The sequence below is a fragment of the Kitasatospora sp. NPDC034035 genome (assembly GCF_055575755.1).
This window is the reverse complement of sequence record NZ_JBVISA010000047.1, coordinates 1-49,153: the sequence shown is the minus strand read 5'-3', so window position 1 is coordinate 49,153 and position 49,153 is coordinate 1. Positions and strand designations below refer to the sequence as shown.

At 68.3% G+C, this 49,153-nt stretch carries 51 protein-coding genes and 2 pseudogenes; 14 read left to right on the top strand and 39 right to left on the bottom strand.

What is annotated here, in order from left to right:
• Positions 1–99 precede the first annotated feature (99 nt).
• From ACZ52J_RS39135 to ACZ52J_RS39105, 7 genes are all read left to right on the top strand, one after another.
• On the top strand, positions 100–249 hold the full coding sequence (locus ACZ52J_RS39135; RefSeq protein WP_465625757.1) for a hypothetical protein: 150 nt from the start codon (positions 100–102) through the stop codon (positions 247–249).
• A 7-nt stretch (positions 250–256) separates the two neighbouring features.
• Positions 257–796 carry a hypothetical protein gene (locus ACZ52J_RS39130; protein ID WP_465625756.1) on the top strand — a complete coding sequence of 180 codons (540 nt, stop codon included), beginning with the start codon at positions 257–259 and terminating at the stop codon, positions 794–796.
• Positions 797–1,110: 314 nt separating this feature from the next.
• Entirely contained in the window at positions 1,111–3,867 is a 2,757-nt protein-coding gene (locus ACZ52J_RS39125) for a hypothetical protein (RefSeq protein WP_465625754.1), read from the top strand.
• A 56-nt stretch (positions 3,868–3,923) separates the two neighbouring features.
• Positions 3,924–4,955, top strand: a complete 1,032-nt coding sequence (locus ACZ52J_RS39120; protein WP_465625752.1) for a hypothetical protein — start codon at positions 3,924–3,926, stop codon at positions 4,953–4,955.
• The gene (locus ACZ52J_RS39115) at positions 4,952–10,516 is read left to right on the top strand and encodes a DEAD/DEAH box helicase (RefSeq protein WP_465625750.1); all 5,565 of its coding nucleotides are present in this window, start codon (positions 4,952–4,954) and stop codon (positions 10,514–10,516) included. Before ACZ52J_RS39120 ends, ACZ52J_RS39115 begins: the two co-directional genes overlap by 4 nt.
• A gap of 131 nt (positions 10,517–10,647) precedes the next feature.
• On the top strand, positions 10,648–11,214 hold the full coding sequence (locus tag ACZ52J_RS39110; RefSeq protein WP_465625748.1) for a DUF4365 domain-containing protein: 567 nt from the start codon (positions 10,648–10,650) through the stop codon (positions 11,212–11,214).
• Positions 11,211–12,383: a hypothetical protein gene (locus ACZ52J_RS39105; RefSeq protein WP_465625746.1), complete on the top strand. Its 1,173-nt coding sequence runs from the start codon at positions 11,211–11,213 to the stop codon at positions 12,381–12,383. Before ACZ52J_RS39110 ends, ACZ52J_RS39105 begins: the two co-directional genes overlap by 4 nt.
• Before the next feature lie 144 nt (positions 12,384–12,527).
• Here ACZ52J_RS39105 and ACZ52J_RS39100 read toward each other — a convergent pair whose 3' ends face one another.
• The 9 genes from ACZ52J_RS39100 to ACZ52J_RS39060 all read right to left on the bottom strand — a co-directional run bounded on the left by ACZ52J_RS39100 (position 12,528) and on the right by ACZ52J_RS39060 (position 19,170).
• Complete coding sequence (locus ACZ52J_RS39100) at positions 12,528–14,501, bottom strand: Druantia anti-phage system protein DruA (protein ID WP_465625745.1); 1,974 nt, start codon at positions 14,499–14,501, stop codon at positions 12,528–12,530.
• A complete protein-coding gene (locus ACZ52J_RS39095; RefSeq protein WP_465625743.1) occupies positions 14,498–16,048 on the bottom strand; it encodes an ATP-binding protein in 1,551 nt (516 codons plus the stop codon). Before ACZ52J_RS39095 ends, ACZ52J_RS39100 begins: the two co-directional genes overlap by 4 nt.
• Positions 16,045–16,428 (bottom strand): hypothetical protein, encoded by a 384-nt coding sequence (locus ACZ52J_RS39090; protein WP_465625741.1) that lies wholly within the window; start codon positions 16,426–16,428, stop codon positions 16,045–16,047. Before ACZ52J_RS39090 ends, ACZ52J_RS39095 begins: the two co-directional genes overlap by 4 nt.
• A gap of 526 nt (positions 16,429–16,954) precedes the next feature.
• Positions 16,955–17,224, bottom strand: a complete 270-nt coding sequence (locus tag ACZ52J_RS39085) for a MarR family transcriptional regulator (RefSeq protein WP_465625739.1) — start codon at positions 17,222–17,224, stop codon at positions 16,955–16,957.
• A gap of 80 nt (positions 17,225–17,304) precedes the next feature.
• Positions 17,305–17,634 carry an esterase gene (locus tag ACZ52J_RS39080; protein ID WP_465625737.1) on the bottom strand — a complete coding sequence of 110 codons (330 nt, stop codon included), beginning with the start codon at positions 17,632–17,634 and terminating at the stop codon, positions 17,305–17,307.
• A 99-nt stretch (positions 17,635–17,733) separates the two neighbouring features.
• Positions 17,734–17,946 (bottom strand): hypothetical protein, encoded by a 213-nt coding sequence (locus ACZ52J_RS39075; protein ID WP_465625735.1) that lies wholly within the window; start codon positions 17,944–17,946, stop codon positions 17,734–17,736.
• A 34-nt stretch (positions 17,947–17,980) separates the two neighbouring features.
• Positions 17,981–18,253 (bottom strand): hypothetical protein, encoded by a 273-nt coding sequence (locus ACZ52J_RS39070; RefSeq protein ID WP_465625733.1) that lies wholly within the window; start codon positions 18,251–18,253, stop codon positions 17,981–17,983.
• A 61-nt stretch (positions 18,254–18,314) separates the two neighbouring features.
• Positions 18,315–18,791: a hypothetical protein gene (locus ACZ52J_RS39065; protein ID WP_465625731.1), complete on the bottom strand. Its 477-nt coding sequence runs from the start codon at positions 18,789–18,791 to the stop codon at positions 18,315–18,317.
• A gap of 55 nt (positions 18,792–18,846) precedes the next feature.
• A complete protein-coding gene (locus ACZ52J_RS39060) occupies positions 18,847–19,170 on the bottom strand; it encodes an SPDY domain-containing protein (RefSeq protein ID WP_465625729.1) in 324 nt (107 codons plus the stop codon).
• A 219-nt stretch (positions 19,171–19,389) separates the two neighbouring features.
• On the opposite strand from ACZ52J_RS39060, the gene ACZ52J_RS39055 reads away from it, so the two are divergent.
• Positions 19,390–19,656: a hypothetical protein gene (locus tag ACZ52J_RS39055; protein WP_465625727.1), complete on the top strand. Its 267-nt coding sequence runs from the start codon at positions 19,390–19,392 to the stop codon at positions 19,654–19,656.
• A gap of 4 nt (positions 19,657–19,660) precedes the next feature.
• On the opposite strand, the gene ACZ52J_RS39050 is transcribed toward ACZ52J_RS39055, so the two are convergent.
• The 12 genes from ACZ52J_RS39050 to ACZ52J_RS38995 all read right to left on the bottom strand — a co-directional run bounded on the left by ACZ52J_RS39050 (position 19,661) and on the right by ACZ52J_RS38995 (position 27,965).
• Entirely contained in the window at positions 19,661–20,155 is a 495-nt protein-coding gene (locus ACZ52J_RS39050; protein WP_465625725.1) for a hypothetical protein, read from the bottom strand.
• Between the two features lie 24 nt (positions 20,156–20,179).
• Positions 20,180–20,707 (bottom strand): hypothetical protein, encoded by a 528-nt coding sequence (locus ACZ52J_RS39045; protein ID WP_465625723.1) that lies wholly within the window; start codon positions 20,705–20,707, stop codon positions 20,180–20,182.
• Between the two features lie 24 nt (positions 20,708–20,731).
• Positions 20,732–21,592: an SPDY domain-containing protein gene (locus tag ACZ52J_RS39040; RefSeq protein ID WP_465625721.1), complete on the bottom strand. Its 861-nt coding sequence runs from the start codon at positions 21,590–21,592 to the stop codon at positions 20,732–20,734.
• A 23-nt stretch (positions 21,593–21,615) separates the two neighbouring features.
• Positions 21,616–22,449 carry an SPDY domain-containing protein gene (locus ACZ52J_RS39035; RefSeq protein ID WP_465625719.1) on the bottom strand — a complete coding sequence of 278 codons (834 nt, stop codon included), beginning with the start codon at positions 22,447–22,449 and terminating at the stop codon, positions 21,616–21,618.
• A 298-nt stretch (positions 22,450–22,747) separates the two neighbouring features.
• On the bottom strand, positions 22,748–23,371 hold the full coding sequence (locus tag ACZ52J_RS39030; RefSeq protein WP_465625717.1) for a winged helix-turn-helix transcriptional regulator: 624 nt from the start codon (positions 23,369–23,371) through the stop codon (positions 22,748–22,750).
• Positions 23,372–23,408: 37 nt separating this feature from the next.
• Entirely contained in the window at positions 23,409–23,966 is a 558-nt protein-coding gene (locus ACZ52J_RS39025; RefSeq protein WP_465625715.1) for a hypothetical protein, read from the bottom strand.
• Positions 23,967–23,987: 21 nt separating this feature from the next.
• The gene (locus ACZ52J_RS39020; RefSeq protein WP_465625713.1) at positions 23,988–24,809 is read right to left on the bottom strand and encodes a hypothetical protein; all 822 of its coding nucleotides are present in this window, start codon (positions 24,807–24,809) and stop codon (positions 23,988–23,990) included.
• Positions 24,806–25,456, bottom strand: a complete 651-nt coding sequence (locus tag ACZ52J_RS39015) for a hypothetical protein (protein ID WP_465625711.1) — start codon at positions 25,454–25,456, stop codon at positions 24,806–24,808. Before ACZ52J_RS39015 ends, ACZ52J_RS39020 begins: the two co-directional genes overlap by 4 nt.
• Positions 25,453–25,917, bottom strand: coding sequence for a hypothetical protein (locus ACZ52J_RS39010; RefSeq protein ID WP_465625709.1), 465 nt, complete (start codon positions 25,915–25,917; stop codon positions 25,453–25,455). The genes ACZ52J_RS39015 and ACZ52J_RS39010 overlap by 4 nt, the downstream gene beginning before the upstream one ends.
• Complete coding sequence (locus ACZ52J_RS39005) at positions 25,914–26,666, bottom strand: glycosyl hydrolase (protein ID WP_465625707.1); 753 nt, start codon at positions 26,664–26,666, stop codon at positions 25,914–25,916. Before ACZ52J_RS39005 ends, ACZ52J_RS39010 begins: the two co-directional genes overlap by 4 nt.
• Positions 26,663–27,250, bottom strand: a complete 588-nt coding sequence (locus ACZ52J_RS39000) for a DUF4913 domain-containing protein (RefSeq protein WP_465625705.1) — start codon at positions 27,248–27,250, stop codon at positions 26,663–26,665. Before ACZ52J_RS39000 ends, ACZ52J_RS39005 begins: the two co-directional genes overlap by 4 nt.
• Before the next feature lie 133 nt (positions 27,251–27,383).
• Positions 27,384–27,965, bottom strand: a complete 582-nt coding sequence (locus ACZ52J_RS38995) for an HAD family hydrolase (RefSeq protein WP_465625703.1) — start codon at positions 27,963–27,965, stop codon at positions 27,384–27,386.
• A 36-nt stretch (positions 27,966–28,001) separates the two neighbouring features.
• Here ACZ52J_RS38995 and ACZ52J_RS38990 point away from each other — a divergent pair.
• Positions 28,002–28,181: pseudogene (locus ACZ52J_RS38990) on the top strand (DNA cytosine methyltransferase); the annotation flags it as partial.
• Positions 28,182–28,296: 115 nt separating this feature from the next.
• A pseudogene (locus ACZ52J_RS38985) lies at positions 28,297–28,566 on the top strand (DNA cytosine methyltransferase); the annotation flags it as partial.
• A 26-nt stretch (positions 28,567–28,592) separates the two neighbouring features.
• On the opposite strand, the gene ACZ52J_RS38980 reads toward ACZ52J_RS38985, so the two are convergent.
• From ACZ52J_RS38980 to ACZ52J_RS38965, 4 genes are all read right to left on the bottom strand, one after another.
• Positions 28,593–28,940, bottom strand: a complete 348-nt coding sequence (locus tag ACZ52J_RS38980; protein ID WP_465625701.1) for a hypothetical protein — start codon at positions 28,938–28,940, stop codon at positions 28,593–28,595.
• Between the two features lie 95 nt (positions 28,941–29,035).
• The gene (locus tag ACZ52J_RS38975; RefSeq protein ID WP_465625699.1) at positions 29,036–30,202 is read right to left on the bottom strand and encodes a DnaB-like helicase N-terminal domain-containing protein; all 1,167 of its coding nucleotides are present in this window, start codon (positions 30,200–30,202) and stop codon (positions 29,036–29,038) included.
• A complete protein-coding gene (locus ACZ52J_RS38970; RefSeq protein WP_465625697.1) occupies positions 30,199–30,417 on the bottom strand; it encodes a hypothetical protein in 219 nt (72 codons plus the stop codon). The genes ACZ52J_RS38975 and ACZ52J_RS38970 overlap by 4 nt, the downstream gene beginning before the upstream one ends.
• A 55-nt stretch (positions 30,418–30,472) precedes the next feature.
• Positions 30,473–30,700, bottom strand: a complete 228-nt coding sequence (locus ACZ52J_RS38965) for a hypothetical protein (RefSeq protein WP_465625695.1) — start codon at positions 30,698–30,700, stop codon at positions 30,473–30,475.
• A 26-nt stretch (positions 30,701–30,726) separates the two neighbouring features.
• Between ACZ52J_RS38965 and ACZ52J_RS38960 the strand changes: the two genes are divergently transcribed.
• The gene (locus tag ACZ52J_RS38960; RefSeq protein ID WP_465625693.1) at positions 30,727–31,065 is read left to right on the top strand and encodes a DUF5713 family protein; all 339 of its coding nucleotides are present in this window, start codon (positions 30,727–30,729) and stop codon (positions 31,063–31,065) included.
• A gap of 212 nt (positions 31,066–31,277) precedes the next feature.
• On the opposite strand, the gene ACZ52J_RS38955 is transcribed toward ACZ52J_RS38960, so the two are convergent.
• The gene (locus ACZ52J_RS38955) at positions 31,278–33,065 is read right to left on the bottom strand and encodes a type IV secretory system conjugative DNA transfer family protein (protein ID WP_465625691.1); all 1,788 of its coding nucleotides are present in this window, start codon (positions 33,063–33,065) and stop codon (positions 31,278–31,280) included.
• 1,194 nt (positions 33,066–34,259) lie between these two features.
• On the opposite strand from ACZ52J_RS38955, the gene ACZ52J_RS38950 reads away from it, so the two are divergent.
• Positions 34,260–35,081 carry a hypothetical protein gene (locus tag ACZ52J_RS38950; RefSeq protein WP_465625689.1) on the top strand — a complete coding sequence of 274 codons (822 nt, stop codon included), beginning with the start codon at positions 34,260–34,262 and terminating at the stop codon, positions 35,079–35,081.
• Positions 35,082–35,245: 164 nt separating this feature from the next.
• Here ACZ52J_RS38950 and ACZ52J_RS38945 read toward each other — a convergent pair whose 3' ends face one another.
• From ACZ52J_RS38945 to ACZ52J_RS38905, 9 genes are all read right to left on the bottom strand, one after another.
• Positions 35,246–35,737: a hypothetical protein gene (locus ACZ52J_RS38945; protein WP_465625687.1), complete on the bottom strand. Its 492-nt coding sequence runs from the start codon at positions 35,735–35,737 to the stop codon at positions 35,246–35,248.
• 37 nt (positions 35,738–35,774) lie between these two features.
• Complete coding sequence (locus tag ACZ52J_RS38940; RefSeq protein WP_465625685.1) at positions 35,775–36,551, bottom strand: hypothetical protein; 777 nt, start codon at positions 36,549–36,551, stop codon at positions 35,775–35,777.
• A gap of 174 nt (positions 36,552–36,725) precedes the next feature.
• A complete protein-coding gene (locus ACZ52J_RS38935) occupies positions 36,726–38,225 on the bottom strand; it encodes an ATP-binding protein (protein WP_465625683.1) in 1,500 nt (499 codons plus the stop codon).
• Between the two features lie 33 nt (positions 38,226–38,258).
• On the bottom strand, positions 38,259–38,711 hold the full coding sequence (locus ACZ52J_RS38930; protein ID WP_465625681.1) for a DUF6238 family protein: 453 nt from the start codon (positions 38,709–38,711) through the stop codon (positions 38,259–38,261).
• 35 nt (positions 38,712–38,746) lie between these two features.
• On the bottom strand, positions 38,747–40,204 hold the full coding sequence (locus tag ACZ52J_RS38925; RefSeq protein WP_465625679.1) for an SCO6880 family protein: 1,458 nt from the start codon (positions 40,202–40,204) through the stop codon (positions 38,747–38,749).
• A 149-nt stretch (positions 40,205–40,353) separates the two neighbouring features.
• A complete protein-coding gene (locus ACZ52J_RS38920; RefSeq protein ID WP_465625677.1) occupies positions 40,354–41,787 on the bottom strand; it encodes an SCO6881 family protein in 1,434 nt (477 codons plus the stop codon).
• A 27-nt stretch (positions 41,788–41,814) separates the two neighbouring features.
• Complete coding sequence (locus ACZ52J_RS38915; RefSeq protein WP_465625675.1) at positions 41,815–42,522, bottom strand: hypothetical protein; 708 nt, start codon at positions 42,520–42,522, stop codon at positions 41,815–41,817.
• On the bottom strand, positions 42,522–42,830 hold the full coding sequence (locus tag ACZ52J_RS38910; protein WP_153463742.1) for a DUF6112 family protein: 309 nt from the start codon (positions 42,828–42,830) through the stop codon (positions 42,522–42,524). Before ACZ52J_RS38910 ends, ACZ52J_RS38915 begins: the two co-directional genes overlap by 1 nt.
• Positions 42,831–42,937: 107 nt before the next feature.
• On the bottom strand, positions 42,938–44,080 hold the full coding sequence (locus ACZ52J_RS38905; RefSeq protein ID WP_465625673.1) for a C40 family peptidase: 1,143 nt from the start codon (positions 44,078–44,080) through the stop codon (positions 42,938–42,940).
• 585 nt (positions 44,081–44,665) lie between these two features.
• On the opposite strand from ACZ52J_RS38905, the gene ACZ52J_RS38900 reads away from it, so the two are divergent.
• Positions 44,666–45,412, top strand: coding sequence for a DNA-methyltransferase (locus tag ACZ52J_RS38900; RefSeq protein ID WP_465625671.1), 747 nt, complete (start codon positions 44,666–44,668; stop codon positions 45,410–45,412).
• Positions 45,413–45,503: 91 nt separating this feature from the next.
• Here the strand turns inward: ACZ52J_RS38900 and ACZ52J_RS38895 are convergent, their stop codons facing one another.
• Positions 45,504–46,427 carry a DUF5655 domain-containing protein gene (locus ACZ52J_RS38895; RefSeq protein WP_465625669.1) on the bottom strand — a complete coding sequence of 308 codons (924 nt, stop codon included), beginning with the start codon at positions 46,425–46,427 and terminating at the stop codon, positions 45,504–45,506.
• 142 nt (positions 46,428–46,569) lie between these two features.
• Here ACZ52J_RS38895 and ACZ52J_RS38890 point away from each other — a divergent pair, with 142 nt between their 5' ends.
• Entirely contained in the window at positions 46,570–47,274 is a 705-nt protein-coding gene (locus ACZ52J_RS38890) for a hypothetical protein (RefSeq protein ID WP_465625667.1), read from the top strand.
• A 30-nt stretch (positions 47,275–47,304) separates the two neighbouring features.
• Here ACZ52J_RS38890 and ACZ52J_RS38885 read toward each other — a convergent pair whose 3' ends face one another.
• The 3 genes from ACZ52J_RS38885 to ACZ52J_RS38875 all read right to left on the bottom strand — a co-directional run.
• A complete protein-coding gene (locus ACZ52J_RS38885; protein WP_465625665.1) occupies positions 47,305–47,553 on the bottom strand; it encodes an integrase core domain-containing protein in 249 nt (82 codons plus the stop codon).
• A 52-nt stretch (positions 47,554–47,605) separates the two neighbouring features.
• Entirely contained in the window at positions 47,606–48,961 is a 1,356-nt protein-coding gene (locus tag ACZ52J_RS38880) for an IS30 family transposase (protein WP_465625663.1), read from the bottom strand.
• Positions 48,924–49,153 (bottom strand): hypothetical protein (locus ACZ52J_RS38875; RefSeq protein WP_465625661.1); only part of this gene is annotated, 230 nt, incomplete at its 5' end. The genes ACZ52J_RS38880 and ACZ52J_RS38875, both read right to left, overlap by 38 nt.

Here is a 49,153-nt window from a genome sequence, read left to right as displayed (position 1 = left end):
GGAGTTCGAACGGATCATCACCGAAGCACGAGCCAGCCACCATCAGGAGGACCTGGCCGCATAAGGAAAGCCTCTACGAAACCAGGGGATTGACAGTGGGTGGTGGAGCAGACGAACGAGATCTTGACCTTCTACCGGCGCCTGGTTCGCGACTACGAGCACCGGCTTGCCAGCTCCCGCTTCCAGGTGTTCTGGGCGATGACCTCCGTCATGGTCCGCCGACTCACCGGTGCAGCATGCCCCGCCTGAGTGCATCGTGAGTGACAACCCGCAGATCAAAGCCGTCCTGAAGTACGTCGAGGCGCGCGAGCGCGAACTCGGTGAGCCGGCCGGACAACTCCGCTCTCGCATCGAGGAACTCACCACGGTTGTGGGCGAACTCGACGCGGAGAGCGGAACCTGCGCATCACCCGCAAGACCCTCCTCGACATCCCCGCACCAGCGCCCGCAGGGGAGGGCGTCCCGCCGCGACGCGCCGGACCACCCGGTCTACCAGCAGATCCTCACCATCCTCGCCGACGCCGCTCGGCCGATGCGGGCCCGCGACGTGTGCCAGGCTCTCGACCTGCCGGTCCTTCCGAAGAACACCGAAGGCATCCGCGCCAAGCTGAAACGTCTGGTCACCCGGGCATCCTCACCAAGTCCGAATCTGGCCTGTTCGCTCAGCCTCGCGCTGGAGCACAGACCCACCCCGGCAACCAGGATCCTCGCCCAACTCCAAGCCCGAAACGGGCATTACCCTCGCGTACCGCACTCTCAGTTTGAAGCGGGCCCCAGGGCTCCTGTATCACCTTAGGTGACACGACGCAGCACATGGTGATGTCCCGTCAGGCGAGCGGGGCGGCATCATGCCAGTTCCGCTAGTTGTGCTCATGGACTACAGCGGTGCGGTCTACGCTAAGTGGCGATCTATCCCCCGAGCGTCACTGCCCCTTGCCTGACGACGCCTCACTAAACTTGACAGGAGAGGAGGTGGTGCCGAGCGTGGAGGGGATAGCGTGTGGCGGGTCAGTGGAGGTGCTCAAACACCTACACCTGCAACTCGATCACCACTTTCGGACACTTCACGAGCGTCGCCAGGCACTGCAGCCGCCGGCTCCCGTATTCGCGTTGGAGCACGACCTCGCCGATGAGGAACTCGAACTGCTCGTGGCCGCAGTGCGTGGGGCTGTCGCTGATGGACTCGACGCGCGGTATCGCGCCTGGTGGTTGCCCTTCGTCGTGTTCGCTGCTGAGATCGGCTACGACTACGACGGGGGCGAGTTCTGGCCCCTTTGGGGGCAGAAGGCGCCGGGTTGGGAGGGCGGACCCCACTGGAACGTTCCGCACAACCGGAAACGCATCAGGCAGTGGTTCAGGCGATTTGCGGACGACTACGGGGGAGCGGAGCCGAGAGGCGGCTTCGCTTCGAACTTCACCATCATTGCGTGGCCGATCACACATGCTGTGATGCCGGCAGACCTCCAGCGGCAGATGGCCCAGCTTCTGTTCGAGTCGCGCGGAGTGCTGAACGCGGAGCTGTTGGCTGACCCTGACGCGCTCGGTGGATGTCTGGCCACGCGCACGGTGGGATACAGCGAGCGCTTCCGCATCTTCTGCGCCAACCAGAGCCTCCTCGGCCAGGTCGCCGTTGCGCTGCTCTCCGGCGACGAGGAGGAGTCCCCGTACCTGGTGCGGTCGACGCTCACTCGTCTGGTCGCTGACTTGAGCAATGAACAGGCCTCCCGCAGCTGGCTCTTGCGCGCCAGACACTCCGCTAACCAGATCCGCTCGAGAGGTTTCCTTCCGACGGGTACGGGCGCCACGCATGTACAGCGCAGGAGTCTCATCCCAGGTGTGGTCCGCCCCAGGCTGCTTCTGCGCAGCCAACATGGTGGCTGGCAGCCGTATGTGGAACTGCCTGATCTCACGCCACTGCAGGCAATCAATGCAGACGTTGAACACGAGCTCCGGAGCCTGCGCGCAAGGGTCGAGGGTCACCCTCGGCCGCTGGCCCGAGGTCGACTGCTGTGGCCCGACAAGGTGCTGCTGTCCGCATGGCCTCGACCCGGCGCCCGAGTCATCGAACTGGAGCGCGGGTCCGAGGCCGTCAACCAACTGATCGCCGAGCACTGCTCCCTCAACACCGGGCCGTGGTGGCTATTCAGGAAGCGGTCTGTCGGGGAAGCCATAGAGGTTAAGGGCAAGTTTGTCCGACCCGGAAGCGAGTACTGCCTGGTTGGACGGGCGGGCAACAGACCGCCGTCGTTGCCCTGGATCGTGCCGACCATGATCCCGGTAGAAGGCGTGCACGCCTTCGAGTTCACGGTGCCAGAGATCATTGGTGCGGCGGACGTCGAGCAACTTGGACCTCTCGGGCTGGCAGTGGCGTCCGACGTCTCGATTCGACCGGTTGGACTGGTGCCAGGATCCTGGGATGGGGACGGCGCCATCGAGTGGCTCGCCGGGGAGCCGGCCATGTTGGCCGTCCAGTCTGCGTACGCCGCGGACAAGTGCGCCGTGACCGTGGACCGAGGCCTTCCCTTCGTGCTGGAGTTCCCAGCGGGCCAACCCGAGCTGTTCTTTGCTCTGGAGAACCTCGCAGTGGGTGAGCACGATGTAAACGTTGCCCTGCTCACTCCAGAGACGGATCGTCCCCTCTTTAGTGGCTCCCTGACGATCACGATCCGTGACCTGCACACCAGCCGCGAAACGGCGACGGAAGGTACTGCGATCCGGCTTTTCACCACACCAGCGCGCCCAAAGATGACTGAACTGTGGGATGGCAGGGCTAGTCTCTCGATTGACGGTCCACTGGAGACAAGGGCCGAACTGTCGATCACTCTTCGTGACGGTGACGGTAGGGATCTAGAACGGCAGCTTTGCGGAATCTCTGTGCCCTTTAGCGATGAAGCGTGGGAGAGGCTGACGGAACAGGTCTTGCGCAGGAGGAAGATGCTCAGCGCGTTCGAAGAGGCCGAGTCATGTGAGGTGTCGGTATCTCGTAACGGAGTTGGGTTCGCCTCCCTGGTTTGCGAACGTGGCTTCGACCCGCTCCGCTGGGTACTCGTCAAGCGCCACAGCGGACGACACGATGCGCGGCTGATAGACCGAACAGGTAGCGACGACACTCAGGTGCACATGTTCGCGGTGGAGGACCCGCTGGTCGCCCAGGAGCAGGATCCTCGTGTGCCCATCCCTGTGCCGGCTACAGGCGGACTCCTCCAAGCGATCTCCGGCAAACTGGAAGCAGCGGTCATCCTGCCGCCCGAGCCGAACCGGCTGCGCCACACCCACCCAGCCGTGCGACCTTCGGGTGACGCACTCCATGAGGTCCAGCGGCTCATCGAAGGCCACCGTCTGTGGTTCGACGCCTATCTCCCAGCTGACCTGTTCGCTCATCACCAACAGGAGCAAGTCCTCGAGGCGATCACCACGGCGCTTGTGTCTCTCGTTGCCGGGCATCGGTGGGCGAATCTTGAGCGCAAGCGCAAGACAGCAGGTGCGCACCGGCAGATCGAGTTGCTCGATGAAATGGAGAAGCTCGTAGGTGAGGGCTTCAAGCAACGCAGCGCAGCCAAGCAGATCGCTCGTCATCTTTGGCAGTGGACGGATTCACCAGTTGCGCTGAGTGATGGATTTGCTGACGCCATTGAGGTCATGGTGACGTCCAGCGGCATGGGTGATCCGCGTGCCGCAGCTGACTTCGTTCTGGCGCTCGCTAGCGAGCCGGGGCTGGTTGCGGGCTGGGCAGAGACCGAAAGGAATCGACTCCTGAAGTGCGTGCTGATTTCCCCCGCGCTCATCCGGGCGGGAAGGTTTGCGGTCTTGGGGACTGAAGCCCTCCGGGGAGCATCGGACCAGTCGGCTTCCGGGGGGCGCCGATGAGTGTTACTGCGCTCAGTCGCAATGAGGTCGCGAGGCGTGCCGTCCACACGCTTGGCTTGGACGAGACGGTGATCGATCTGAGCGCACCCGAGGCAATCTGCTCGTCACTTCGCCGAGCGGCTTCGTTCCTGTGTCCGGCGACACCGCGTGAACTCGCCGACGCTGTGATGGAGGTTCTGGGTCCGCTCGATGTCTCGTTCTCGGCCACTCGTGGACAGCTAGCCACCCAGCTGGATCTGCTGGTGGCAATCGGCGACCTGGTCGAACTCCCGAACCGAATGGATCTTGGGCGCAGGAAGCTCTATCTTGCTCCGCCCTCGTATGTGACGCAGGCACCCGGGCGCTACCTCCTGCTAGGTGTGCGGCCCGAGGGCCTCCCGCTCCTGGACGAGTCCGTCGGCGGGGACGTGCGCCACGAGGGCCATGTCCGGTCCATCGAACTGGATGCCACAACGGGTCCGGATCGGTTGCGTGCCGCCGGACTCCATGAGATCACCATGCACGACTGGCGCAGGCAGCCGAGCATGGCTAGTGCCACCAGCTTCGTCGGCGGGATGCGTCAACGCCTGGACAGGGCAGCACAGTCAGGTCTCGTGAGCGATCTGAAGCTCCTCGATCCTGAGTCGTCGATCCTTCACTATCGGGCCCGGTGGCGGTTTCCCGCCGACGGTGACTGCGGAGACTACGTCGCTCGTCGACCGCAGGCATATGGCGCTGACTTGTGGTCTTTCGTTCGCGTGGAGAGCGGTCGGCCCGTAGCCCTGATCGACCTGCCGACTGACGATCCTGCTGGCCCAGCGTGTGACGAGGCGTGGCGGCTGCAGGCAGCGATCGACGCCGCACGGGGCGTGCCGCAGGTTCTGCGCATTCGGCCTGCCGCCGGAGCACCGGGGAGTTGCACCCTCGATCTCTTCGGCCCCGTGCCTGGGTGGGCGCAGCGTGGCCTGGAACTCGTGGCCGTTCCTGTCCCACGGTCCAGGGACGCGCTGCTCACTTATCGCCTGCCGCTCTGGGCGATCGGTGAACTAACGGAGTTGTTCACTGACATGCTGTGGATGCACGTCAACGATGAGGGAGGAGTGGCGTGACCACGGAAGCGCCCACGATCGCAGAGACGGTCGCCAGCATTCAGGCGGCTCTTCGGGACTACATCGAAGCCACGTACCACGTGGGACATCCCACTGTGATCGAGCAGCGTCGCGAACTGCTGAAGCGGGAAGGCGTGCTCTTCCGCGCGCCGTTCATCGAGAGCACCCCCCGCTACCAGACGGGCCGAGGCTTTGGCGATCTCGAACTCGATGCGGCGGCCAAGACGCTCCTTGGTGCCCTGAGTGCACGCGTCGGTCCTCACCAGCCACTCCTCTACGACCCGCCATACACCCATCAGGCGGAAGCCCTGGAGTGGACGGCTCGTGACGGTCTGAGTCTTGCGGTCACGACTGGCACGGGCTCAGGAAAGACGGAGACCTTCCTCGAGCCGATGCTGGCGAAGCTCGCGACGGAGGCTGCACACAAGCCTGAGTCGTTCGCCGAGCCCTCGGTGAGAGTTCTGATTCTGTACCCGATGAACGCGCTGGTGAATGACCAACTGGGGCGCCTTCGCTTGCTGCTCGGCGATCCGCGGGTTACGACGCAGTTCACGGCATGGGCTGGACGGCCGGCACGCTTCGCCCGCTACACCAGTCGCACGCTATATCCCGGTGTGCGACAGGTCGAGAAGGACCAGACGCGGCTTCGCTCGATTGAGGATTTCTACATCGACCTGATCGACCGGGCGTGCGACCCGTCGGCCCAGGGACATAGCCAGGCGTCAGCCCTCATCGAGAAGCTGCAGTCGCGTGGCAAGTGGCCGGCCAAACCGGACCTGAAAGCCTGGTATGGAGAACACGGATCCCGCTGGAAGAACAGAGACGGTGAGTTCATTCGCGCGGTCAGACGGCCCGAGGACCCTGAGCTTCTCACGCGCCATGAAGTGCTGGACACGCCGCCAGACGTGCTCATCACGAACTACTCGATGCTTGAGTACATGCTCATGCGTCCGCTCGAGCGGCCAGTCTTCGATGCAACCCGAGCTTGGTTGGAGAACAACCCGGATGAGAGGTTCCTCCTCGTCGTAGACGAGGCCCACCTTTACCGCGGGGCGGGCGGCGCAGAGGTGGCGCTCCTTCTGCGTCGTCTCCGCGCAAGGCTTGGGATCACGCCCGATCGGCTGCAGGTGATCTGCACGAGTGCGAGCTTTGCCAGCGCGCAGTACGCGCGCCAATTTGCCGCGCAGTTGAGTGGCAAGTCTCCAGACGACTTCAAGACGGTGGAAGGGCGGCTCGACCTGCGAGAACCCGCCACCCTCGGGAACGTCCAGGACGCAGAGGTCCTCGCTGCTGTACCAATGCATGCGTTCTACGAGGCGGAGTCAGATGCCGGCCGCATTGGCGCGGTCCGCGGGTTGCTGGACTACCGGGGGGTCACCGAGGAGGGGCCCGGAGCCAGTGTGGGTCGACTGCTCCACGAGGCGCTTTCCGACTTCGCCCCGATGAATCTGCTCGTCAACAAGACGATGCAAAGGGCCCATCCGGTCGATGAGCTGGGTACCAGCATCTTTCCCGCTGCGGAGAAGGAGCTTGCCGACAGAGCGGCATCAACGCTGGTAGCGCTCGGAAGTGCCGCCCGCCGGTCAACGGATGACGCCGGGCTGCTGCCATGCCGGGTGCACGCGTTCTTCCGAGGGCTGGCAGGGCTCTGGGCATGTCTTGACCCCGGTTGTTCAGATGTTGATCGGGAGGTTTACCCGGAACCTGGGCCGGTGGGCAAGCTCTACGCTCAGCCGCAGGCCACCTGCGGATGCGGCGCCCGTGTCTTCGAGTTGTACACGTGTCGGCACTGTGGCTCTGCTTATGCGCGAGCCTACACGGACGATGTACTTGACCCGTCCTACCTCTGGCATGAGCCGGGTGGGGCATTCCATTCTGCGACTGGCTCCATCCCCGAGCTCCAAGCACTCGATCTGCTGTTGGAAGCTCCGTCGGGTGACGGGGCCAACGTGGAGCCCGCGGACCTCGACCTCATCACAGGGCGCCTCAACCCGCCAGGGAAGCTCGGTGATCGCACGCGTAGCGTCTTTATTCCTCGGCTCCGCGGGGGAGAGTCCATCGGCAGTGATGACGATGGGGAAGAGGCCGAGGCGAATGGCGAGTTCAAGCCCTGCGGCGTCTGCGGGCGGCTCGCTGGTTTTGGCCGATCATCGGTACAGGATCACCAGACGAAGGGCGACCAGCCCTTTCAGGCATTGGTGACCCGTCAGGTTGAGGTTCAGCCCCCTGGTGCGCAGCCGTACAGCGACTTCGCCCCGCTGCGTGGTCGCAAGGTGCTCGCCTTCTCTGATTCTCGGCAAGTAGCTGCGCGACTTGCGCCTAACCTGCAGACCTATTCCCTGCGTGACGTCATGCGGCCCGTCGTCCTGCGCGGCTGGCGAGAGCTTGCTGCCCACGAGTTTCTGGGGCGGACTCTCAGCCTGGACAGACTTTACGTGGCCGTCATGGTCGGAGCCCATGTGCTGTCAGTGCGACTGCGGCCCGAACTGCGACCGACGGAGTCATTCCATGTGATGAGCACGGTCGCGAGGGCCATCGACAAGGGTGTACTGACAGGCAACCACAATGAGATGGGTGCGCTCACCACTACCGCGCCGCCGCCGCAGTCGCTGCTGCGCGCAATGTACGCAACACTCACGGACAAGTACTGGGGGCTGTCATCGCTCGGATTGGCCTCAATCCGTGAGCAGGCGAGCCTCACGGAAGAGTTGCTCGCGACGCTGCCGGACATCGGTGGTGTTGCGGAGGGTGGCGAGGCCAAACTGGCCCTGGTTCGTTTGTGGCTGACGGCATGGAATACGCCTGGCATCTGGTTCCCGTCGATGACCGAGGGGGACTGGTGGAAGCAGAAGGGTGGTGTCCAACCCCACGCGGGACGGTTCCAGTCCATCGACCGATTGCTCGGATCAAAGGCCGCAAGACAGCGCTTCAAGGATGAGTGGCTGAAGACGCTACTCAGAATCTTCTGTGAGTCGCGTGGTAGCGGCGTGTATCGGATGTCTGCCTCGAATCTGGCCTTGGAACTGGGTGGGCAGTGGGGGTACTGCGAGCGCTGCCGTTTCACGCAGCGTCCCCTTCCCGGCAGCTGCAAATGCAGCAGTTGTGGAGCCGACCGAGTCCGCACCCTCGACCCTGATACCGATCCGGTCTTCCAGGCCCGGAAGGGCTACTACCGTGCCAGCGCGGTCCGGGCTCTCAGCAATCCACCTGAGCTGCCTGTAAGCATCATCGCTGCCGAGCACACGGCGCAGCTCAACGCCGCACAGTCGGACGCCGTATTTTCCAAGGCCGAGGAGCACGAGTTGCTCTTCCAAGACGTTGATCTCGGCCTATCCCAGGCGGGAGGACAGCCGCGTGCAGCTATTGACGTACTGTCCTGCACGACCACCATGGAAGTCGGCATCGACATCGGCAACCTGTCCGGGGTGGCCCTTCGCAACATGCCACCCTCTCGTGCCAACTACCAGCAGCGAGCAGGCCGGGCCGGCCGACGGGGCAACGCGGTTGCCACTGTGCTCGCCTTCGGTAGCGCTGACACACACGACGACCACTACTTCCGTCAGCCAGATCTGATGATCCGTGGTGAGGTCGATGATCCGGTGCTCACGATGGACAACGAAGAAATCGTGCGCCGGCATGTCATCGCTTACCTGCTGCAGCGCTACCACCAGGACCGGCTCCCGGCAATCCAGCCCGAGGACCAGGTCCAGTTGTTCGAAGTCCTGGGCAGGGTCACTGACTTCACGGGGACAACTTCCCCGCTCAACCGTACAGACCTTGAAGACTGGCTGACGGGCATGGAGGATGCGCTGCGTGACGAGGTCGCAGCATGGCTTCCCGAGGAGCTGAACCCGGATGCCCGCAGGGCAGTCCTTCATGGCATCGTGACGAGGACGCTTTTCGAGATCGACAAGGCTCTTGAGCTTGACCGTGACGGAGGGCCCAGAGAGGCGAATGCCGGCGAACCTTCACTGGTGACCGCTGAAGTGGAGGCTTACCCTCCGGCCGAAGATGGCGCAGAGGAACTGAGCGCCCGACGAAGCCAGAAGAACCTCCTCGACCGCCTGCTGTACAAGGGTGTCCTGCCGCGCTATGCGTTCCCGACGGATGTGGTCGCGTTCCACGTCTTCGATGTGAACCGGTCTACGCGGTTCAACACGGAGTTCCAATATGCGCCCAGCCAGGGGCTCACGGTGGCGCTCAGCCAGTACGCGCCAGGCAAAGTGGTGTGGATCGATAACAAGGAATGGACCTCCGGAGCCATCTACTCGCCGGTCCGGAAGGATCTTCGTCAAGCATGGCAGGAACGGCTGCTCTACTTCGAGTGCCAGGTCTGCCACTACGCCAAGCACTTCCCCCTCGACCAGGTAGAGCGCGGAAAGGAGCAAGACTGTCCGGCCTGCGGTGCCGAGGGCGAGTTCGGCAAGGCCAAGACCTGGATGCGACCGCCCGGGTTCGCACATCCAGCCGACCAGGATCCCGGAACCAGTCCCGACGACGCCCCTGCGCGCAGCTATGCGACGCGCGCCAAGCTCATGGCGTCGGGGCCGACGGAGGAGGCCGCTTGGAAGCGCGTCACCGACCGCCTGGCACAGACGTACCGCAGAGAGACTCTGCTTGTCACCAACACTGGACCCCGTAACAAGGGATACACGTACTGCACCTTGTGTGGGCTCATCGAACCAACCGCTATGGCCACGGGAAGGCTGCTCGCTACCCATAGGAAGCCTTTCCCCGATGAGAAGGCGCCGGAATGTCCCGGCACGCGCTCGTCCCGGGGCATGGTTCTGGGCACCGACTTCGTCTCGGATGTGCTCCTGGTGCGCTTGAGGGTGGACTCGCCGATCACGCTGGGACCAGCGAATCTTTCGACGCATATCGCGTTGCGTTCGGTCGCCGAGGCGCTCACGATCACGGCAACCCGGGCGCTCGGCATCGAAGCTACGGAACTCCAGGCGGAGTACCGGCCGGCGCTGACTGCCCTAGGCAAGGAAGGCCGGGAGGCCGAGATCTACGTCTATGACACGCTTGCTGGCGGAGCTGGCTTCACACGAAGGGTCAACGACTGCGGTGTGGAGATCCTCGAGCAGACTCTGAGGCTCCTCGAGGACTGTCCAGAGAACTGCGACGAGTCCTGCTACAGGTGCCTGCGTAGTTTCCGTAATCGCTTCGAGCACAGCCTCCTTGACCGTCACGTCGGCGCCAGTCTGTTGAGGTACCTGATCCATGGAACGGAACCGACGCTGAGCGAGGAGCGGCTGGAGCGTTCGGCCAACGCCCTGCACGGAGACCTTGACAGTCGAGGTATTGACGTGCGCTTCGAGCGCGATGGCAAGGTCGATGTCCCTGGCGTCGGAACGGTTACCGCGCCGATTCTGGCGCAGCGTGGTGACCAGCGTTGGATCTTCGCTGTGCATGACCCTCTGAGTCCTGACGTCGCACCCACTGACGAACTGCGTCGCGCGAAGGAGTCGGGAGAGTCGGTGCATCTGATCGACGACATGGTGATCTCACGAAACCTCCCATTCGCCAGTGGCCAGGTGCTTCAGGCGCTGACCTGAGCAAAGTAGAGATCGGCCCGCCGCGCGGCTCAATCCGGCGGCGGGCCGCCTGCGGCTGAGCAATGTCAGCACGGAAATGGTCATCAGGGTGACGGTCATAGACCGCCGTCGGGAGAAGCCAGGAGGGGGATATGTCAGTAGGTGGCAGTGAAGATGCCATGGGTGAAGATGACCTTGCGGAAGGTCAAGTTCCCATCACTGCGCTGCAGGAACACTTCAGCGTTTCGTTCACGCGGATGATCGCCTATGCAGCCGGATGCTCCATCAAGCCTCACGAGACTGACTACGAGGGCGTCGACATCACTATCGTCTCGTCGCAAGAGTACCGTGGTTTCTATGGCCCTCAATTCGAGCTTCAGCTGAAGTGCACCTACCAAGAAAGTCTACTTAAAGACGACAGTATGACTTGGCGGATGAAGGCAAAGCCATTCCGCAAGCTGACCCGAGGTAAGCGATACATTCCGGCGTACCTCGGCGTCCTCCTGATACCGCGTGATCCCGAGCCGTGGCTTAGCGTAGAGGAATGGGGGCTGTTCACGCGCAGCCGAATGTTCTGGGAGTCGGCTGAAAACCTCAGACACGACGGCCCAATCAAGGACTACCACACGGTTCATCTGCCCCGTCGGAATCTGTTCACGGGTGAGCAGCTTCGGGGCATCATGAAGTCCATCGGCGATGCAGAGGAGGGGCAGAGGTGAGTCGGGCGACATTTGACACGTACCGGGAGGTGGCCTCCGCGCTTACTCCGGCAGCAGTATCCCAGTTTCTCGCTTCGCAGGACTGGGAACTGGAGCAGCGTCAGACGAAAGTCCGTGAAGTCTGGCGTTACCGATCAGCTGGTCCACTTCTGATGGCGCCGCGTGTCATGATCCCCTTGGCCACAGACTTTGCCGACTTCACGCCACGCTTCATTGATGCGCTGGAATCGCTGGGTCACATCCATGATTGGGATGCCGGACAACTTCTTGAGCATGTCCTAGCCACGCGTGCAGATCTTTTCTTTGTTCGCCTTGACCAGCGCATGACCGATGGCACGATCCCCTTCAAGCAGGCCGAAAGGACACTTCGGGGGATTCACAAGATGATGAAGGCTTCGGCCACGTCAGCCGCAGACCCGAATCACCCGCACAAAGGGCGCCGACCGCCGGCGGTGGGGGAGTTTCTAGATCGGGCTGTTCGGCTCGGTCACACCAAGCAGGGCAGTTTTGTGTTTACGGTTGTGGCGCGTCTGGGGGACGCCGAGGAATCGACGATCACGTTCCCACGTCGAGTTATGGAGACCCTGGCGAGAGGTCTAGAAGCCACGAGACTATTGGCACAAACTGGGAGGCATCACTCCCTTGCCGCTGCAAGCGAATCGGGCCTTAGTGTGGACTTGGTCGAGTCGCTCGAAGACTTGTCGGCGCCGCAATATCTCAATTCGCTGGACTTGTCATTTGAGTGGGCGGCTGCGGAACGAAAGCCGGATGTCGGACTGGCGACAATTGTGTTCGGTCGGGACCTTATTGGCGAGTTTCCGCATATCCGAGAGAGGCTTATTCAGAGGGATGACCCTGCCCGGCGAGAAACGCTCGTCGGACTTGTTAAGTCACTGGCGCGGGACGACTCCATGCCTAGCGGTGACGAGGCGGCGATCGTCACTGTTGAGGCGGAGGTGGACGGGAAGTCCCTGCGTGTTCAGGTTCCTCTAAGGGGAGAAGATCACGGCTGGGCCATCATGTCGTACGAGCGCAAAATCCCGTTTACAGTGACGGGGGACTTGATTTACGAGCGCCGTGCGTGGCGCCTGATAGGAAATATCGTGGTCGACTCGAGTTTCCTGCGTCACATTTCAGGATCTTCGGCTCCGGATCTCGGAGAAGCCTAGGAACTCGCGTGTGCCTTGTCCCAACTGTTCCCGATAGACGCACCGACCGCGCCGGCGCTCCTTGCCGCTGGCTGCCACACCCTTGAATCTCCGGGGGTGGCAGCCAGCGACGTGGGCTATCTGCGTTGGCCGCCTGGGCCCGTGCTAGGCGAGCGGGAGCATCCCCTCGCCGACGGGCAGTTCCACCTCTCTGCGAGGCAGCGGCACGCGGGCACCGTGCTCAACTGGGCGGACCAGCCGGTGAGCACGCATGGACTCCAGGACTTCGTTGCGCCTTGCCCGCGGCCGGCACCAGCGCTCGAGCCACCAGTCGGCGACCTTGGCATCAGCCTCGGGCAGTTCTGGATCCAGCAGGTACTGCGGTTCTCCGTCGACACCTAGTGAGTAGTCACGGAGGTTCTTGACCAGTGGAACACCGTAGAGGATGCGCTCCCGGCCGTGCCGGAGGAGTTCGTTGGCGGGCCATCCGAGTGCCGCGAGCCCCAGCCGGACCTTGCGCAGTCGAGGGCTGACTCCTTCGCCGAAGAGGCTGTTCACGCGGACGAGCGAGCCACGCAGCGCCGGCAGCCGGGTGAGGGCGTCGACGGTCTCCTCGGAGAAGTGGGACGTTCCGAACGAGCGTGAACGGCCAAGTTCGTAGAAGCCCATCCGGGTAGCGCTGTCGCCCCCCATAACCTCGGCCGGCCAGAACAGCCGGTTGTACTGGCTTGACCCAGTGCCGTAGAGAGAGGTGGTTCCGACGAAGGAAAGACGCGCCTCGCGCATGATGGGACGGCCGGCCATCGCGGATGCGATCTCACTCGGACGCGTGTACTTCTCGCGGTAGGCCGCGAGCACAGGCGGGGAGACGGCCAACGCCCCTACGAGCTTGCCAGCGGCGAGGGCACTGTACGGCGCTACGGCACCACAGACCGTGAGATCGGCGATCACAGTGCCGACACGCTCTCCTCGTGCGCGGCGGACGACACGACGCATCTGTGTGCGGGCCTTGGGATCCGAGAAGGCCTTGGTGAGCCCTTCGGCGGTTGGCGGAGACAGATACGCTCCGAGGAGCGTGCTGATTTCGAGCGCATCAGCGAGGGCTGCCGAGCGCTTGCTTCGAAACAGGTCAGACTTGGCCCTCTCTACCCAGGCATCGCGTCCGATGTTGCGGACCTCACGGATCGTGCTGGTCTGGTGATGCCTCTGGCGATGTCGCTCAGCGTCATCCCGCAGTCGTGCAATGGACTCGGGCGCGGAAGATACCAGGTCAGTCGGTTGGAGGACGCCGTCACACAGGAGGTCGTCGAGGTAGATCTCAGTGCGCTGGGCCTCGATCCTTTGCGCTAGCCATTCAGCACCATCGTCGGTGGGCTTAAGACGCAGGTGCTCAAGGAACTGATCGGTTTCCCAGCCCATCCAGCGGTCGCGCTCGGCAATCTGGACAATCGGGCTGGAGATCGCTGCCAGACCGATCACGGTATGAAACTCGGTGGCGGCGTCCCTGATCAAGATTGGCATCGAGCGGCCAGGGACGGTGGCGTAGGCGTTGGACCACGTGTGCCGGAAGTAGCGCCAGATGTCATGGAGCTTGAATCCGGTCCGTTCGCACGTCGAGGAATCCACGATCTGGACGTAGGGCTTGATGGCGTCGGCGGCAGCGGTTGCGTCCTGAAGGGCGTCCGCCAATTCACGGCCATCTCGCATGAGGTTGAAAACGGAGATCAGTCGGCCGCCGTGCTCGTGGGCGCGCTCCATACCCTCGACGAATCGTCGAACGCTACTCCTCGAGAGTTGCTCGTCTCGACGGAGGAGCTCCTGGCGCCGGATCCGAGCCTTCTCCGCCCCGCGGTCGCCGTGCGCCGACGGGGGAGCAAAGACGGCATTGGACCTGTCCGCTTTGACGGTCCAGCCCTGGTCGACGAGGTCGATGACGCAGTGAGCGGCAGCGGCGAGCATGGGCTGCTCGTAGAGCTTGGTGATCTTGGCGGCGCGGAGCCACCGCTCGTGATCACCCAGGTCCTTGCCGTCGGCCGCGGCGGTCTCCAGCAGGGCGCAGAGGCGGGCGAACCCTTGGCGTTCCTGGCGAGAGGCGTCCGTCGGCAGACCCAGGGGGAGGAGCGCGGCCTTCTCTTTCATGACTTCTGGAGCATCCGTCCGTAGGTCCTGCTCCAAAGTTGCAGGAGAGTGTCGCAGTTCTGTCCATCGCGGCCCAGCAGCGTGGTGGTGCGAGCCAGGGACAAGAGGAAGAGCTCGAGGGCGACGCGCAGTTCCCCCGCCGCCTCTTCGCTCAGTGTCTGCAGCGGGTGGTACAGCGCCGCAAAGGCCGGGTGATCAACGTTCAGTGTAACGTCGAGCGTGCGCCGCTTCAGGGCCGAGGTGAACATGGTCCCGACCGGAAGCTGCTGTGATCCGATCCTGTAGGTCAGAGCGCCCGTACCCTTCCCCGTCCTTCGGATCACGGGCAGGTCGAGATCGGCGGCCTCGGCAATCCGGCACGACGTCTCCGTGGCCGCTCGAAACTTGACCTCCTCGAAGGCCTGACGTGCGCGAGAGTTCAAGAGCCGGGCGATCGACTCGAGCTCCGGCCCGAGTGCCTCCTCGAGCCTTGGGGAGGGCCGCACGCCCTGCTTGTTGATGGTGATGCCGAAGTGTTCATCGAGCTCAGGGTCGAACTCGATCTCGCAGCGCCACCAGTCGTCATAGTTCTCCTTCCGCTTCCCACCCATGAGAAGCCAGCCGCTTGCGATCTCGCGGCCGGCACGGAGAATCGAGACACCAGCGCCGCCTACGATGCCGACACGTCGCTTGGTCATGTTGTCGAGGTGGTGCCAGTGATCAACGGGGAGCATGGCGAAGCGAACGGTGACGAAGGCCGTCTCGCCTGAAGATGAGGCGAGTTCGTAGCGGAGCGGCTCGAAGGCCAGGCGTGCGCTGTGACCCTCGATAGTGGTTGCGAGGAGCATGGGGTCGACCGGCTCGACTTGCTTCCCGTTGATACTCAGGGTGACATTGCGGTTGCTAAGGAACCTTCGATACATGCGGCCCAGGTCGCGGCGCAGAGCGCGCTCGAGCCAAGCGAGGCGCTTGTACTCGATTCGGTCACAGTTCTGCCAGACTACGAGGCAGCCCGACCCCGTGGTGTCACCGTCCCGTCGGCGAGCACGGAGGTCGACCGGAGCGCCTTCGACGATTGCATCAACATCCAAGCAGACCTGGTGGGCAGCTTTGCCGCCTTGCCAGGAGGTCACCTCGACCCTCCGAGCCTGGCTAAGGGACGCAGCAGGCAGGCCCATTCCGAACCTGCCGAACGACCTCCGCTCGTCGAAGCGCGATGAACCGCCGAACCGTAGGCACGCCTCGAGTTCTGGGCGCGACATGCCCACCCCGTTGTCCTCGACGCGGATCTCTGGGAATCCGCCGGCCGCAGGACGCGTAAGCGTGATCGAAATCACCGTGGCCGCAGCCTGCAGGGAGTTGTCGACGAGTTCCGCGAGGGCCGTCGAGAGGCTGACGTAGCCCGACTCTCGGACTGCACGGATGAAGTTGCAGGAGACCAGGAGGTCGTCCTTGCGGTGGGTCTGCTGGGCCATGGCTCTCCCGATGACGTGCTCGAAGTCCTGCGTCGAGAGTAGCTGCATCGATGCCGTCTGGGAAGTTGATCGTTTCGATGCGGCGGAGGTCATCCAGGCAGGGCTGAGATCGTCGCCGTGATCCGCTTCGTCTTTGCGGGCTCGGTGAGATCCAGGCCCGATCCGTCGTCCATGAGGAGCCGAACGGTGGGGCGGGCGGCCCCAGCCACCAGCCGAAATGGTTCCGCGGCCGGGTGGAGAACAACACGACCAGTCCGCTGAAGGTCGAACGTGATGAGGTGGTCAGCAGTGGTGACGTTGATGGTTCGCTCGACGATCTCGGCGGCTGTCACAACTTCACCCGCGAGTGCGTCTGGCGGCGGTGAAACGGACTTCAACGAGTTGATGCCGAGCACCTGCAGCGCTGTGATTGTCCGCCCCTTGAGGTGCGCCAAGAGGGGGTTGATCTCCGCTGCGGACTGGATGGTAGCCATGTGAGCATCATGGCTGAAGTCGGGGCAGGTGTGTACGACGTCCTGTGGCAATTGGTGAAGATTCGGGCTCGCTGCTTGCGTGTGCAGGGTGCGGTCGGTGAAGCGCCCGCTTCCAGCAGCCGCCGTCAGTCTCAGGAGGGGAGAGGAGCAGCGGGGCAGGCGGGGTCGGCGCCGACGCTGGGCAGAGCCTAGTGCCGCGGGCTTCGAGGTCGCGGCTGGCGTAGTAGGCCAGAGACTGGACGTCGTGGGCCCATTGCTTCGGGCTGGTCATCCGTGGCGGGTGTTCTTGGGCAGTCGGCCCCGGTAATCGCAACCCGGGCACTCGTCTTCTCCTTGGATGTGGCCCTCCTCCCCGCCGTGTACCGCAGCGTGCAGGATTGCCTGCTGGACGCTGGCCTGCCCGCTCTCCACGGAGGCGAGCGCGTTGCCCACGATCACCCGTAGGACAGCCGAGTCGGGTGAGGGGAACGGCGGGCTGGGCACGGCTCGGTCACGGTACGAGCCTACGCGCCGTCAGCGAGCGGGCTCAGCTTGACGAGGGATGCTGGACGCTCGTGTGGAGGTCGCTGCGGAAGCCTCGCCCGAGGGGCTTGAAGGCGCGGATCGTTGAGGGGTGCCACCGGGGCCGGTCCGGCACGCTGGTGTCGTCGGGTGCGGGCATGCTGCCCCGGGACCTGCGGCTGCGGACGGCGCCGATGCTGCTGCCGAGGTAGGTGGCGACCTCCTCGTACCCCCAGAGCTGCTGGTCGTCGGCCATGGTCGTCTCCTCGTCGTTCCTGCTGATGAGCGTACGCAATCCTGGGCACCTCCTGGGCCTGGGCGCATGGCGAAGCCGCCCCTGCCAGCGGGCACGGGGCGGCCTGGTGGTCTTGGTGATCAGGAGCGCGCGAGGCGGTTGGCGTACTTGATCGCGGCGGTGGCCACCTTGAGGGCGGCGCAGAGGCTGGTGACTTCGGCGAGGGTGGGGCGCACCAGGCGCGGCCAGTCGTCGGGAGCGGCGGGCCAGGTGGCCAGGAGGACCTCGGTGGTGGCCAGGCCGAGGCGGGCGGTGACGTCCATTCCGCTGTGGGAGGCGGGCTCCCAGATGAGCAGGATCTGGCCGAGGTCGAGCGGTGCGGAGTCGGCGGGCAGCCAGCGGACGTCCAGCGGGCCGTCGGGGCGGATGGTGACGCGCTGGACGAGCGCGCCGCGGATGCCGGGCGGCATCGGCCGCAGGGCCAGGTCGGTCAGGGCGGTGTCGTTGGCGGCAAGGTGGTCGGCGATGGTGGCCTCCGGGCTTTGGTTCGCGAGCGTTGGTGGGGTGGGTCAGCCCCAGGTGAGGGCGTCGCGGACGGCGGTCGGGAGGTAGCCCTCCTGGCCGTCGTCGGCGATGAAGGCGACGCCGTCCTTCACGACGATGTCGGCGCCGAGGTAGTGCGTGAAGGGCCAGTCGGGGTTGATCGCGAGGCGGATCGGCAGGGCGGGGTCGATGTTCTGGAGCTGGCGGAGAAGGTGGCCGACGGTCAAGTACTGGGGCACGGGAGCCTCCTGGTAGGCGGGGTCGGAGCGGGAGTTACTCGGCGTCGAGGCGGAGCAGGTCGCGCAGGACCTTGGGGCCGCCGGGCGTCGGCTTCGGGTGGGTGGCGAGGTGTCGCTTGCGTTCCTCGTTGACGTAGCCCTTGCCGGAGCATTCGAACTCCCACTTGCCGCAGGAGCAGGTGGCCTTGGTGTAGGCCCGGCCGGGGCAGTCGGGGTGGGTGGGCTTGCCGGTGACGGTGTGCTTGTGGTCCTTCGGGCAGATGCTGTGGTCGGCGTGGTGGTTGACCAGGGGGGCCTTGTGGGTCATGGGGTTTCCCTTCGCGGTGGTAGCAGCCTCGTGGCGGACGGCTTGTGAAGTGGTGGGCAGATCAGGTGGCCAGGCCGAACGCCGGGTTGGAGTCCGTGCCCTTCGCCGAGTGGGCGAGGGCGGCGTCGACGAGTTCGACACCAGCACTAATCTGGGCTGTGCAGCCGGGCCGATGGGAGGCGAGCCAGGCCGCGACGGCCGAGACGCAGGCATCGGTGTCCTCGGCGTGGGTGAGGCCGCCGGTGCTGAGGTAGATCTCCAGCGGCTCGTCGTCGATGTCGTCCTCGCTGCTTCGGTAGAAGCAGGCGACCCAGGCGCTGTGGAACTCGGCGGGGCGGGCGATCTGGGCGTCGTCGTCGGTGATGAGGATTTCGCCGTCGGGCAGTTCGAGCCACAGGGCGAAGTAGCCGCCACCAGTGTGTATCGGCTGGAAGGGCAGATCCCGTGCCTGGAGGCTCTGGTAGAGGAGGCGCCCGGCGATCGGGGACTCGCCCTCGGGCAGGTCGTCGGCGAGCGCGGATTCGATGCTGCGGGACATGGTGGTAGCTCCTTCGGTCAGTCAGGGCTGTTTGGGGTTAGTGGGTGGTGCGGTGTCAGCTCGTGAGCGCGGCCAGGAATGCGGCGACGGCCTCGGAGGGGGCGTCGATGCTGAACTCCTGGGTCCAGGGCTGGCCTTCGCGCGGTGTGACCTTGAGCCGCCACACGATCCCGCGCGCCCAGGCGCCGGGGTCCTCGGGGAGCCAGGCGAGGTAGAGGCGTGTGTCCGGGCTGGTGGCGTGGAAGTTGGCTTCGGGAGTGCTGACCACGGTCCAGCCCAGGGCGTCGAGCAGGAGCAGGACGTGCTCGGCGCAGTGGTCGCCAGCGAGGCGGTCGTGGTCCTGCGAGGTGGGGTGGAGGAGGGTGGCAGAGGCGGTCACGGTTGGACGATCCCTTCGTTGACCTGCGGTTTTTCCCGACACCCGTACGTTGGCATGCGGCATGCCGAAGTGCGTAGTCGATTCCCGGTAGTGGGGCGTCTGCCGTGGGCGAACTGCCGGAGGCATGGCGCCGCAGACTCACGCGGGAATGAAGCCGCCCCCTCCGGTGTCGTAAGTGGGTTGCGGTGAAAGGCCGCAGCGGGACGAAGGGGGAGCACCATGACCGAGCACCGCAGCAGACACCGGGACGGGGCGACGCTGGAGCGCAAGATCCGGTCGGCCGGACGGCCCTGGACGGTGGGTGACATCGCGATGGTCGACGACGGCCAGTGGGCCGTGCGCACGCGCGGGGAGCGGTCAGCGCCGGACGCGGTCCTTCGGGAGCGCGCCGCAGACGGTGGCCGGACTGAGCTGACGCTGGACGAGTTGGCCCGTGCGGTCGGCTCCTCGTGGCGAGGCGCCGACCGCGAGCAGCGCGAAGACTGACCCGCTATCGCCTGGGCCCGGCCACGGCCGCAGCAGGCCCGCCAGCGGCCGACGGCGCCAGCTCGCCGGGCGGTTGGCCAAGGGGGCGCGGGGCGTGCGCCGACCGGGCGACAGCGGCCTGCGCAAGGCGTACCGCCGGCGCCGGCTCTGCGGCTGTGGCGGCCTTGCGGGCCTCGATCACATGGCTGATGGCCTGCAGCGCGGTACGGCTCTCGGCGTGTGCGACCCGAAGACCGGTCGCGCAGTCGGTGATCCGCTCCAGGTCGTAGAAGGCCGGGGTGTGCCCTGGCCGGGTGAGCGCGTGCAGGCGGTCCTGGTGGACCGCGATGGAGTTGCTCCACACGACCAGGGACGAGCGGATGTGCATCGCCGAGCGCAGGAGCGGGTCGTCCACTGGGCGGCGGGGGGCGAGGGCTTCCAACTCCTCGATGGGGCGGCCCCAGGCTGCGGCGATCAGCGCGTCGGCCTGTTCCAGGGGCGGGGTGCCGGAGTCGGGCATGGTGGGTCCTTAGGCAGAGAAGGGTCAGCGCCGGGGTGCGGTAGAGGACCGAGGAGCGGCAGCAGGGACGGCGGAAGCGGAAGCGGCATCGGTACGGCAGTGGGGGAGGACTGTGGAACGCGCGTGGAAGGCGACGATGCGCGGGTCCGGCGGCGACAAGGCCCCCGCGTAGCGGTCTGCGGCTTTGAGTACGAGGTCCGCCTGGCGCTGCAGCGGGAGGGCGTCGACGGCGGCAAGGTAGGCCGGCATGGACGGGGAGAACAGGCCGGCAGGCGGTAGCCCGGCCGCTTCCGCGACCAGACGGGCGGCCTCGGCCTCGACAAGCGGTCCGAAGGACTCGTCGAGCCCCTCTAGCTCGCACATGAACTCGCCACCGCCGCAGAGGGCTTCGGAGAACACCAGCTCATCGTCGAAACGGTGGACGAGGACATCCAGCAGCGCGAGAGTCGCATTGCTGAGCCGGGCCATGACTTCTGTGTCGGTGTTCCAGGACGAGTCCAGGGTGGGCGGAGTGACAGCCTGCTGGCTCTGGACAGGGTCGAGCGCGTTCACGGTTCTCCTCCGAACATGACGGGATCAGCGGCTGCGGAGCTGGGCCGGGACCTTGGGCAGCGAGTGCTGGCGCTGGGTCGGCGCGGCGGCGTGCCGCGCGGCGGCGGGGCGTGCGAGGGGGGAGCGGGCGCGGGCGGCGTGGGCGCGGCGGACATCGAGCGGCGTCGGCGCGGGCGGTTTGACCAGTGTTGCCGTGGCCTGCGGTGGCAGGAGGCGCAGATCGTCGCTGTAGCGGACGACGGGGGCCGGGTCGGTGAGCGCCCAGTTCATCGCCGTCACCAGTGCCGGCGGGGTGTGGGAGGAGGCGGTGGCGTACCACTGGCGGTCAGGCGGTCCGGCCAGGGTGAGCCAGCGTTCTCGGTTGCCAGCCATCTCGGCAGCGTTGTCGAGGTGGTTGCGGCGCAGGTGGACCTCGGCCAGGCCGTCGGGAGATTCGAAGATGACGTCGGCCGCGGTGAAGCGGTGGCTCCAGCCTGCCGCTACGAGAGGGGTGCCGACGTTGAGCTCCGCCAAGTCACGGCCGCGAGCGGCGAGGTAGGAGTCGGGGCCTTCGGCGTATGCCGCCGCGAGCGCGGTGGTGAACCCGGCGACGATCTCAGTGGGAGTGCTGTCCTGGTAGGTGACCAGCCACCGGGGTGCGGCGAAGGCATGGGCGTGAGCGGTGATCTGCCACAGTGCGTCGTCCTCGCCTTCGGGCAGATAGCCCAGGCGGAGCTTGTGGTCGGGTGAGTTGACGTAGACGTTGCCCAGGTCGTCGTGGTTCATGTTCCAGTCGGCGTCGAGCAGGGGGCGAATGGCCGGGTCGCCGGTGTATGTCGATCCGGCCAGGTAGCGCGGGCTGACGTGGTAGTCGCGCCACCGCTCGTCGTTCGGGTCGTACGGCACGGCTCCTCCAATCGGGGTGCGGGTCACAGGTGGCGGGTTGCGGCCTTGGCAGAGCCGGCGGCCGTCGGCGCTGCGGTCGGAGCAGGGCCGGGCTGGCGGGGCTGGGCGGTACGGGAGAGAGCGGCCGTCCGGCGTGGCGCGACCGGCGGAGGCGCGGGCCGCATCCGAACATAGGAGAGGTTGCGCTCGGGGACCGCCGAGAGTGCCCGGGTGACCGAGGTGGTGCTGCTGAACGCCACCACGGCCTCGCGTACCAGGTAGAGCGGGGTGTAGCCGGTGAAGTCGGCGTGCCAGCGCTCGCCGGCCTCGCTCTCCACGCAAGCGGACATCGTCCACTGCGCCGGGCCCTGCTCCAGCAGTTCGGCCGCCTCGTCGAGGTGGAACTTGCGCATCCGGAAGTAGGCGTGGCCCTGCGGAGAGCGCTGGTACAGGTACTGCTGTGCCTCGTTGTCGGTGATCCAGTCGCGGTTGGCGAGAGCGCCGGTTGGGCTCGGCGGTTGGAACTTGGGCCCGCCGTCGAGGTAGTCGCGGTGGTTGCTGCGCAGGCCGTCGACGAGGGTGGTGGTGAAAGCGGAGGTGATCTCGGCAGGGGTGTCTCGGGTGAAGGATGCGGCCCAGATTGGGGGGCCGAGGGGTTCGCGGTGGGCGAGGACTTTCCAGCCGCCGTACCGGCTGCCGGGCACGTGCGCGATGTGCACGCTCTGGCACGGACTGACGTAGTGGGTACCGGTGTTGGTGACGGCCTTGCCCCAGCCATGGGCGGATTCGAGAGGGCCGGTGATCAGCTCGGGGTTGCCGTGGCCGGCGAGGTAGACGGGGCGGACCAGCATCTTCGGGTCGGATCGGTTGGCGGTCATGGCGTGGGTGCTCCTAGACGAGGGAGGTGGGCCGCGCGCCTGCGGGCGATGGCGCAGGCGCCGGGGCGGGCGCGCGGCGGGGGCGAGTCTGCCGTTGGTCATCGCTGACGGCCCGGGGACGAGAGCGCGGTGACGGCTGCCGGCACCTTCGGCTGCGGTGCCGGTGCGTGGCTGAACAGCCCGCTTGACGGTGCGGCGGTGCGGCGCAGGGCAGCAGCTGTGCGAGCAACTCCGGTCGTGTTTTCGGGGCCGGGGCGGACGCGGACTGCCACGGCTGCGGCTGGGGGAGGCGGCGTGCTCAGCGATTGGCCCCAGCGCTCGACGGTTCGAGGATCGGGAGCGCGGCCAGTCCGGCCTCGGTGAGCGTGTACGGGTCGCCGCGGCGCGGCCCGGTGCGCGTGACCAGCTCGTCTCGCTGAAGCCGATTCAGGCGAAACTGGATCGACCCGGCATCCAAGCCCGATGCCTCGGCTGCGTGCGTGAGCCGCAGGGAGCCGTGGGCATCGAGCGCCTGGAATACGGCCGCGGTCTTGCGGGGGGCCAGGCGCCGCAGCGCGTCTTCCACGCGTTCGGCCCCGGCGACCTGGCCGAGACGGGGAAGGTGGGCCTGGGACCAGTCGGCGAGGGAACGATGGACGGGGGTGAGGGCCCGACCGGCTTCGCTGAGCTGGTAGGGCGCTCGCATCGCGTTCGCGCGGGTGGGGAGTCCGCGGGACTCCATCTCAGCCAGGCGCTTGGACAGGGGCGTGTCGTGGACGAAGGGCAGACTGGCGGTGATCTCGCCGACGCGCATCGGGCCGTGCTGGGCGAGGGTCTGCACCACCCAGGTGGTCCGCTTCGGTGCGATGACCCGAAGGGCCTCCTCGGCGCGCGCCTCGTTGAGCGTGCTGGCCGTGCGGTCGGGTGCGGTGGGGGCGGGCATGGCTGAACTCCATTGGACGGGTGGATGGTTCTGGCGATCACTGGCAGCGGCGTACGGCGTGGTTCGGTGTGGCTCGCTCCTCGCGCAGCCGCCGCAGAACCACGCCGAGTCGCCGGTTGCTGACCTGGATGCCCCGGGTGCGAAGGCCCTCGCGAAGGCGGTCGCGGGTGAGGTACCGCAGGCCGGCGGCGATCTCGCGGGCGGCGGGCATCAGGGGCTCGACGTCGAGCACCGCGTGGCCTGGTGGCGTCGCTGCGGAGCGGCGGGCGGCGGGCTGATCCAGCAGAAGCCGGACGTCGAGGAGCTCCCAGATGACCTCGGCCTCCGCCTGCTTCTGCCGGTCAAGGTCGAGGACCTCGGTGGCATAGAGCAGCAGGAGCTCGCCGTCGCCCGCCGGGCACTGCCCCTCGGCCTCCAGACGGCGCCGGGCGTCGCGCTCCTGCTCCTCGGTGACGGCAAGTGCGGTCAGGCGCCGCAGGACGATCGGAAGGACAGGATCGCTCGGCGCGCGTCGAGCGGCACTCAGCTGGAGTTCAGCCACGGTGCGGCCGTACCGGTGCTCGACCAGCTTGCGGGTGTAGATCTCGGTGGACACGGTGCTACCTCTTCTGGGGATTCAGCGGGAGCGGGCGGGCTTGGGAGAGATGGGGCCGGTGGCAGGGCCGGCAGCTGCTGCGGCCACGGTGGCCGATGCGTGGCGGCTGCGGCTGAGCGCGGCAGCGGCCAGAGTCGTGCCATCGGCGCTGGCGTGCAGCACATCGGCGCCGCGAGGCGTGAGGAACAGCAACTGCCCCTCGTACATGGTGGTATTGGTGTCGAGGCCGAGGAGACCCTCGGCCTGCATCCAGTCGGCCGTCACGGGCGAGATGAACACGTAGTCGCCGGTGCCGTCGGAGAAGTACCGGTCGGCCGGGTGCAGCGCGCTCTGATGCAAACGCAGACTGCCCTGTCCGGCAGCGAGCAGGACCTTCAGCTGCTGCTTCTGCGAGGGCGCCCGAGCCGCGCTGGACTGCCTCGCGCCATCCTGCTGGCTGGCCAATGCCTGTTTGCGCGTGGCCGTCGGTGCGTTGACGGGGGCGGGCCGGCACCCCGCGTAGGAGTGGACAGCGCGGGTGAGGTGCTCGAATGCTTGCCCACGCCTGGCGGCGAGGACTTCGATCTCTCCGCCGGTGGACCGCAGCACCCCGCTCGAGTCCCGCAGGTCGCCGCCGGGGTCACGGACGAGCCGTTCGAGAGTCTTGATCGCAGTCTCGGCCCGCTCCACCAGGGCGGAGTGCAGCCGGTCGGCGTCCCGGCTCGAGTCAGCTACCAAGGTCGCCAGCATGCTCAGCGGGCTGCGGGATGAGTGAAGGGTGACCAAGGACTCGGGATCTTCGACACCGAGGACCTCGTAGACCAGGTGGGCGCCGGGCTGCTTGGTGGCGTCGTGCGGGTTCACTCCCCGGCCTCCATCCGGGCCAGCAGGGTACGCACCAGGGTGGGCAGGCTGTCGGAGCCGGCGGTGGTCCACGGGTAGTTGCTCGCCTCGCCCTCCACGTATTGCGCGTCGTCCAGCAGGCCGTCGCAGATCTCGGCGACGGCCTCCGCGATGCGCGAGTCCGCGAGCAGGGCCAGCGATAGCAGCTCGACGTACTGCCCGGCGCTGAGCTCGGCGGCCTGGGCGGCCGTGCGGATAGCGTCCAACTCCGCCGCGCTGAAGGGGAAGCCCAGTTCTTCCGTGCCCTGGAGGGGCGGGGCCGCAGGCTCGGCATCGGAGATGCCGGCCTTCGTGCAGATTTGGTCGACGGCGGTGGTGAGTTCGGCGAGGGACTCGGTCAGCCAGCCGAGCGCTGCGGCGACGGACGCGACGGTGAACAGGCCGGCGGGCGTGGCCGGCAGCGGCCGGGAGACGAGGGCCTCGAAGCGCTCGTTCAGCTCGGTGATCACCCCGGGACCTGCGGACAGCGCGCCCAGGACCGGATGCAGGTAGGAGCGGGACGCGGGCGTGGGGTACTCGGCGTCGAGGATCGCGGAGATGCTCCGCGCGCTCTCGGTGAGCAGGGCGGCGAGTTCGGCGCGCGAGGTGGGGGCGTGCTCGGGGATCACGACAGGACCCTTCGGATGGTCGGGGCGGTGGCGGCCGGCGGTGCGGCAGCCGGGATCGGAGGCGTGCTGTCCTGGCCGAGAGGCGAGCGGGCCAGGGCAGCCTGGGCGCGCAGGTCGGCGGCAGTACGAGGTGCGCGGTTGGTCCGCTGCTGGGCGGTGCGGTAGACGGCGTAGTCCGCGCGAGGCCCGGCGGCGACGAGGAACACCTCGCGCCGGTGCTTGGAGTTGGCCGGAGCGTCGCGGAACTGCACCACCAGCCGGTGGGTGGCCCAGGTCCCGCCGACGCCGAGAACGACCTTGTGGAAGCCTTCCAGGCGGCCGTCCAGACGCGTGGCGACGCGCTCGCCGTGGACGAGGTCCTGCAGGTGCAGCAGGGCCTGGTCGCGGATGCCGTCGGGCAGTTCGCGAAGGTCGGCGATGGCGTCGGGGTGAGCGGCGAACGCGAACTTTGCGCTGGTCACAGCATCCTCCCGTGGGTGGGCTGCTGGTTGGCGGGTGTGGGCTTGGTGGCGCTGTCCTGCGGCCCGGTCTTCGGGCTCAGCGGGGCGCCAGCGGAGCGGGAGCGGGCCGCGCGGCCACGACGTTCCGCTGCCGCCGGGGGCTCGGGCAGTGGGCCGGGTCGCTCGTACAGCCAGGCACGGGCCGACCGCACGTCAGCGAACGCGCCCTCGCGCACGGTGTAGGTGCCAGCACCGAGGTCGGCCTCTTCGAGGAAGACCCGCACGGGCCGCTCAGTGGCGTGCGAGTCGCGGACCAGGGTCCACGACTCGCAGGGCTCGGAGTCCCAGGTGTGCGTGTCGAGGATCTGGTAGCGCCCGCCGGATTCCCGTACCTGCTGCTCGGCCTGGGCGGTCAGCTCGTCGGCGGGCTGGAGGAAGTCGTCGCCCTGAACGAGCTTGTCCGGCGGACAGCCACGCTCCACCAGCCAGTTCTGGGCGAACGCTGCCTGAGCGTGGCGGGCCGCTTCGAAGGTGAACGTCCGGTCGGCGAGGTTGCGGGCGATCTTGATGGCGACGAGCTGCGGCTCGCCGGGGACACCCCAGGTCGCCGAGACGTCGTGCGCGAGCAGGTAGCTGTGCGATCCGTTGGGGCTGGTGTGGTGCTCGGAGATGAGCGCCAAGTCGCCTTGGAAGAGGGCGCGCTCGGCTGCGCGGGAGGCGTTGTCGGCGGGGACGAAGTCGTCGTCGAGGCGGAAATCGGCGGTGATCACGCGGTCAGCTCCAGCAGCTCAGGTGCCGGGGTGGCCAGCAGTCGATGGTTGGGCCGGTTCGCCGAGGTGGTGCATGCGGCGAACGGCCCGTCGGGCGCGCGCAGATGGACCAGGGCCTGGTCGAGGTGGTCGCGGTGCCAGGTGCTCGGTCCGGACAGACCGGCCTCGACATCGGTCAGCTGCTGCCACGCCAGCCACAGGCCGTGCATCCGGGCGACCGCCTCGGGGTGCTGCTCCCACTGGGAGCACCAGGGGCGGGTGGTGCTGATCTCCCGGCCGTAGACGGGCAGGAAGAGGTGGTTCACCCAGTCGCGCAGCGCGGCGATCTCGGCGTCGTACTCCGCGCCGCCCAGGGCGAGGATGAACACGGAGGTCGGACCGGCATCCTCCTCGGCGCCTCCGTCGGGGAAGGCGGCAGGCTGGGGCCCGGAGGTGGCGTCGTCCTCGGAGCTGAGTCGGTCGAGGAGGACGCCGTGCTGGCGGACCTCGGCCATGGTCTTGGCGAGGGTGGTGGCGAGGTCGTCGAGGTTGTCGTCGGGGACGCGGAAGGACTCTTCGGGGGTGGCCTGGGCGGGGTCAGGCATAGCGGAGTGCTCCTGGTTCTGTGGGAGGGCGGCATGGGGAAGAGGATCTGGGGATTCGACGATTTGGCGCGGCCGGGAATGTGCGCTAGAAGCGACCAACAGCACGGGAGTTGGCCCCTGTGGCTGTCGGGTCTCATCGCGCCGGGGTGAGGTCGGCGGCCAGGCTCAGGCCCACGGCGACGGCCTCATCGAGGCTGTTGGCGAGAGGGTGGCCGGCAGCGGCGAGCTTGGTGGGGTGGTGCAGGCCGCCGGTGTGGAGCACCGCGAGAGCACCGTTGGCGTGAGCGGCGTCCGCGTCGTCGATCGCGTCGCCGACCAGCAGCACGCGCTCGGGCTTGGCGGCCAGGCCGAGGGCGTCGAGGTGGGCGGCCAGCGCTGCGGCCTTGGTGCCGCCGGAGGGGCCGGTGCGGCCGTCGATCCGGGTGAAGTAGCCGCCGATACCGGCCTGTTCGACCTCGCGCAGCAGGGTCTCGTGCGGGCACAGCGAGAGCAGCGACTGGGTGTGGCCGGCCTCGCGCAACGCGGTCAGCAGTTCCTCGGCGCCCTCGCGCAGCCGCACCAACTGCGCGCTCCGGGGACGCCGCCGACGTGCTGCACGCCGAGTCGACGACGATCGCCCAGCCCTCGCTCCGGCTCCAGGCCGCCCGTGCCCGGAGCACCGTCGCCACAGGCACCATGACCGCACCAGCTCCCGACTCCCACCCCGCCCAGGCATCGGCCACGGCAGCAACGCCCGGTCGGAGTCGGTGAAATGGGGACTGCCCAGAGCGCTCCGCTGATCGGGAGTCTCTGCTCGGGGTATGGCGGCCTGGACCTCGGGGTCCAGGCCGCCCTCGGCGGAACCCTGGCCTGGCACGCCGAGACCAGCCCTGATGCCGCCCGCGTGCTGGCCCGGCACTGGCCGGGCGTCCCGAATCTGGGGGACATCTCGGCCGTCAACTGGGCTGATGTGCCCGGGGTTTGTGTCCTGACGGCCGGTTTCCCCTGTCAAAGACGTCTCGGTCGCCGGCCGCCGGGCCGGACTCAACGAGAACACCCGCTCAGGGCTGTGGCTGCACGTCGCCCGTGCCGTCGAAGCCCTCCGACCCTGCCTGGTGGTCATCGAGAATGTGCGCGGACTCCCCACTTCCCCCGCCGGTGCCCCTGGCGACGTGGAACCCTGCCCGTGGTGTCTGGGAGACGAGCCAACCCAGCCTCCTCTGCGGGCACTTGGCGCCGTACTCGGCAGCCTGGCCGATCTTCGGTACGACGCTCGGTGGGTCGTGCTTCGTGCCTCCGACATCGGAGCCCCACATCGCCGTGAACGGGCGTTCCTCGCCGCCTGGCCGGCCGGGGACTCTGCTCAAGACCCCGACGAGCAACATCGGGAAGAACGGCGGCACCCAGCACCCCGGGCGAGCTGGTGGCTGACCTCTCCCAGCGCGGCCGAAGCGCGGCCGGCGGGTCCGATCGCGGACGCGAACGCCGTGATGACGCGCGCCGCACCGGACGCGGTATCGGCGGCGTCGGTCCGGAAGAGGACCTCGTCGGCCAACTCGGTCCTCAGCGTGTTGAGTTCACTAATCTGGTGGGCAACAAGGAGGGGCTCGGGCGAGCGGTGCCGGTCGCCGACGACCGGCAGCTTGCCGCGCTGGGCATCGAAAGCGGAAGCGAGGGCGCGCAGGGCGAGCGCGTCGGAGATGTTGGTCATGAGAGGTTCCTGGTGGGTGGGGTTAAGGCGGGGGAGGCGGGGAGGAGAGCGTGCTCTTCGAGGGAGCCAGATGGCCTGGTTCTGGGCGTCCTCGTTCATGTGTGACTCCGGGCGGGGGCACGGGCGTCGGGCCGGCGGGTGGCGGATTCTGGGGTGGCCGGTGGTCGGGCTGGGTGCCGTGGCTGGCTGCGGGCCAGAGCGGCGCCGACCCGCGCGGAGGACGAAACGGCCGTCTGCGGCGTGGTGGCCGAAGGCGGTGGGAAGCTGTTGGCGCTCTGCCAGCGCGTCCTGGCCTCGTCCAGCGGGCCGAGGGCGTGCAGTGCGTGGCCGATGAGCCGTCCGGGGGCGAGGGCCTCGTCCTGCGCCAGCGCGCGGATGGCGCGGGCGGAGGCGGCAGCGGTCCGTGTGAGGGAGGAGCGCATGATCTGTTCGCCGAGCCACTCGGCGCTGCCCGCGCCGACGCCGTCGCAGATCCCGGTGAGCCGTTCGGCGGACAGCGTGCCGTCGGTCAGCAGCCCTCGCCGCTGGGCCTCCCACAGCAGGGTTATCTGGTCGATCGGCTCGCCGCGGTGGTGCAGCGCTCCCAGGCACCGGTAGAGCTGGCCGTGAGCGGCGTCGGCGAAGTCTGCCGGCCGCAGCCAGCCGACAACCTCCTCCACCGCGCCGGGCCGGTCGGCCAGGAGCGCCAGCAGGAACCGCTCGTCCTCGGCCACCTGCTCGGCTCGGCCCGGCGCAGGCTCTGCCGATGGCTGGGCAGAAGGCGCGGCGGGCGCGGCCGGGCGCGGTTCGGAGCCCCAGCGGCGGGCGAGGTCGCCGAGCACCCCGGTCAGGACGTCCGCCTGGTGCAGCGCTCCCTCGACCTCACCCCGCAGCGCGTCGGCACGGGCGGCCTGGTGCAGGCGGATCGCGTGCTCTTCGACGCTTCGGTGGATCGCGCCCTCCAGCACCATCCGCCCGTAGACCGGAGCATGGCCGGGGCGCGGACACGCCGCGATCAGCGTGTGGGCGTAGGCCGCCGTGAGCCCCCGGACGTGGCAGCCGGCCTCGGCAACCGAGTCCGTCACCCACGACAGCGGCGTCTTCCCACTCGCCGTGAGCGCATCGTGGCCATCGGCCCGGAGCTCGCGCATCGCGGCGAACAAGGCCGTGTGGACCGGCCGGTAGAAGTGATCGGGCGCCAGCCAGTCGAGACCGGAGAGCTGGCCCGGGTCGAGGAGCAGGGCGCCGAGAAGCGCCTGCTCGGCGCGCAGCAGCGGATTCATCGCCCGCCGCCCCGGCGAGAAGCGCCCGAGGCGCGCTGTTGGGCGCAAAGCTTCGCGACGGCTTGGTTGGCGGCGGCCATCGCGGCGGCGAGACGGTCCAGATCCCCGGTGAACGTCGGGTCGGTGCTGAGGATCGAGCCGGCACCGCTGACCAGCCACCACTGGCCACCCCGGCGTACGACCGGGGAGCCGACGAGACGCTCGGAACGCGGCACGGGGGAAGACGAGTTGGCAGGCAAGGGGAACTCCTGGGGATAAGGGGGAGGCGAGTCAGGCCGCGAGATTGAGAGCGGCCTGGACGGGGGCGCCGGAGCGGCACGACCAGGGCGAGCAGCCGTCCGGCTCTTCGAGTTCGAGTTCGGCGTCGGCGATGGCGTCGAAGATGTCGCCCTGGCGGCCGAGCCCCTCGTGGGCGGTGACCCGGGGAGCTAGAGACGGCGCTGCGCCCAGGGCCGACTTGTTGTCAGTGCGCAGGTGCAAGATCAGGGCGTCCGGCACCGCCCAACAATCAGAGGAAACCGGCCATGCCGATTACCAACGACCAGGTCGCCCAGCGTCACTTCTTGCGCGCCTTGTACGCGGATGCGTACTACCCTGACGCCGTCGTCGACCGAGGCCGCGACATTCTGCTGCGGCTGTGTGAGCGGATCGAGGCCGAGCGGCCGTCCGACCTCGCCTCCCTCTACGTCCTCACCGCCGCCACAGAGGAGTTCAATGCTCTGCAGGAGGCGTTCGAGGCTGCGGATAGTGAGATCGAGACGGTCGCGCGTGAGGAGATCGCCGAGGATTTCGCCTTCGTCGCCGACGCGTACGGGTTCCAGGAAGCGGACGTGGAGGAGTTGATTGCCGAACGCGACTGGTGATGGCGTCCACCTTCGACGTCCTTGCTCACACGGCGCAGTCGGAACTGGCTTCGACATCAGCCCGCAGACACCCGCGTGGCAGTCATAGCTTCTGCCGGTGTCGGCGAAGATCGCCGCGTCCTGTCTGGGCAGGTGGCCCTCGGCGGCCATGAGTAGCAGAGACTTCGACTGGACCCCGGCGCCGAGCGACAACACCTTCAGGGTCGGGGCGCTCATGCCGACAGCCCGAAGTCGTCGCGGGACAGGGACTTGGCGATGGCGCGCTCGGTGATGGCCTTCGTGGCGCGGGCGGAGGCCGGGCCGATCTCCTTGGCGGAGGGCTCCTTGTACCAGGGCTTGAGGTCGAGCATCGCCGCTCGGATGCCGGTGGCGAAGAGCAGGGCCTTGCCCTTGGGTAGCGCGCGGATGGCGTCCGGGGGAAGGATTCGCTCGGTGCGCATGCTCACGGAGGTGGACTTGCCGCCGTCGCTGGTGGAGACGGAGGTGGTCTGGATGTCGTGGTCGCCGATCAGGCGCGAGAGGCGGTCGGCGAAGTCGCTGTCGTCGATGCCACTACCGATGATCTTGATGGTCGCGGCGCTCCACAGGGAGTCCATGCCGGCCTCGCCCCAGCATTTCTGGCCCTGCCGGTAGGACTGCAGGATGGTCATCGGGATGACGCCGCGCGAGCCCAAGTGCGAGTACAGGTCGGGGAGATCGCTGATCCGGCAGACGTTGGCGGCCTCGTCGAGGACGCACAGTGCGGGCGGGTCGAGCCGTCCGCCGGAGCGTTCGGCGACGATCACGGCCGCACGCATCACCGCGTCGGCCGCCGCCGCGATGATCGCCCCGGCGTTGCCGCCGCCGTCCTTGCTGAGCAGGTACAGCGTGTCGCGCGATGTCGCGAGGTCGGCGGGCTTGAACTCGGGCAGGCCCTCGGTGGGGGTGACCCAGGCGGCGATCTCCGGATCCAGCAGGCAGCTCGCGTACTGCCGCGCGGTCTCGTAGATGCCGTCCCGGGTCTCCGTCGCCCCACTTACGGTGCCCTGGAGCTGGGCTGCGACGGCGTGGTGGCCGGCATCGGTGAGCAGGTCCACCGGGGTCCGGTCCGCCGGAGAGGCCAGCCAGGACAGGACGTCGGTGATCGGGCGCCGGAACGAGGCGGCGGCCAGGAAGAGCGCGCCGAGGGTGTTGCTCGCGGCGGTTGACCAGAAGTCGCTGCCGTTGGACTCGTCCACGCTCGCGGCGACGAAGTGCCCGGCCAGGCGCTTGGCGCCGGCCAGATCACGGGCGTCGGCCAGGATGTCCCACCACATCTCGCGCGGGTGGTGGGCGATCTGCTGCGGGTCGAGCGTCCAGATCGTGCCGACCTTCGAGCGCGCGTCGACCGTCGCAGTGAACGCGTCGTTCGCCGCCTTGTTGCTGGTCAGCAGCACAGGGCCCGGCGCCGCCAGGATCGCGGGGATCGCCAGGCCGGAGGTCTTGCCCGAGCGCGGCGCCATGATCGCGACGAACACGTCCTCCCAGGAGCCGCGAACTTCCGCGCGGCCGGGCGAGAGGGTACCGACGAGGACGCCCCGGTCAGCCGCCGGGATCTCCTTGGGCTTCAGGTCGGACAGGCTCGGCCGCAGGCTCTTCGCCTTGGCGCTGATCTCCCGGTCCAGCAGTGGCGCGAGGTCGGCCTTGCGGGCGAGCCCGTTCTTCGATCCGCCGCGCAGACGGAGCCATGTCACCAGGGCTGTGACGGTCAGGGCGATGGAGAGCGCGCCCGGAATGACCCGTGCGCCGACCAGCAGGGCGGTCGGGCTCAGGTGCGGCCAGAGCTGACCGGGGTGGAGCAGGGCGTCGGTGGCCCTGAACAGCGACCAGGAGCCGCTGCCGACAAGAGTGTTGGTGATGTTGCCGGTCAGCCAGGCGAGGGAGCCGAAGGCGATGGCGGTGCCGAGGACGCCGAAGAGGAGATAGAGGAGCGCGTCGGACCCGGTGGTGGTCGACGGCGCGCTGGTGCGCGGGGTGGGCATGGGAGATCCAGGTGGTGGGCGCGGGCGGGATGGGGCGGGGCTCGCGTCGCTCTTCTGCTGGTCATGGCTGGGCTCCTGTACCGGGCGGCGCGGAGCATGTCGGCGGCGTGGGTGGCGATGGCTGCCTGCTCGTTGAAGAGCATCGTCGTCGGGAGCCGGTGCCTCGCTCCGTGCCAGTCGTTGGCGAAAGCGAAACCGGCGTGGGTCAGCAGGGAAGCGGCCAGGCTGTCGCCGCCTCGCCTGACGACGCGGCCGCTCGGTTCGCTGGTGATGGTGACAGTGATGGGCATGACGGGCTCCGGGGCTCGCGGTGGCGGGACGTGGGCGGTGGGCAGGTGGCCGAACTCGGCGGCCATGCGGCGGCACTCGGCATGGATGTTGAAAGCCGCACGGTGGGTGTGCGGAGAGAGGCCGTCCTCGCGGGCGAGAGAGGCTACGAGGTGCAACCACACGCGGCGAGTTGCGGGTCGCAATCCATCGGCAGCCGTCCGGGTCGCCTTCGGGGGCGATGCCCGAGACCGAGACGATTCGTCGCGCGACCTGGCTCCACTGGCTGTCGGAGAGGTTCGGGCAGGCGCGGGTCCGAGCGGATTGAGCAGTGCCACGTCGGCTGCGGCGGTACCAGGCCGAGCTGCCCGAGCGGTGCGTCGACAGCCTGCGCCAGGTAGGGCAGCGCGTCGGGCTGGCCGAGCATCTCGATCGGGGCACCGTGACATTCCCCGTCGATAAGGCGGGGGGGCGCTGTCGTCGGCGCGGTCGCCCGGCCCGTACATATAGGTGAGCAAGCTGGTTGTGCTGCTGGCGCGCTGCAGGTGGGCGATCACGGGCTCGACCTCGAAGGAAAGCGGTGGGCGGGAGGCCCGAAGGCCGGGCTGCTGGAGAGAGGATCCGCAGATTCCGCGATTTGGCCAGGCCGGAGATGGGTGGTAGACGCGCAGCCCACCAGCGCGGATCGGGTCCTGCGCTGGCGGGCCGGCCGGTTCTCAGCACTGCGCGGTCAGGCCGTGGTCGTGGGCGAAGCTCAAACTGGCCCAGTACGCATGTCTCCGACGCCCCGTCGTCGGCGGTCCGGTCCCGGCGATGAGGGGCTAGCGAACGAGCAGCAAGCGAGCGGAAACCGATCCTCGCCGATCGCTTTGCCGCAGTCCCCGCCGAAGACCCGAAGCGACTCCTCTCACCGGGCAGGATCGGCTCGTGAACCTGGCAGACCTCAGCGCCTCTATCCCCGCCTTGCTCGCCCTCCCCATCAGCTTCATCACCGCCCTGTGGGCCAGGCGCACCGGTGACCGGGCAGCAAACGCGACGCTCACCGCAGGGCTCAACCAGGCCCACGCCGCCATCACAACAGCGCGCGTCCAACACCGAGGCGACCACGAGTCCAGGGAGCAGACCGCTCTCGCCGACGCGTCGTCCGCCTTCCTCCGCGCGGCCGACGCCCTTGCGGCCACGGTCCAACGGCTGCCGAATGTTGATCACGATCAGCGCGGCACGCAACTCGCCGACACCAGCATGATGGTGGAGACCACCTTCGGCCCGCTGGAACTCCTGGCCTCGCCGAACCTCCTGCCCCATGCCAAGGCGTTGTTGGACCATTGCCGGTCACTGGAGAAGCTCGCACTCGACCGGGCGGTGCTCCGCTCAGCCGTTCAGTCTCTGGAGTCCGGTTGGTGCTACCTCAACGCGGAGTTCTGCGACCACCCTCACCACGTCTCGGCGTACCTTGCGTGGGAACTTCTCGTGGAGTGGTCCGGCAAGGAAGAGGAAGAGAGGTGGAGGGACCGGGATCTCATGGAGTTCTGCCTTCAGGAGAGCCAGTGCCTGTCCGTCGAGGAAACGGCCCGGGTGGTCGCACTCGCGGACCGCCTCCCTGGCAGCTGGTCACAGATGATCGGCGGCTTCATCCGCGATCCCCTTATGGAACGCTTCACCTCCATACGCACACTCTTCGTCGAAGCCGCGCGTTCGACGAAGACCCCGGTCGAGGCCAACCCGTGGCGTCCCGCCTCTGTGGCCTAGCTAGGAGCTGTTTGGCGGATCATGTGGCTCGTTCGGTTGCCGGTATGTCGAAGACCAGCGTGAGGTGGTGCTCTCGGTGCGCCGGACATCGCAGCGCAGGGGTAGGTAGACACGGGGCTCCGGACAGGTGGTGGGGGTGCCCCGCCGGAGCGGGCACCAGGCGGTCAGACGAAGGGGTTCTCGGTGGGTCGGTCGCTGTCGGTGGCCGCTTCCAGCAGCTCGGCCAGGTCGCCGGGCTCGGAGGCGCGCTGGTCGATCCACCACCCGGCGCGGGTGATGGTGCGGGCGGCGTCCTCGATTCCCTGCCAGTCGGCCTCGTCCGTGTCGCCTTCGAGGACCAGGGCGGTGTAGGCGGCGGACAGGATCTGGTGGCGGCAGCGCACTCCCCAGGCGATGGCGCGCTCCGGTCCCTCCAGCGGCGGCATCCAGTACTGCTCGGACCAGGCGTCCGACTCGGCCTGCTCGGCGGCGCGCTTCGCCTCCAGCCAGGCCGCCTTGTCCTGCTCGTCACCGTCCTTGGCGACCCGCCAGCAGTCGGTGCATTCCTGCTTGGCGAGCCACGCAGCGAAGCCGGCTCGGCGGTCGGCTGCCCGGTCGGACAGGTCACGCTCGGTCTCGTGCCCGCAGGTATGGGCGATGGTCCAGAGCTTATTCACTCCCGGCCATGGGGACTGCTCCTTAGGGGAGTTGGGGTCAGTGCTTGCGGGCGAAGGCGATGCGCGGGTCCACGGGACGCGCGGCGGGTGCGGGGGTACTGGGCTCGGCGATCGGCGCCCTGCCCGGCACTCCGGTGCGGGCCGGGCTCGCGGCGAGGGCGGCTGCGTTGAGCGGGAACCGTTGGGTGGTGAAGCCCTGGCTGCTCTCGTGCCGGAGCGCTGGTTCCCGCGCCAGCTGGCGGCGAGTGGCGGCCTCGGCGAGCTGCGGCTGGACAGCTACCTGAAGGTCACCCGCCCGCTGCATCGCTACCGTGGCGCGGGCGAGCTTGCCGAAGGCATCGCCACGCTCGGTGGCGGCGGGCAGGGTGTAGACGTCCAGCTCGTGGCTGAAGCTCCAGCCGTGCGCTTCGAGGATCGCTCCGCCGCGCTCAACGGCATTGACGGTGTCGGCGGTAGCAGCGATGACGCCGAGCATCGAGTGCTCGGCGAACGCGACGTCCGGCTCGGAGCGCCCGTTCACCAGCCAGCGGGTGGAGGCCGGATCCGGGTCGAAGCCGTCATCGGCCCGCACGGTGTATCCGGCAGTCCGGAGCATGTCCACGGCGGTGGTAGCGCGGACCTGGCCGTCGCGGTGTTGGTCGGTCAGTGCGTACATGACCTTGCTGCCGGGGACGCGCTCGAATCCGAGGCGTTCCAGCGTCCAGTCAGCGCCTGCGAGTTGGCGCGGGTTGGCTGCGCAGATCCCGAGTTCGGGGTCGCGGCCGATGGCGATGTCCGGTTGGAAGCGGGCGTGGTCGAGCTCGGGGTCGCGCATGGCAGGTCCATTCGAGGGGCGGGGAATTGGGGAAGAGCGCAGGATTGGGGTGGGATCTGCCGGTGCGGTTCAACAGGGCACCTCCGGGGATGGGAACGGGTCATCGGGCCTGGGCGACGTCGGTTGTTCTGGCCGGCGCCGCCGGGGCTCGGGATTCGTGAACTCACGGGACTTTCAGGCCATGCGGGCGTCGGTGTCGAAGAGCGCCTTTTCGGCGGGGTGGAGGATGTGCTGGGTGATGAAGCTCCGTCCGGCGACCTTCCACAGGCCGCGTCCTCGGGTGAGTGCGGCGACGGCTTGGGTCTCGACGCCGGTCAGTCCCAGCAGGGAGGCGGCGGTGGCGAGTTGGTCGCTCTCCTGGCGGTAGATGATGCGCGTGCTGCAGTCCGCGAGCAGGCCCTCGGCCAGGACCCGGCCGCGTGAGCCCGCATCGCCTGCGGACAGTAGGTCGGACAGCCGGTGGATCACCATCAGGTTTGCGATGCCCAACCCGCGGGACAGCTTCCACTGGCTCTGCATTCGCTCCAGCAGGCCGACATGGCGCATCACCCGCCACGCCTCGTCGTAGATCACCCACCTCCGGCCGCCGTGCGGGTCGGCGAGAGCGGACTCCATCCAGGCGCTGGCGCAGGTCATCGCGAGAACGAGCGCGGTGTCGTCGCCGCTGCCGCCCAAACGCGAGAGGTCGATCGTCAGCATCGGGACGCTCGGGTCGAAGGTGAAGGTGCTCGGGGCGTCGAACATGCCGGACAGGTCGCCGTGGACCAGGCGCCGCAGGGCGTGGGCGAGGTCCTCGGCGGCCGGGCCCATGCGCCCGCCCTGCTCGCCGAGGGCGGCGTCGAGGCGCTCGGGCGAGCCGAGGGTGTGCGCGATCTGGCCGAGTAGCGGCACCGTGCCACGCGCCTGGGCGTCGGCGACGACCAGGTCCAGTGAGAGGTCGAGGGCGGTGTGTTCCATCGGCAGCAGGTCGCGCCCCAGTACCGTGCGGGCGAGGCCGGCCAGCAGCATGAGGCGGCGCTTTCGGACCTCGCCCGCCCAGTCCTGCTCGCTCATGCTGCTCGGCCGCGCGGGGGCGTCGAGCGGGTTGAGCCGACCCTTCAGGCCGGGCCCGAGCGCGATGGTCTGCCCGCCGAGGGCCTGGGCGACCGCCGTCCACTCGCCCTTCGGGTCGGACGGCACGTACACGCGGTACTTGTGGGCGATGGCCCGGGTCGCTATCGACTTGGCCAGAGCGGACTTGCCCATGCCAATGATCCCGGCCAGCACGGCATTCGGGTTCGTGAAGCCCTCGACCTTGCCGCTGTTGTAGAGGCTGAACGGGTCGTAGCAGAACGAGCCTTCCGAGTGGACGTCCCGGCCGATGAAGATCCCCTCCGAGCCCAGGCCGCCCTCCGCCAGGAACGGATAGGCCCCGCTCGCCACGGCGGTGGTCATCCGGTGGGCCGGCAGGCGCACCTTCCCGCCTCGAGCGGAAGCCGGACCCGGCCGACCTGTCGGCGGGTAGGTCGCCCGGAGCTCCGGATCGAGCCCCTCCTCCTCCCGCTCGGGCGGGGCCTCGGCGAGGCGGGCCTTGCGGCGTGCCTGGTCGAAGTCTCGACGGGCGGAGCGCAGTTCAGAACGCGTGGACTTGCGGGGGACAAACAGGGGGCTGGCGCTGGCGCGGGTCTTGGGCATGGCGGTGGGCTCCGTTGGGGTGGCGGTAGAGGGTCAGCGGCGCACGAGGCCGGTGAACGGGGCGTGCAGGTCGGCCGCTGTGGTCTGGCGCCGAACGCGGTGCGCGGTGCGCTGGTGGCGCTGGCAGATCGTCAGCTCGGGCGCGCCTTCGGGAAGGCCGGCCTGGCACGCCTCGCGGTCGGGCACCTCGCCGCTGCCGGGCCGGGGAGCGCAGTGGTAAGCGGCGTGCACGTGGTCGGCCGCCTGCCAGATCCGGGTGCGGGCGGCCCGCAGTTGCTCGCCCTCGATCGGCACGAGCGCACCGGTCCGGCTGGCGTGGGCGTCCAGCAGGGCGTGGAGGGAGACGAGGTGGGAATGCAGGCTGTCCAGCTCGGCGCGCGAGGTGACCAGCGGGCCTGCGGGGAGGTTGAGCGTGCGGTGGAAGTCGACCGCCGCGGTCGCGAAGGGAAGGAAGTCCTCCGCGAGGGGAGTGGTGGTGCGGGGCATGGCGGTGCTCTTTCCAGGGAGATGGGGGTGGTGGTTCAGGCGGCGAGGGCGAGGGGGAGCGCGGCGGCGGTGAACGCCTCGGCCTGCTGCCAGGTGAGCGGGCGAAGGTCGAGCTGGGCGGCGACAGCGGCGGTCTCCACGACGGCGCAGGCCGAGCGCAGCTCCTCCTCGCTGTCGGCGCTCACCGTCAGCAGGCCGGTCAGGGCGACGTCGGAGTGGCCGGCGATGAGCTGGCGCTCGCGCTGCTTGACGTCCTGGTACTCGACCGTGTCGGCTTCGCTGTCGACCTGGCCCCGGCGGGCGCGCTCGGCCGAGTCCGCGATGATGCTGGCCTTCTTGCGCTGGACATCGCGCATCGCCGCGTCCAGTCCCTTGGGCTCATACGCCAGGGACAGGGTGCGCTGGACGCCGCTGCTGAAGAGCAGCTGGTGCAGGAACCCGGGGCTGGTCTCGGTGCGGGGCCAGTTCTCCACCCAGTAGGTGGAGTGGACGGCGGAGTCGGTGGCGATATGTCCGGCGCGCTCGACCACGACCACGGGGCCGGCGGCAGCGGGATCGGCCTCCGGGCGCCCGGAGGCCGACCAGCGCTCCAGCCCGGTCAGGGCCTTGGGGTCGTACGCGGTGCGCACAACGGCGGCGATCTCGGTTGCGGATAGCCAGCCGACCGGGTTGAGACCAGCCGTGCGAGCGGCCTGGTCGAAGGTCGCGGTCAACTGGGCCAGGACCGAGAATCCACCAGCGAGACCGCCACCGGCCTGGTTGATCAGCCGCCGGGCCGCCTTGAAGTCCAGCGCGATGGCCACGTACGCCTCGTGCGGGGCGGCAGCCGGTCCCGCATTCTTGACCAGCTCGCTGTAGATCTCACCGGCCACCGGCGCATCCGGGTTGCCGGTCTTCTCCCAGTACCGCCGAAGCGAATCGCCCGAGGCCGGCATCGTGCGCTCGATCACCTGGATTCGGGCGATGTGCCCGGTGCGGGCCAGCGCCGCCAGTGCCCGTCCCCACCCGTTGACGTTGGTGTTCTGCGTGGCGGGGTCGAGCAGCGCGTAGGCGCGGCTGCTGACCTTGACGACCGCGGTCAGCGTCCCGGCGCGCGGGTCATGGACCGCGCCGTACCGGCGGTCGGGGGCGGTGACCACCCGAAGGCTCGCGGCAGTACCGGGCAGGTGCAGAAGGCCCTCACGTACCGGCCGCCGGGAAGGCCGGGCGAGCCAGACCAGCTGGCCGCGCAGGCGCCGCAGCGCGTAGCGGGTGACGATCGGAGCCCAGTCGGCGAGGGAGCGGCCACGGTGGCGGACGAGGACGAACAGGGTCACGCCGGCCCACAGCGGGATGAGCTCGAGCGCGCCGACCACGCCATGGGTGAGGACGACGGCGAGGAGGAGAAGGCCGGCGAGGGAGGCGACGATCAGCTGGGCGGCGGTCAGACCCAGCAGGATGCCGCGCTTGGAGCGGTGCGGGAACTTCACGGTGGCCGGGGAGGTGTCAGTCATCGGGGATCCAGGAGGTGCGAGCGGGCGGATGGGGGCGGCGGTCGCGGGGTTCTTCTGGAAGCCATGGCCGAAGTCCTGTTCGGGGGTTCGGGGGAGGAGGGGCGGGCTGTGGCCTGGCGGTCAGCAGCCCGCCCCGAGGAGGTGAGTGGTCAGGAACCGGACGGAGGCTGCTGGGGGAAGACCCAGCGCTGTGGGGACGGTGAGCCCTGCGGGGAGGGTCCACCGGCCGGCGGAGCCGCAGGGCTGCTCGGCGCGGAGCCCGAGGAGCCTGGAACGTGACCGGTGGTGCCCGACGGTCGGCTGACCGGGGAGCCCTGGGCAGACGGTGCGGCACTCTGGCTGGCGGAGCCCCCCGATGCCGTGGAGTCACCCGACTCCGAGCCGCCGTCGTCACCAGCGGCGGGTGCTCGGGTGATGAGTGCGGGGATGCCCGGACGCTGGATGAGGGCACGGCCCCGGTCTCCGCCGGCGCTCGGGTCCTCACCGAATCGGAAAGTGCTCGGCGTGCTCGGCGGCCCGGCGTCGATGCCCTCCTTGCTGAACCGCCCGGAGGGGTCGATCCCGGAGGCGACACCGTCCTGACCCATGCCCGGAACCTTGGCGGGGCCCTGAGGTGCGGGCGTGCCGGTGCCGACCTGCATCGCCATGCTCGCCGCAGTCTTGGCCGCACCTGCGGCGACCGCCACCCCGGCGACACCGGTGCGGTGCAGGTCGTCGTGCCCGCCGTTGTCCGTCGCCCAATGCACGAACTTGTACGTCGCGTAAGGGCACAGCAGGACGAGCACCATCACGACGATGCCCGCCATCGCGTCCGAGAGCGCCGACATGCCGTCCTTGGCATCGCTCTTACCCATCGCGGAGACGCCGATCAGGAACACCACGGTCATCAGCAACTTCGACACGACCAGGGTGGCCGTGGCCTCGATCCAGCCGCGCCGCCAGCGCTTGGCGACCTCCCAGCCGCCGCCGCTTCCCGCGAAGACCGCGAGGGCGACCAGGATCAGGACGCCGACCTTGCGGGCCACCATCGTGCACCAGTAGAGGAAGGCACCGATCGCACAGCCCAAGGCGACCAACGACGGTACGCCCCAGCCGAGTCCGTACATCGCGCCGAGTTCGTTCACCTTGACGACGCGGCGGATCGCATCTTCCACGGACGTGTTGGCGGCGTGGAACAGGCCGTCGCTCAACGCGTCCACGACGGTGATCGCCACGCTGGTGAAGGAGATCGCGCAGAACGAGAACAGGACGCCGGTCATGGTGCCGATCGCGGCTTGGGCGAGGGCGCGTTCGTCCCTGCGCCAGGCGGCGAACATCAGCTGGATGCAGAACGTGCCGACGATGATCGACAGTCCGATGGGCAGCAGCAGCGCGTAGTTGTCACGGAACCAGGGAGCATTGAGGTCGATGCTCGTGGTCGCGTTGACGGCCTTGGCGGCCAGGTCGGCCGCGCTGGAGGCGAGCTCGCCAGCGGACTTGGCGATCCACGCGCCGATGCCGTCGGTGATCGACTTGCCCGGATCGGAGACGAAGTTGGCCGCGTCGCAGACCGTGTTCATCAGAGGAAGGTCGCAGACACCCATGGGGGTACCTCCTTTCGAGGGCGGTGGTCAGGGGGAGACGGATGGGAAGACGCCGGCGAGCGTGCAGTTCTGCGACGGGCGGCACTGCACCGCGAGCGTCGTCGAGCGGGCGTCGGCGCCGCCGGCGGGCGAGCCGTTCCAGCTGATCGACTGCTGGCCGGAGACCGTGACGGCGTAGACGTACGCCTGCTTGATCGCCCCCGGGTCGGCCTGCAGAGCCTGGGTGAAGGAAGCCGGGAAGTGCGCCTCGCTCACGCTCGCGGTCGCGAACTGGCCGTTGTCGGCCATCCGGCCCCAGAGCACGGGCGAGGGCACCAGGGCATCCATGGAGGCGGTGTCCGCGTACTTGGCTTCCGGCGACATCCACGTGTGCAGCGCGGCCAGCAGCTCGGGCTGGGCGTAGGAGCGGGTGTCATACGACCACAACGCCGATGCCGCCGCCTTGCCGAAGGCGATCGGATCCTGGGTGGCGGGCGGAGCGGGCAGGGCAGCGCGACCACCGGGTGTGGCCGAAGCCGCAGTGGCGGAAGGCGCGGCAGAAGGAGAGGAGGCCGAACTCGCCGAGGAGGAGGGGCCCTTGGCGGGCGCCCTGACGTCGCGGGTGAGGTAGGCGAACAGGCCGGCGAGGGCGACGAGCACGGCCAGGACGGCCGTGCCGAGCAGCGCCCGGCGGCGCACGCGAGATGCGCCGCCGGGGTTGCCGCTGCGGTCAGTGGCAAAGGAACGCTCGCGCATCAGTGGACCTGGCCGCCGAGCGTCGAGAAGAACGCGACCACGCCATTTGCCGCGCCGAGCAACAGCGCCGCGCCGGCGGAGACCAGGACGCCCTTCTTGCCGTTGGCCTCGGCCTGGTGGCCGCCCGAGTGGTGGCCCCAGGCCCACACGCCGGCGCTCACCGCGAGCGCGCCGACGACGGCGATGATGCCGAAGAGATTGATCGAGCCCATCACCTGCTTGAGGACCGCGAGGCCGGGCAGACCGCCCTCGTTCGGCTGGATGCCCGGGTCGTAGGCGAGCTGGATGGCCTTGTCGGCGAGAAACATTACGAACTCCAGTTCTATTCAGTGCACGCGCCAGCCCGGATCGGGGAAGGAGGCGGTGCGGCGGAGCGGGAAGGGGGGAGGGGAGAGGGGGAGGGAGAAAGCGCCGGTCAGACGACTCGGCGGGCCGCGAGAACCTGCGGCTTCCAGTCGGCGAGGGTCGAGATCTTGACCACGTCGCCGGTGTGCGGGGCCTGAACCACAAGGCCCGAGCCGATGAACATGCCCACGTGATCGGGGGCTTGGGCCGACCCCTCGGTGAACAGCAGGTCACCCGGCTTGAGGGCGTCGATAGAGACAGGCTGACCCTCGGCGACCTGGTCGTAGGTCGTCCGCCCGAGGGTGACCCCGGCGGCGCGGTAGGACGCCTGCATCAGCGCAGAGCAGTCGCACCGGCCCATCGGGTCCGGCCCGTGAGGGTCCGTGCAGTTGCCGCCCCACTGGTAGGGCGTGCCGAGCTGCCCGAGCGCCCAACGGATTGCGGTCTGCACCTGCGGCGGAGCGTCGGCCGGGATCGTGTACCCGGCCGGGAGGGTGCCCGGCGGTATGGTCCCAAAGCCGGAGCCGTCCCCACCGCCCGTGCAGCCGCTGCCGCTTGAGGCCGGCGGGGGGCTACTTCCGCCGCCGGGGCTGGGACTCGGCGTGGCGCCGGTCTTGGCGAGCAGGGGCTCGATCGCCTTCTGCAGCGCGGTGGCCAGCGGTTCCCACTTGGCGTAGGCGTCCGGATAGGCCGAGCGCTGCACCGCTTGGGCAGCCTGGGTGACGGTCATCGACTCCCAGCCGGGGACCTGCTGGAGCGCCGAGTAGAACTCGGCGCTCGCGTGCACCGGGTTGAGGATCTGCTCCGCGGTGCCCCAGCCCTGGGAGGGCCGCTGCTGGAACAGGCCCAGGCTGTCGCGGTCCCCGTAGGTGAGGTTTCGCAGGCCGCTCTCCTGTAGAGAGGTCGCCAGCGCCACGATCTGCCCCCGGACCGGGATGTGCATCGCGACGCCGGTGGCCTGGATCGTCTTGGCGTTGGGCACCTGCTCGGCCGGGTTGTCCAGTCCCGGCACCGCCACGGTGCTCTTGTCTCCGCCTCCCAGGATCGCCTTCACCTGAGCGGCCACCGCCGAGGTATCCACAGCCTGTGCACCGCTGTTGGAGCAGGACGTGGCTGCGGCGGCGGATCCGGCTGCCGCGATGAGGACCGGAACAGCCAGCATCAGCGGGCCGGCGGCGGCGAGGCCGACAACGGCCCCGGCGGTCTTCTTCATCGCCGCCGCCAACAGTCAACGGCGTGAACGGCCTTGACCGGACGAAGGGTCGGGAACAGCGGCGGGTGTATCAGGGCATGCTGCATCGCAGTGGCTCCTCGCTGGTTGTAGGAGGCGCGGTGCCGGCTTCTCGTGCAAAGCCGCCGGCACCGCACCGGTGTGAATCCGCCTCGCGGAGGCGGGCCCGGATCAAGGGAGTTGGTAGCTCCCGGACGCCGGTCTCGGGTCATGCGCGGCAGCCAGCCGCGCTCGTAATCTCAGGCGGTGCAAGGGGGTTCTCCTCGGATCGCGGAATCGGGTTTCGAATGCGCCGACAGTGCACCGTAATTGGACGGCGCAACATGAATCAGCACAGGTCAGCAAGGGTGGAGCGGGGCTCCGTCCCGGTGACATGGCCAGACATTAGACGCGGATTCCGGCCGCACCAAACGACCCCGAACCAGGCCCTGGAGCCGGGCGGTTTCCTCATTAGGTACGGCCGGACATCGCGGCTAACCTCCGGCGCATCCCCACTCCGAGCGGCTGCCGCTTCGGCGTCGCTCGGAGTGGGCCCAGTCCCGTCACGCCCTGAAAGAGGCCCCGCGCATGAGCTACACCCTGCACCGAGGCGACGCCCTCACCGTGCTCAAGACCCTCCCCGACGAGAGCGTCGACGCGGTAATCACTGACCCGCCGTACAACTCCGGCGGACGCACCAGCTCCGAGCGCACCGCCCGCGACGCCCGCGCCAAGTACGTGACCAGCGGCTCGGCGCACGACCTGCAGACCTTCCCCGGCGAGAACCGCGACCAGCGCTCCTACCGCGCCTGGCTGACCGCCCTGCTGACCGAGGGATACCGGGCCTCGAAGGAGCATTCCGTCGCGATGGTCTTCTCCGACTGGAGGCAGGAGCCCACCACCTCGGACGCCCTCCAGATGGCCGGCTGGACCTGGTGCGGCACGATCCCGTGGATCAAGCCTGCCAGCCGCCCGCGCAAGGGCGGCTTCAAGCAGTCTGCCGAGTTCATCACCTGGGGCGTCAAGGGCAGCCTCAACAAGAACAGGGAGATCTACCTCCCGGGCCACTTCATCGCCTCGCAGCCCCGCAAGGACCGGGTCCACATCACCCAGAAGCCCGTGGAGATCATGCAGCAGCTCGTCCAGATCTGCCCCGAAGGCGGCACCGTCCTCGACCCCTTCACCGGCTCCGGCTCGACCGGCGTCGCCGCGCTCAAGGAGGGCAGGAAGTTCATCGGGATCGAACTCTCCACCCACTACGCCAACGTCGCCGAACAGCGACTGCGAGCAGAACTAACCCAGGACGACTTCGTCCTGGCCGGGCCCGAGGCGTGAGAACCGGGACAGCCGGGGCCGGCAGAGAGCAGACGCGAAAGGGCGGCTGCCGCATCGAGTTGCCGATGCGGCAGTCGCCCTTCGCTGTTGGTCAGGCCGCGTCGAAAGCCCGCTGGATCAGCGGCGCCGCCCGCTCCAGGTCGTCCGCCGATCTGATGCGTACCTCCAGGTCGCCCGTCCCCAGGTGCCCGATCCCCCGCACATCGCGCGTGAAGCCCTCCTCCAGCGCGACGCTCTCCGGGTCCACCCGCAGATAGACCACGATCGTCTGGCTGGACGGGCGGAACAGCACACACGCCAGGTTCCTCATCCGCCGGAACGCGACGTAATGGAGCTTCGCCTCCACCTCGACATCGCCCGACCTGGTCAGAGCGTCACACAGCTCCTCGTAGAGCGCCCGCAGCGGTGCCGGCGGCTCAGCCACGCTCGCCTCCGCTGTGCTCGGCGCCTCCCCCAGAGCGCCGCCAGGTCGCTCGACCGGCGCCCGTGGACCAGACGACGCGGCGATGCCTGGGGCCGACTCCACCAGGAGCAGGCTGAGCAGCCCGTCGCCGAAGATCCGGTATCGCACCAGGTCGATGCGCTGACCCATGAGGTAGATCGCGGTCCTGTCGTGCCGGAAGAAGTCGGCGGCGATGCAGACCACCCGCGGGTTCCGCCAATCGATGCTCTCGGCTGCCTCGGTGCCCAGCTTTTCCCGCACGAGAGCCTGGAACTCGTGGCGGCTGCTCTTGAGCCAGGACAGGTACGAGACCGCCTGCGTCACCACCCCGTGGTCGCTGCCCTTCTTGTACTCGATGATCACGGGGGTACCGTTCTCGTCGAGCCCGAGCGAGTCGATCCGGCCACGATGCCACGGGCCCGTGGGGTACTCCGACGCCACGAAGCGGATGCCCAGCATCGCCTCCATGCTGGCCTCGATGCGGCGCTGCAGTTCGACCTCCAGCGCGACAGCTGAGCTGAGAACCTCAACGTCGCGATCACCATCCCGCCGAAACAGCCTGAGATCAGTCATCCGCCCTCCCCTTCGAGTCTCGCCAGGGGGACAATCGTCGGCTGGACGGGGATATTCCGCTTGGCCCGGTCGGAATGTCAGATGCTATGCCTAGCAGGCCGATTGCCGGACCCGAGACGCACTGACCGAGAGAGGTGCCCCCATGGCGCTCCATCCGCTCCAGGCTCCGCTGGACAATCTCGTCGACTACCTGCGGGATGGTCAGCACCTTTACAGCGTTGTCGATGAGCGGAACCAGCAGGCGGCGGCGGACCGCCGGGCACAGGGCAACAAGACTGGTGCTGGTTCTCCGCCGGCTTCGCACAAGTCGCTGAACCGTGCAGTCGTGGTTGCCGCAGTAGGGGCCTGGGAGGCGTTCTGCGAGGACCTTGCCCTGACAGCTCAGCAGCTGAGCCCGCAGGCGGTGCCTCCGAAGAAGAACTGGTTCCAGATCGACGGAGCGAACGGGATGGTCCAGACACCCAGCTCCAACAACGTGGGGAAGCTCTTCTGGACGTTCTTTCGCTTCGACCCGATCCCGCACTGGGACCTCAGCGTCCAGGTGAGCCCGAGTGAGCTGGGTCAGGGCGGTACCGGTTGGAGGGTTGCGAAGCAGCAGTACTCCGGGGCCGATGCTGCCGCGTTCCTGGACGCCATGGTTCAGGTCCGGCACGGTTTTGCCCATCAGGACAAGGCCAAGAAGCCGCCTGTCTACCCCGGGATCGTGACGCAGACCCCGAGCGGAAAGATCGCGATTCACTCCCACCACGCCCTGAACTCGCTCAGCGTCTTGGTACAGCTGGCCGTACTCACGACCGCTGGCCTTGCGACGGCAACTGGAAGCGGAACCACGTTTCGGTGGGCATGAAGTTCCCCCCTGATCATGGACAGCGGGTTTCTACGCTGCGGGGGTGAAGTCGTGTTGCAGTCTGGCCCGGGTCTCCAGTGGGGTGAGGTACCCGAGTTCGGGGTGCCTGCGGAGCCGGGTGCGGTTGTATTCGACTTCGATGAAGCGGAAGACGTCGGCGCGTGCCTGGACCCGGGTGCTCCAGACGGTCGTGCCGATCTCGGCCTTGAGTAGGGCGAACCAGCTTTCCGCAGCGGCGTTATCGTAACAGGAGCCGACGCGCCCCATGGATTGGCGCATGCCCAACTCCGATATTGCGGACCGGAATTCACTACTGGTGTATTCCTTGAACTCAACCGGTCGTCGCAACACCAGTTTCCTGGAGTGATAGTAGGTGCTCGTTGAGGGCTTCGGCGGGGGTCTTCCAGTCGAGGGTTTTGCGAGGCCGGTTGTTGAGGGTGAAGGCGACGGCCTGGAGCTCGTCGGTGCCCCAGCGCGACAGGTCCGTACCCTTCGGAAAATACTGCCGCAGCAGACCGTTCGTGTTCTCGTTGGTGCCGCGTTGCCAGGGGCTGTGCGGGTCGGCGAAATAGACCTGGAGCCCGGCGTCGACGCGGAGTTGGGCGTGCTGGGCCAGTTCCGTGCCGCGGTCCCACGTCAGGGACCTGCGCAGTTGCTCGGGCAGGGTGGTGATCGTGGCGGTGATCGCATCCTTCACGGCCTCGGCGCCGCGGCCGGCCAGCGCGGGCCCGTTCTTCGTGCGCGGTTCGGTGCCGAAGCCTTCCATCCGGGGCAGGTGCAGCAGCATCGTGAACCGTGTGCTGCGCTCGACCAGCGTGCCGATCGCGGACCGGCCGGTGCCGATGATGAGATCGCCCTCCCAGTGGCCCGGGACAGCCCGGTCTTCGGCCTCGGCGGGCCGTTCGCTGATCAGCACGTCAGCGGTGACGTGCCCGCGGACACTCTGCCTGGTGCGCTCCCGTGGGACGCGCAGTGACCGTCCGGTGCGCAGACAGGCGACCAGCTCGCGCTTGAGCGCCCCGCGTCCTTGGACGTAAAGGGCCTGGTAGATCGCTTCCGGAGAGATGCGCATGGACTCATCCTCGGGGAAGTCCACCTTGAGCCGCTGCGATATCTGCTCCGGGCTCCACGCCGTCGCCCAGCGGCGGTCCTGCCGGCGAGGCTTGTTCCTGCCCTGCCACGGCGGCACCGGGGGTCCGGCGACGACCTGGCCGTCCACGGCGTGGACGACGGTCCCGGCCAGCCGGTCCTGCACGTACTCGTGCAATCGCTCGTTGGCCACCAGCTTCGCCGTCTTCGGCCGCTGTGCCCGCCGCTCGGCGTGCCACTGCGCCAGCGTGGCCCGGTACTCCAGGTGGTAGGTCCGGGTCGAGGCGTTGCGTCGAAGTTCCCGCGAGATTGTCGAGGGTGAACGCCCCAGACACCGAGCGATCGCACGCACGCCGAGGTCCCGGGCACGCAGCAGAGCGATCTCCTCCCGTTCGGCGAACGACAGATAGCGGCCCGAGGTGGCTGGCGTGAGGCAGGGATTCACCCCGCCAGCATGACGAAACCACCGCGACCCCACAGCCTCCGAGACCCCGATCGCGGCCGCGGCGTCCACCGAGCTGAACCCCCGCGCGATCGCCTGCCAGAACCGGACCCGGTCCTCACGCCACGCGACGCTCGGCCGACCCGGCGAAGGCATCTGCCCGCGATACTCCCGCGCCGCCCGCTGCCGATTCCCCACAGCCACCCGCAAACCTCCAGCTCACGAGGTGTTGCGACGACCGGTTGAATCCGCCTTCGCTGCCGCGGTCGGTGTGCATGATGCAGCCCGACTCCAACTGTCCGCGTCCGGCCGCCAGCCGCAGCGCGGCGATCGGAAGCTCGGCCCGAT

What these genes read in the sequence shown, in the direction of transcription:
- ACZ52J_RS39095 (WP_465625743.1), bottom strand. Translation starts at nt 16,048, where the DNA reads ATGACCTCCGCCGCATCGAAACGATCAACTTCCCAGACGGCATCGATG.
- ACZ52J_RS39080 (WP_465625737.1), bottom strand. Translation starts at nt 17,634, where the DNA reads ATGCCGCCCGGCATCCGCGGCGCGCTCGTCCAGCGCGTCACCATCCGC.
- ACZ52J_RS39030 (WP_465625717.1), bottom strand. Translation starts at nt 23,371, where the DNA reads ATGCCCGCCCCCACCGCACCCGACCGCACGGCCAGCACGCTCAACGAG.
- ACZ52J_RS38890 (WP_465625667.1), top strand. Translation starts at nt 46,570, where the DNA reads ATGGCGCTCCATCCGCTCCAGGCTCCGCTGGACAATCTCGTCGACTAC.
- ACZ52J_RS38930 (WP_465625681.1), bottom strand. Translation starts at nt 38,711, where the DNA reads ATGCCCCGCACCACCACTCCCCTCGCGGAGGACTTCCTTCCCTTCGCG.
- ACZ52J_RS39000 (WP_465625705.1), bottom strand. Translation starts at nt 27,250, where the DNA reads ATGCCTGACCCCGCCCAGGCCACCCCCGAAGAGTCCTTCCGCGTCCCC.
- ACZ52J_RS38905 (WP_465625673.1), bottom strand. Translation starts at nt 44,080, where the DNA reads ATGAAGAAGACCGCCGGGGCCGTTGTCGGCCTCGCCGCCGCCGGCCCG.
- ACZ52J_RS38910 (WP_153463742.1), bottom strand. Translation starts at nt 42,830, where the DNA reads ATGTTTCTCGCCGACAAGGCCATCCAGCTCGCCTACGACCCGGGCATC.
- ACZ52J_RS39035 (WP_465625719.1), bottom strand. Translation starts at nt 22,449, where the DNA reads ATGACCGCCAACCGATCCGACCCGAAGATGCTGGTCCGCCCCGTCTAC.
- ACZ52J_RS39100 (WP_465625745.1), bottom strand. Translation starts at nt 14,501, where the DNA reads ATGAAAGAGAAGGCCGCGCTCCTCCCCCTGGGTCTGCCGACGGACGCC.
- ACZ52J_RS38940 (WP_465625685.1), bottom strand. Translation starts at nt 36,551, where the DNA reads ATGCGCGACCCCGAGCTCGACCACGCCCGCTTCCAACCGGACATCGCC.
- ACZ52J_RS38895 (WP_465625669.1), bottom strand. Translation starts at nt 46,427, where the DNA reads ATGACTGATCTCAGGCTGTTTCGGCGGGATGGTGATCGCGACGTTGAG.
- ACZ52J_RS38935 (WP_465625683.1), bottom strand. Translation starts at nt 38,225, where the DNA reads ATGCCCAAGACCCGCGCCAGCGCCAGCCCCCTGTTTGTCCCCCGCAAG.
- ACZ52J_RS38955 (WP_465625691.1), bottom strand. Translation starts at nt 33,065, where the DNA reads ATGCCCACCCCGCGCACCAGCGCGCCGTCGACCACCACCGGGTCCGAC.
- ACZ52J_RS39050 (WP_465625725.1), bottom strand. Translation starts at nt 20,155, where the DNA reads ATGCCCGACTCCGGCACCCCGCCCCTGGAACAGGCCGACGCGCTGATC.
- ACZ52J_RS39055 (WP_465625727.1), top strand. Translation starts at nt 19,390, where the DNA reads ATGACCGAGCACCGCAGCAGACACCGGGACGGGGCGACGCTGGAGCGC.
- ACZ52J_RS38880 (WP_465625663.1), bottom strand. Translation starts at nt 48,961, where the DNA reads ATGCCTTCGCCGGGTCGGCCGAGCGTCGCGTGGCGTGAGGACCGGGTC.
- ACZ52J_RS38980 (WP_465625701.1), bottom strand. Translation starts at nt 28,940, where the DNA reads ATGACCAACATCTCCGACGCGCTCGCCCTGCGCGCCCTCGCTTCCGCT.
- ACZ52J_RS39090 (WP_465625741.1), bottom strand. Translation starts at nt 16,428, where the DNA reads ATGGCTACCATCCAGTCCGCAGCGGAGATCAACCCCCTCTTGGCGCAC.
- ACZ52J_RS38960 (WP_465625693.1), top strand. Translation starts at nt 30,727, where the DNA reads ATGCCGATTACCAACGACCAGGTCGCCCAGCGTCACTTCTTGCGCGCC.
- ACZ52J_RS39065 (WP_465625731.1), bottom strand. Translation starts at nt 18,791, where the DNA reads ATGTCCCGCAGCATCGAATCCGCGCTCGCCGACGACCTGCCCGAGGGC.
- ACZ52J_RS39070 (WP_465625733.1), bottom strand. Translation starts at nt 18,253, where the DNA reads ATGACCCACAAGGCCCCCCTGGTCAACCACCACGCCGACCACAGCATC.
- ACZ52J_RS38995 (WP_465625703.1), bottom strand. Translation starts at nt 27,965, where the DNA reads ATGCCTGGGCGGGGTGGGAGTCGGGAGCTGGTGCGGTCATGGTGCCTG.
- ACZ52J_RS38925 (WP_465625679.1), bottom strand. Translation starts at nt 40,204, where the DNA reads ATGACTGACACCTCCCCGGCCACCGTGAAGTTCCCGCACCGCTCCAAG.
- ACZ52J_RS39110 (WP_465625748.1), top strand. Translation starts at nt 10,648, where the DNA reads ATGTCAGTAGGTGGCAGTGAAGATGCCATGGGTGAAGATGACCTTGCG.
- ACZ52J_RS38900 (WP_465625671.1), top strand. Translation starts at nt 44,666, where the DNA reads ATGAGCTACACCCTGCACCGAGGCGACGCCCTCACCGTGCTCAAGACC.
- ACZ52J_RS38920 (WP_465625677.1), bottom strand. Translation starts at nt 41,787, where the DNA reads ATGGGTGTCTGCGACCTTCCTCTGATGAACACGGTCTGCGACGCGGCC.
- ACZ52J_RS38915 (WP_465625675.1), bottom strand. Translation starts at nt 42,522, where the DNA reads ATGCGCGAGCGTTCCTTTGCCACTGACCGCAGCGGCAACCCCGGCGGC.
- ACZ52J_RS38885 (WP_465625665.1), bottom strand. Translation starts at nt 47,553, where the DNA reads ATGCGCCAATCCATGGGGCGCGTCGGCTCCTGTTACGATAACGCCGCT.
- ACZ52J_RS38975 (WP_465625699.1), bottom strand. Translation starts at nt 30,202, where the DNA reads ATGAATCCGCTGCTGCGCGCCGAGCAGGCGCTTCTCGGCGCCCTGCTC.